The sequence below is a fragment of the Nocardioides ganghwensis genome (genome assembly GCF_014779655.1).
Lineage (GTDB): Bacteria > Actinomycetota > Actinomycetes > Propionibacteriales > Nocardioidaceae > Nocardioides > Nocardioides ganghwensis.
On sequence record NZ_JACXYX010000005.1, the window covers coordinates 55,860 to 112,708 of the forward strand.

The window sequence follows — 56,849 nt, forward strand, 5'->3', positions numbered from 1 at the left end:
GGCGAAGCGCTCGCAGTCGTCGTGGCCCCACTGGCCGTCGACCTCGTCACCGGCGTCGCCGCGGGTCATCCCCGGCTGGGGCACGTGCGTGTAGGCCCAGAACGACTCGGTGCCCGCCGGCGAGCGCGAGGGGTCGCTGGTCGTCATCTGCCCGGTCAGCAGGAACGGCCGGTCGGGCACGACGCCGGACCCGACCTGCGCCAGGGTCCGGGACATCTCCTCGACGGAGTCGGCGACGTGCACCGTGCCCGGCACGAGCGCCGGCCGGTTCGTCCACGGCACCGGACCCGACAGCGCCCAGTCGACCTTGACGGTGCCCGGGTCGAGCTCGAAGTGGCGCATGCCGCGCACCACCCGGGCGGGGAGGTGCTCGTCGGCCACGAGGCGACCGAAGAGGTGGGTGGCCGACACGTCGGCGAGCACGGCGCGCGCGGCGTACGCCTGTCCGTCGCGGGTGCGTACGCCGACCGCGCGTCCGCCGCGGACGTCGACCTGCGTGACCTCGGCGTCGGTCATCACCTCGACGCCGAGGCTCGTGGCGCGCGCGACCAGGGCGTCGGTGAGGCCCTGGGCGCCGCCTCGCGGGACGGGGAAGCCGACGGTCTGGCCCAGCATCGTCATCAGCACGCCGAAGACGCCGGAGCCGGGGGAGGCCAGGGGGAAGTCGGCGTGCCCGGCGTTGCCCGCGAGCAGCAGCTGCGCGGCCGGCCCGGAGAACAGCTCGCGCCCGAGCGAGGACACGGGGGTGGCCAGGCGGCGTACGGTGTCGAGCCCGCCGGAGCGCGCGAGGGCGGGCAGGAGTCGGGCGCCGGCACGCACGGGCGGGAACGGAGACGTGAGGCCGCCGACCAGCGAGTCGCCGATCCGGTCCCAGGTGCGGCACAGGTCGAGCCAGGCGTCGCCGTCGCCCGCGCGCAGGTCGTCGAGCCCGGCGGCGGTCGCGTCCCGGTCGCGGTGGAGCACGGCCCACTGGCCGTCGCCGAACGGGTGCCCGAGCACGGACGGCGCGTGCTCCCACACCAGTCCGTGGTCCTCCAGGCGCAGCGAGGTCATCGCCCGCGAGGACACCGCCAAGGGGTAGAACGCGCTGAACGTGTCGTGCACGAAGTCGGGGTGCACCTCGCGGTCGCTGCGCACCGCACCGCCCAGTGTCCGCTGCGCCTCGAGCACCAGCACCCGCCAGCCGGCGTCGGCGAGGACGTTGGCGGCGACCAGGCCGTTGGGCCCGGCGCCCACCACGACGGCGTCGTACGCGTCCGGGCTCACCGGGGTCACCGCGTCCGGCCCTCCACGACGAAGGCGAGCCGGCGCAGGGCCTCGACGTTTCGCAGGTGCAGCTGGGCGTCGCGCAGGGGCTTGGGCATGAGCAGGCCGGGACCGGCGGTGGCGTCCTCGACCATGGTGACGACGGTCGTGTCGCCGCTCGGCTGGAGCGAGATGTCGACGTGCGCCTGGCCGGCCGGCCAGCCGCGGGCGAGCAGCAGCAGCCGCCGGCCCTCCTCGATCTCGAGGACCTCGGTGGTGTCGTCGATCAGCAGCGGCCAGCTGCCGACGCTGTGGTGCAGCCGCGACCCCACCGCGGGCCAGGACTCGTCGACGTCTCGCATGCGGGCGGCGCCGACGACGAAGAGCGGGTAGAGCCAGCCGTCGGAGAGGACCTCCCAGACCTGCTCGGGGGTTGCTGCGATGGGGCGGCTCGTGGTGCTCACGCTGTCTCCTTCGGTGGGGGGCTGGTCGTGGGGCTGGGGGTGGGGCCGGGGGTGGGGCCGGGGGTGGACGTCTCGCGCTCCCAGTGCCCATTCACGCGCCGGACCAGTCCTCGTCGCTCGAACTCCTCGAACCAGCCTGCCATCGGCCACTCGCCCCACCGCTCGTGGAACAGGCGGCCGTTGCGCAGGATGTCGTCGAGGTGCTCGACCGGCGGGTTGCTGACGGGGTGGTGCTGGTGGAAGGCCCGCGCGCCCCCGACCCAGCCCAGGCCGATGCCGAGGGCGAGCGCCGTACGCCCCAGGTCGGTGTCCTCCCCGCCGTAGCCGACGTAGTCCTCGCAGAAGCCGCCGAGGTGCCGCCAGGTCTGGGCGTCGACGGCGAAGGACAGCGACCAGAACAGGTCGGGGTCGACCGAGTGGACCAGCTCGCCCGGCGCGGGGCGGGGTCGCGCCGGGTGGGGGTCGTCCCACGCCGCCAGCTCGGCGGGGTCCTCGGGATAGCCGCCGGGCGGTGGCGGGGGGAGGTAGGTCACCGGACCGGACCAGATCCACCGTGGGCGGGCCGTCACGACCTCGGCGTACGCCTCGACGAGGCGGTCGCCCGCCAGGCAGTCGACGTCGAGCAGCACGACCACGTCGGCGCCGCGCTCGATCGCCGTACGGACCCCCAGGTTGCGCGCGGCGGCCAGCGGGAGCGCGCCCTCCCGGCTGCGGCCGATGCGGACGACCTCGCGCGTCAGCGCGCCCGTGCGGGACTCGACCCGCTCCTCGACGATGCCGGCGTCGTCCATCGCCACGGCGAGGTAGGTGTCGGGGAGGACGGACCCGCGGGCCAGCGAGCGGTGCTGGGCCGCGAGGTGGTCGTGGCGGCCGTGGGCGATGGTGACGACGGCGACGCGGGGCCCTCCAGCCTCCGTCACGACGCGCCTCCGTCGAGCACGCGCGTCCGGGTGGTGAGGACGACGTCGGCGAAGCGGTCGGCCGCCCAGCCGTCGCACCACTGGGTCCAGCCGCGGGCGTCGAGCGCGGCCGCCCGGTCGAGGACGCCGGTCCACTCCGCCGGGTCGGGCCACGCGGAGCGGACCAGGGCCGGCCACCCGTGGGCCAGCACGTCGCCGGTCGTGCGTTGCTCGTCGTGGGGCCGCTCCTGCGGCAGGACGACGGCGGGACGGCGTGCCGCCGCGGTCTCGGCCAGCGCGTTCTGCCCGGCGTGGGTGACGACGACGTCGGCGGCGGCGAGCACTGCGGACGGGTCGTCGACCCAGGTCTCGCGGTCCGCCCCGAGCACGGTCCACCGCCAGTCGGGGGTGGCGCGCCGTGCAGCGCGTACGTCGTCGGCGCCGACGTCGTGGCCGCCCGACCCGAGGAGCAGGGCGACGCTGCGCTCGCCGTCGTGCGGCTGGCTGCGGAGCACGGGGCGTACGGGGTGGCGCGAGAGCGCGCCCACCGGCACCAGGCGCTCGGCCAGGTCGTCGGGGAGGCCAGGCGTCATGCCGCGAGCCGCCCGCGGCCAGAAGCCGACGAGCGCCTCGGCGACGCCCAGCCCGAGCAGGTGGGCGGGATCGTCGCGTCGGCCCGGGAGCACCACCGCCACGGCGGGGATCCCGTGCAGCCGGGTGAGCAGCAGCACCTCGACCGACACGTCGACGACCACCAGGTCGGGGCGCGCGGCCGCGAGCCAGGCCGAGATCGCCGCGGCGCGGGCGCGGGTGCCGTCGTGCCGGAGCGGAGCCCAGTGCAGGTGGCCGTGGGCGGTGACGTCCCGCGGGTGGCCGCCGTCGTCGGGCGGCAGCCGGACCCAGTCACCGGCCCAGGACGGCGGGCGGGGCAGGGACGACAACCCGGTCACCGAGATACCGTCGTGGGCCAGGCGGGCGGCGAGCACCTCGGCGCGGTGCCGGTGCCCGCTGCCGACGTGATGGACGTAGTAGCCGACGACCCCGGTCACGCCGCGTCGTCCCGGCGCGCGAGCAAGGAGTAGAGGTCGAGGTAGCGCTCGACCATCACGTCCGCGCTGCACGAGGCCTCGGCGTGGGCGCGGACCTCGCGCCGGTCGAACCGGGAGGCGGCGACGACCGCCTCGGCGAGGGCTGCGACGTCACCGGCGCCCACCAGCACGCCGGAGCGCGGCGACACGACCTGGTTGAGGCCGCCGCGTGAGAAGCCGGCGACGGGGGTGCCGCTGGCCATCGCCTCCGCGGCGACCAGCCCGTAGGGCTCGTCCCACACGGGCGTCACGAGCGCCACCGACGCGGCGCACAGGAGGGCGGAGAGCTCACGGCCGCCGAGGTGGCCGACGTGGCGCACGTCGCCGCCGAGCAGCGGGGCGAGCTCACGGTCGTAGTAGTCGCGGTCCTGCACCGGCCCGGCGAGGACGAGCGGCACCCCGGCGAGGCGGCACGCCTCGACGGCGAGGTGGGGCGCCTTCTCCGGGACGATCCGTCCCGACCACACCGCCGGCCCGCCGCCCTCGCCGAAGGGCCAGTCGCGCAGGTCGAGCCCGTTGGGCACGACGTCGCTGTCCACGACGTGCCGCCAGGCGGCGGCCGTCCACTCGCTCACCGAGACGAAGTGCGGCGGGCGCGGACACAGGGCGAGCGCGGACTCGAGCATCGGCAGCGGCGGCGTGTGCAGCGTGGTCAGCATCGGCACGTCGACGGCGGACGCCATCGCGACCGGGAGGTGGTGGAGGCTGTTGTTGTGCACCACGTCGTAGTCCTCGGACCCGGTGCGGGAGAGCGAGAGCATCAGCGCGAGGTAGGCGTGGTGGTCGGCGAGCCAGTCCGGGCCCGGGGCGAACTTGTCCGCCATCGCCGCGGTGCTGACCTCCACGGCCGACAGCGGCAGCAGCCGCACGGGGAGCGACGCGTCGGACCCGGGGCCGGCGAACAGGGTGACCTCGTGGCCGCGGTCGGCCAGTCCGCGCGCGATGGTGGCCGTCATCGACTCCAGCCCCCCGGCGTACGGCTCGCGGATGGGGTAGCGGCTGGAGGCGATGAGGCAGACCCTCACCGGCCGTCCCCCACGAGCGACTCGTAGAGACGCGCGTGCGCGGCCGCGACACGCGCGCGCTGCGCCCGCCGCTCCTCGACCCCGGGCGCGGGCGCGACGTGACCGGCGTACGCCTCGCGCACCGCGGCGACCAGCCCGTCCGCGTCGAGGTGGTCCTCGTCGTGGCCGTAGGTGAGCACCGGCGCCTGGTCGGCGAAGTAGCCGCAGGAGGGCGCGACGACCGCGGTCCCGAGGTCGCGGCAGGCCTCGAGCCAGCCGCTGTGGGTGCCGAAGCGGTAGGGCAGCACCGACACGTCGAGGGAGGCGAGGTAGGCCCACAGGGCGTCGTCGTCGAGGTAGTCGTGGATGCGCAGGTCGACCTCGCCGCGGGCGGCGTGGTGCTGCAGCGCCTCGGCGAGCGCGGCGTCGTACCGCTTGCCGTCCGGGCGCAGCACGTCGTTGTGCCCGTTGACCTGGAGCACGGCGCCCGGCAGGTCGCGGACGGCGTCGACGAGCACCGGGAGCATCGGGTGCGGGTGCATCCCGGCGCGCAGGCTCTTCACGTGCAGGCCCACCCGGAACTCCCGCGGGCGCGGCCCGCGGCGCCGGACCTCACGACTGGCCGCGGCACACCGCATCGTGTCCAGGGGCACGACGTGGGGGTGCGGGACCACCAGTGCGTCCCGGCCCCAGCGCGCACGGATCTCAGCGGCGGCCCCCTGCGTGAGGGTGACCAGCGCGTCCGCGGCCGGCACCAGCACGTCGAGCTGGCGGTCGTGGTCGCGGCGGTCCGGGTGGTGGGGGTTGCGTAGGTCGTGCACCGTGAACACCAGCGGCTTGCCGCGCCGCCGGAGCGCTGCCACGAGCTCACGCAGCTCGGCGGGGCTCCGGGCGTCGAAGCCGAAGTGCAGGTGGAAGACGTCGAAGTCGTTGTCCTCGACCCACGCGGCGTCGAGCATCACCGGCGGCCACCACTGCTGGGTGGACGCGGCCTCGGCGGGCGGCGGGTCGGGCAGTCGTACGGGCCCGGACCCGTCCTCGGGCGCCAGGTGCCGGACGTAGACGTGGTTGGCGGGCACCGAGGCGACGACGATGCGGCCCGCGGCCCGGGGGCGGGGCAGCAGGGGCGTCGTGGGTGCGCCGGTCACGTCCGAGGTGGTCACACGCAGATGTACCCCCGGCGCGCTGCGGCATGCGCGAGCCGCACCACGATCTGTCCGTTCTGCGGTGTCGCATTGGGCACCGGCGGGCCGGGAGGATAAATTCCTCCCGACTCCAGAACACGGGTCTCAGCAGATTGTCCACAAGGATCCGCATTGTCGTCCCACGACTCCTTGGCCGTGTTCGCGGCACTCGCTGCCGAGCTGCAGCAGGAGCCTGACGAGGCCATCACCTCGCGCGCGATCGTCACCCGGATGCGCGAGCTCGTCCCGGAGGCCGACCAGGTCAGCCTCACCATCCGCACCCCTCGGGGCGGGCACAAGACCCTCGCCAGCAGCGACCCGCTCGCCGAGGAGGCCGACGCCCTGCAGTACGCCCTCGGGGAGGGCCCCTGCGTCGAGATCGCCGACACCGGCGGCTGGCTGCGCAGCGGCGACGTCGGCACCGACTCGCGCTACCCCACCTGGGGGCCGCGTGCCGCGGAGCTCGGCGTGGGCTCGCTGCTCGCCGTCGCGGTCACCGACCGCGAGGGACCGCTGGGAGCGCTCAACCTCTACAGCTCCCGCACCGGGGCCTTCGCCGACCGCGACGTCGTCGACATCGCCCTGGTCTACGCCGTGCACGCGACGACCGCGCTGTCGTCGGCGCGGCGGGCGAGCACCCTGCAGACGGCCGTGAGCTCGCGGCACGTCATCGGCATGGCGCAGGGCATCGCGATGGAGCGCTACGGCATCGACCAGCACCAGAGCTTCGAGCTGCTGCGGCGGCTGTCGTCGACGACCAACGTCAAGCTGCGCGACGTCGCCGCCCAGATCGTCGAGACGCGCGCGATCCCGCACGAGCGGGTCGGTGAACCGGTCGACGACTGACGCTCAGGTCGGCAACGCACCCGTCTCGAGGACGTGCTCGGACACCAGCCCGATCTTCGTACGCCGGCTGCGGGCGGCGGTGCGCAGCGCGTGGAACGCGGCGACCGCGTCCAGAGACTCCTTGGCCATCAGGTAGCCGACGGCGCGCTCGATCACCACGCGGTAGTCGAGGGCGTACTGCAGCTGCCGGGCCAGCTCGCCGGCGGTGTGCGCCTGCAGGGCGGCGCCGAGCGTGGTCGAGACGACCTCGGCGTACCTGCCGATCGCCGCGACCTCGCTGTCGTCCCAGTCGTGGGGCCGCTCCTTGTAGACGTCGAGCGTGCCTATCGGCACGCCGCCGAGCACCACCGGCGTGCCCAGCACGGCACGCACCGGCTGGGAGGCCATCACCCGGGCCAGGGTCGGCCACCGCTCCGCCTCCGCCGTGACGTCACGGCTGGTGACCACGCGCGCCTTCACGAACGCCTCGGTGCACGGGCCCTCCCCGGCCTCCGCCTCGGTCTGCTCGAGCAGCCGACCGGGACCGTCGGTGGCCGCGGCGTAGGTGAGCATGTCCTGCTCGTCGGCGATGAGGATCCCGGCGCCGTCGACGGCGAAGAGGTCGACGCAGGCCGCGACGACGACGTGGAGCGCGGAGGTGAGGGTCCCGTCGTCGTCACGGGGCTGGGACAGCCGGCGCAGGCTCTCGGCCAGGGCGGCGTCGTCGATGTTCATGGGACGTGATTATCCCCGGGGCGGACGTCCTTCCGGCCACCCCGACGCGGGGAGGTGGTGGACGATGCTCTGCAGCACCTCGCGGTCCTCGGCGTCCGCGGTGCCGTCGTGGGTCGCCACGAGGACGCGCGCCACCGTCCGGACCTTGGTGTTGCTGTCCTGCGAGACGCGCAGCATCGTGCGCCAGGCCTGGTCGGTGCTGCAGCCGAAACGGGCGGACACGAGGCCGATCGCGACACCGATGTCACGCTGCGAGCGCACCGCCTCGTGCAGCTGTGCGACCTCGTCGCGCAGGGCGTCCGCCTGCGGAGCAGGCTCGCCCGGAGGTAGGGGCATCCCAGACATCGTCACCTTCACATGACGTAGGTCCGCGGACACAGGGCGGAGTTCAACAGCTTCTGGGGACCAGCCTACAGGGTGAAGTCACATCCTCCCGATGCGCGAGGAGCGCCGATCTGGGTTAGGCTCGATGGGACTCAAGCCACCGGGTCGTCCGCACTCTCCCTCTGGAGGTGCACGTGCCCGAGCTGCGTTCCCGCCGAGACCCCGTCGACGCCTTCGACTTCGAGGGCGACGGCGACGACGCGCGCCACTGGCTCGAGACCGCCTACGGCACCTCGCTCGGACTGAGCGGCCGGATGGGGACGGTCCACCACCGGCGACGCGAGCTCGACGGCGTCTCGTTCGACCGTCTGCGCATCGACGCCCCGGTGCGCTTCGACGCGGATGCGATGCCGGTCCTCGTGGTCGTGGACGTCCTCGGCGGCGAGATCGAGTACACCCACGGCCGGGTCACCGACCGCGGCCGCGAGGGTGACACGGTCCTCGCCGCAGGGTGGCACGAGCCCTTCATGGGACGCGGCAACGGCTACGAGGTGCGCAACACCGGCATCTCCGACGACGTCCTGGCTGCGGCCATCGCCGAGATCGATCCCGAGCGGACCAGCGCGGACCTCCGGTTCGACCGGTTCGTGCCCCGGTCCCCGGCAGCGGCCGCCCAGTGGCGCACGGTCGTGGACCGGCTCAGTGCCTCGTCGGTCGGCGACCACCCGATCGCGGTGGGGCAGGCGTCCCGGCTGCTGGCCCACAGCCTCCTGCACACCTTCGAGAACAACGTCGTCAGCGACGACTCGACGCTCTCCCGCGACCTCCGCGACGCCACCCAGGCCACCGTGTGGCAGGCCCAGCTGATCATCGAGGAGCGTGCCCAGGACGACGTGTCGCTCGCCGACATCGCCCGCGAGTGCCGCGTCACGCCCCGGACGCTCCAGTACGCCTTCCGGCGCCACCTCGACTGCACGCCGAACGCCTACCTGCGGCAGGTGCGCCTCGACCTGGTCCACCAGCTCCTCAACGCCGGCTCGGTGGCCACCGTGGGCGACGCCGCGGCGCGCCTCGGCTTCTTCAACCCCGGACGGTTCGCGTCCGACTACCGCCAGGTCTTCGGCGAGAACCCTGGACAGACCTTGGCCCGCCACACCTCCTGACGGAGGTGTTCGCTTTGCGGCTGTCGTGCTGGTCCAGACCATGCGACGGTGGGTGTTGATCGTCTTGCTGGAGACCACGGCAAGCACACATCAATTCTCAGGAAGCGAGCCGTGGTTTCCATGTCGATCGCCTCTGCCACCACCCCCGACATCACCGTCCAGGACGTTCCTTCCGTGCGCCCCCGCACCCTCGCCGCCGTCCCGCCCCTCGAGGGCCGGGCCCGCGCCCGTCGTACGGACGCCATCGTCAACGACCTCCGCGACAGCCTGCGTGCCGCGGACGCCCACGACCTGACCTGCCAGCTCATCGAGACCAACGCCGCCGTCGCCCGCAGCATGGCGTCGCGCTACCGCAACCGCGGCATCGACCTCGACGACCTCGAGCAGGTCGCCCTGCTCGGCCTGACCAAGGCCGCGCAGCGGTTCGACCCCTCGGCCGGGCACGACTTCCTGTCGTTCGCCGTGCCGACGGTGCGCGGCGAGCTGCGCCGCCACTTCCGCGACGCCGGCTGGACGGTCCGGCCGCCCCGCCGGGTGCAGGACCTCCAGGCCCGGATCGCCGGTGCCCAGGACCGGCTCGAGGCGGAGCTCGGCCGTTCACCCCGGCCGAGCGAGATCGCCGCCCACCTCGACGAGCAGCTGTCCGACGTCGTCGAGGCGCTGGCCGCCGACGGGTGCTTCACCCCCACCTCCCTGGACGCGACCGTCGCCGACGGCTCGTCCACCCTGGGTGACCTCCTCGGGGGCGAGGACCGTGCACTCTCGCACGTGGAGGCCAAGGTCATGCTGGACCCGCTCGTACGCGGGCTGTCCGACCGCGACCAGCGGATCGTGCGGCTGCGGTTCTACGACGGGCTGACGCAGCAGGAGATCGCCGAGGAGGTCGGGCTCACGCAGGCCCAGGTGTCCCGCGTGCTCGCCCGCATCCTCGCCGACCTGCGCGCCGACCTCACCGAGCACCCGCCGGCTGCCTGACCTCCCCGTACAGGGTGGTGCGCTGGCGCAGCGGACGGCCGGCCTCCGCCGCGATGGCGGCGAGGTCGGCCGGCGTGAGCCCCTGGCCGTGGCTGGCGCCGGCGGCTCGGCTGATGTTCTCGTCCATGAGGGTGCCGCCCAGGTCGTCCACCCCCGCGCCCAGCAGCTGCTGGGCGCCGACGCGGCCGAGCTTGACCCACGACGCCTGCACGTGGTCGATGTCGCCGGCGTAGGCGATGCGGGCCACGGCGTGCACGAGCACCGTCTCGCGCCACGTCGGTCCGCGGCGGGCACCCCGCTTGAGGTAGATCGGCGCCGCCATGTGCACGAAGGGCAGCCCGACGAACTCGGTGAAGCCCCCGGTCTCGCGCTGCAGGTCGCGGGTGCGGAGCAGGTGCCGCACCCAGTGGTGCGGCCGCTCGACCGAGCCGAACATCATGGTGACGTTGCTGCGCAGCCCCACCCGGTGCGCGGTGCGGTGCACCTCGAGCCACTCGTCGGTGGTGATCTTGTCGGGGCACAGCACGGCGCGCACCTCGTCGTCGAGGATCTCCGCCGCGGTGCCCGGCAGGGACCGCAGCCCGGCGTCCTTGAGCCGTACGAGGTAGCTCTCGAGCGGCTCCTCGAGCCGTCGCGACCCCTCCAGGACCTCCAGCGCGGTGAAGCCGTGGATGTGGATCTCCGGCACCCGCTCGTGCACCGCTCGCGCGACCTGGACGTAGAAGTCGCCGTCGAAGCTCGGGTGGATGCCGCCCTGCAGGCAGACCTCGGTGGCGCCCAGCGCGTACGCCTCGGCGCTGCGCTCGGCGATCTCGTCGAGGCCGAGGAGGTACGGGGCGCCGCGCAGGTTGAGCGACAGCGGGCCCTTGGAGAACCCGCAGAAGGTGCACCGGAAGGTGCAGACGTTGGTGTAGTTGATGTTGCGGTTGACCACGAAGGTCACCTCGTCGCCGACGACCCTGCGACGGATCTCGTCGGCGACCTCCGCCACGGCCGCCACCTCCTGGCCGCGGGCGGCGAACAGCGCCTCCAGCTCGGCGGGACCGGTGTCCTGCCCGGCGCGTACGCCGTCGAGCACCTCGCGCACCCGGCCGCCGACCGTGCGACCGGTCGTCCGCAGCGGCGTCGGGTCGACGCCCGCACCGGAGAACCACGCGGTCGACCGGCGGCCGATCTGCACGACCTCCGCGCCGGTGCCGACGTTGGCGGCGTCGCGGTGCCGCTCCGGCCACAGCGCCCCCGGGTCGTCGCGGGCGAGCAGGTCGGCGTCGGCCCGGTCGAGGACCGGGAAGTGCAGGCCCGGGTCGAGCCAGCGGTCCGGCTCCGCGGCGTACGCCGGGTGGACCGTCAGGCGCGGCGCGAGCTGGTGCCCGGCGGCCTCGGTCGCCTCGCGCAGCGACTCCAGCGACGGCCACGGGCGCTCGGGGTTGACGTGGTCGGCGGTCACGGGGGAGACCCCGCCCCAGTCGTCGATGCCGGCGGCCAGCAGCCCGGCGAGCTCCTCGGGCGCGGAGAGGTTGGGCGGCGCCTGGACGTGCACGTCGTCGGGCAGGACCAGACGCGCCAGCGCGATCGCGCGCACGTGGTCCTCGTGCGGGCAGGGCGGGGCGCCGCGCATCGCGGTGCCGGGCTTGGGCAGGAAGTTCTGGACGATCACCTCCTGCACGTGGCCGTGCTCGCGGTGGCTGCGGGCGATCGCCTCGAGCGCCTCGACCCGGTCGGCCTCCGTCTCGCCGATCCCCACCAGGATCCCGGTGGTGAACGGGATGGAGAGCCGCCCGGCGTGGTCGAGCGTGGCGAGGCGGCGGGCCGGGGCCTTGTCGGGAGCGCCGCGGTGCGCCGCCAGGTCGTCGCGCAGGCTCTCGACCATCATCCCCTGCGACGGGGACGTCCGGCGCAGCCGCGCGAGGTCGTCGCGGCCGATCGCCCCGGCGTTGGCGTGCGGCAGCAGGCCCGTCTCCTCGAGCACGAGCGCCGTCGCCTCGACCAGGTAGTCCACGGTGGTGCGGTGGCCGCGCGCGGCCAGCCACGCGGCCGCCTCCGGGTAGCGCAGCTCCGGCGCCTCGCCGAGGGTGAAGAGCGCCTCGTGGCACCCGCTGGCCGCCCCGGCCTCGGCGACGGCGAGGACCTCCTCCGGCGTCAGGTAGGGGACGGTCGTGCGCGGTGACTCGGCGAACGTGCAGTAGCCGCAGCGGTCGCGGCACAGGTGGGTGAGCGGGATGAAGACCTTGGGGGAGTAGGTCACCCGGGTGCCGAAGAGGGAGTCGCGGCGGGCCGCGGCCAGCTCCAGGAGCGCGGGGGTCGGGAGCGCGGTCAGGTCCGGGCTGGGGTCCGTGCTGGGGAGCGGCATGGGTCCATTGTGGGGATCGAGGCCCGGGCGTCGACCGCCACGCGCTCAACGGAGCCACAACGGCCCGGGGCGGTCGGTGTCGAGCGGATGACGGTCGGCGGTGCCGTGGGGTATCAATCAGGCATGAGCCAGGCGGCAGACCCGCGCGCGCCGGTCGTCCTCGTCGTGGACGACGACGCGGCGATCCGCACGGTCGTGCGCTGGCAGCTCGACGACGCCGGCTTCCGCGTCCTCGAGGCGGACGACGGCGCCTCCGCGCTCAAGTGCATCCGCGACGAGCACCCGACCCTCGTCGTGCTCGACCTCTCCCTCCCGCGCCTGGGCGGGCTCGACGTGCTGCGGTCCGTACGCAGCGGGCAGGCCGGCCGCTCCGACACCCCCATCATCGTGCTGTCGGGGCGCAGCGGCGAGAGCGACCGCATCGCCGGGCTCGACCTCGGCGCCGACGACTACCTCGTCAAGCCGTTCTCGCCCGGCGAGCTCGCCGCGCGGGTGCGGTCGGTGCTGCGCCGCAGCGCGCCGGACCCGTCGGTGGAGGCCGTCGTGGTCGGGCCGCTGCGCATCGAGCCCGCGAGCCGGCGGGTGCTGCTCGGCGAGGACGAGAAGGAGCTGACCCCCAAGGAGTACGACCTGCTGCTGTTCCTCGCCACCCACCCGCGCCACGTCTTCACCCGCCCCCAGCTCGTCGACCAGGTGTGGAACTCCTCCTCGGAGTGGCTGGGCGAGGCCACCGTCACCGAGCACGTCCACCGGCTGCGGCTCAAGCTCGAGGCGGACCCGTCCAGCCCGCGGCTGCTGCGCACGGTGCGGGGCGTCGGCTACCAGCTGGTGGACGAATGACCTCCCCCGATCGCACGGAGCCCGCTCCCGACCTGTGGGTCGAGGACGCGCGCGAGCTGCTGGAGCGGCAGACCGAGGTGCTGGAGATGATCGCCCGCGCCGCGCCGCTGACCGAGGTGCTCACCGGCATCCTGGCCTCGCTCGAGCACCTGATGCCCGGCGCCCGGTGCTCCGTGCTCCTGCTCGACCGCGAGCGCGGCACGCTGCACCACGGTGCGGCGCCGAGCCTGCCGGAGACGTACGTCGGCGCGATCGACGGCATGGCGATCGGACCGGCGGCGGGCTCGTGCGGCACGGCCGCCGCGCTCGACGTCGCTGTGGTGGCCACCGACGTGCGGTCCGACCCGCGCTGGGTCGGCTACCGCGAGATCGCCGCCGCCGCCGGGCTGCGCAGCTGCTGGTCCACCCCGATCGAGGGCCGCGACGGCCGCCCGGTCGGCACCTTCGCGGTCTACCACGCACGCCCGCACCGCCCGAACCCGCGCGAGCAGCTCCTCGTGGACCGCTTCACCCACCTCGCGTCGGTCGCGATCGACCACGCCCGACTCGTCCAGGAGCGACGCGCGCGGCTCGAGGCGGAGACGGCGCGACGCACGGCCGAGGAGCTCTCCCACGCGCGGCTGGAGCTGCTGGCCGCCGTGGGGCACGAGGCGCGCACGCCGATCCAGGCCATCGTCGGCTTCGCCGAGCTGCTCGGCACGATGGACCTCGACGAGCCCCGGCGCCGCGAGGCGCTGCAGCACATCGGCGCGGCGGCCGGGCACGTGATGGACCTGCTGTCCGACGTCCTCGACCTCAGCCGCCTCGAGGCCAACGTGCTGCCGGTCGCGCTCGAGCCCGTCGACCTCGGCGAGGTGGTCGACGAGGCGTTCGGCCTGCTCTCGGCGCAGGCGGGCCGCCGCGAGTGCCGCCTGGTGCACGACCACTGCGACGACCTCCGAGGCGACCACCGGGTGCTGGGGGACCGGCGGCGGCTGCGGCAGGTGCTGATCAACCTCGTGGCCAACTCGGTGCGCCACGGCCGGCCCGGCGGGCGGGTGGCGGTCTCCTGCAGCCCCACGCCCGACGGCTCGTCGGTGCTGGTCACCATCGACGACGACGGCCCGGGCATCCCGCCGGACCTGCTGCCGCGCATCTTCACCCCGTACGCCCGGGCCGCCCCCGACGACGACGCGGCCGAGCCGAGCACGGAGAGCATCGGGCTCGGCCTGGCGCTCGCGCACGGCCTGGTCCGCGCGATGGACGGCGACCTGTCCGTCGGCAGGTCCGGGCCCGGGGGCACCTCGATGCACCTCCGGCTGCCGCGCCCACCCGGCGGACCCTCGTGAGCGACGTGACGGCCGTGGTGCCGGTCAAGCGCCTCGACGCCGCCAAGTCGCGTCTGGCGCTCCCGCCTGCGCAGCGGCGCGCCCTCGCGCTCGCGTTCGCCCTCGACACGGTCGAGGCGCTGGTGGGGTGCGCGGCCGTGGCGGCGGTGGTGGTCGTGACCGCCGACCCCGACGCCGGTGCCCGGCTGCGCCGCCGAGGCGTACGCGTCGTGCCCGAGCAGGGCCCCGGCCTGGTCCCGGCGGTGCACGCGGGCATCCGTGCGGCGGTCGCGTGGCAGCCGCGGGCGGGCGTGCTGGTGGTGCCGGCCGACCTGCCGTGCCTGCGACCCGTCGACGTCGACGAGGTGCTCCGGTCCGCGGGCGGGGCGAGCGGCGCGTTCGTCCCCGACCGGTCCGGGACCGGCACCACGCTCGCGCACCACCCGCGCGGGCCGTACGGCGTCGTCGCCGTCCCGCAGTACGGCCCCGGCTCGGCGGCCCGTCACGCCGCGCTCGGCCTGCGCGCGCTCGCGGACGCGCCCGTACGAGCGCGTCAGGACGTCGACACGCTCGACGACCTGCACGACGCCGCGGTCCTCGGCACCGGCGCGGCGACGTGGGCCGCGCTGTCAGCCCTCGCTGGCGGCCCAGCCGGTGATCCTGACGATCCGGCACACGAGCACGCGGTGGAACGGCTTGTCGGCGTACTGGGGGACCGTGCCGGCGAGCCGGTCGGCCAGCTCGTCGACGACGGCCGACGGAGGGTCGGGGACGTGCTCGCAGTCGGCGCGCACCCACCACAGCCGTGACCAGTCGTCGGCGTCCCAGTGCTCGACCAGCAGGGAGCCCCGGGGGTCGGCGGCCAGGTTGTCCTCGCGCTGGAGCCGTGAGGACTTCTTGGGCTTGACCTTGTCGATCGGGACCCCGACGTAGCCGTCGTCGGTGACGGTGTAGACCACCGGCTGGGGGTCGGGCCCGCGCTCGGGGTGCAGCGTGCAGAACACGCCGTGCACGTGCGCGCCGAGCCGGGACCGGGACACTTCCTCGTCGAGCCGCATGGGGCCAGCCTCCACCCTCCGCGGGCGCCGGACCATCACGCCTTCCTCAACGCTGGCCGGACGTGCTTGACCCGCACCCGGTTGCCGGAGAGGTTGTCGCCATGGGGTCGACGAGATGAACCTCGCCAGCTGGGTGGAGCGGCAGGGTCGCCGGCTGCGCGACCGGCCGGCCCTCGCCGTCGGGCAGGACGTGCACGCCACCTGGGCCGAGCTCGCCGCGCGGGTCGCCGGCGCCGCCCGCGGCCTCCGCGAGGACCTCGGGCTGGAGCCGGGGGACCGGGTGGCCCTCGTGATGGACAACCGCCCGGAGTACCTCGAGGCGCAGTTCGCCGCGTGGCACGCCGGGCTCGTCGCCGTGCCGGTCAACGCGCGGCTGCACCGCGACGAGGTCGCCTGGATCCTGGAGCACTCCGGCGCCCGGGCGGTCGTCACCGACGAGGCGCACGCCGACGACGTCTCGACCCTGCGCGACCGGATCGACACCGTCGAGGAGGTCGTGCTCGTGCCCGGGCCCGCGTGGGACCGCCTCACCGCGGCCGAGCCGGCGGCCATGACCGACCGCGGCAGCGACGACCCGGCCTGGCTCTTCTACACCAGCGGCACCACCGGCCGGCCCAAGGGCGCGACGCTCACCCACGGCAACCTGCTGATGGCGTCGCTGAGCTACTTCGCCGACATCGGCCCGGTCTCCGCCGACGACAGCGTCCTGCACGCGGCGCCGCTCTCGCACGGCTCGGGCCTGTACGGCCTGCCGCACGTCGCGCGCGGTGCGGTCAGCGTGTTCCCGTCGCACGGTCCGCTGACCGGCGCGGAGCTCCTCGGGCTGACCCGACGCTGGCCGGGCATGTCGTTCTTCGCCGCGCCGATCATGGTCCGCCGGCTGGCGGGCGACGACGCGCTCGTCGGCGCCGACCTCAGCGGGCTCAAGACGATCATCTACGGCGGTGCGCCGATGTACCTCGCCGACCTCGAGGCCGCGCTCGCGACCTTCGGACCACGGCTGGCGCAGATCTACGGTCAGGGCGAGACGCCGATGACGATCACCGGCCTGTCGCTGCAGGACCACGCCGACACCGACCACCCGCGGTGGCGCGAGCGGATGCAGTCCGTCGGGTTCCCGCGCACCGACGTCGAGGTGCGGGTGGCCGACGACGACGGCCACCCCCTCCCGCCCGGGGAGCCCGGCGAGGTGCTCGTCCGCGGCGCCGTCGTGATGGCGGGCTACTGGAACCAGCCCGAGGAGACCGCCGAGGCGCTGCGCGACGGGTGGCTGCACACCGGCGACGTCGGCAGCCTCGACGAGGACGGGTTCCTCACGCTGCACGACCGGTCCAAGGACCTCATCATCAGCGGCGGGATGAACATCTATCCCCGCGAGGTCGAGGAGGTGCTGCTGCGCCACCCGCACGTCGAGGCGGCGGCAGTCGTGGGCCGGCCCGACCCCGAGTGGGGCGAGTCCGTGGTGGCCTTCGTGGTCACCGACGGCACCGAGCCCCCGGTCGAGGAGCTGGACCGGATCTGCCTGGACAGCATCGCCCGGTTCAAGCGGCCCAAGGACTACCGCTTCGTCGACGCGCTGCCGACGAACAACTACGGCAAGGTCCTCAAGCGCGAGCTGAGGGAGCGGCTGCAGCAGCGTTGAGGAAACCATGAGCGACCCGCCCTTGCGGGTGGGCAGGCTCGACTGTGGGATACGTCACATAGGGCCGCCGGGCCAGATCCCTCCCGAGGAGATGTTGTGAGATGAAGCTCGCCCTCTACCTGCCGACGTTCCGCAACCACGTCACGGTGCAGGAGCTCGCCGACCTGACCGACCTGGCCGAGGAGCTCGACTTCGACTCCGTGTGGACCCTCGACCGCCTCGTGGTCCCCGAGGCCTCCGACCGCGGGGAGCTCCAGTACCCCTTCGGCATGATGAAGGAGTTCCCGACCCAGCTGCCGGTGGAGTCGCGCGGCAAGTGGTTCCAGGGCTGGCCGATCCTGCCGTGGCTGGCGGCGCGCACCGAGAAGCTGCGGTTCGGCATGAGCATCACCAACACGCCCTTCCGGAGCCCGGCCCTCTTCGCCGCCGAGTGCGCCACCATCGACCACCTGTCCAACGGCCGCCTCAACGTCGGCATCGGCTCGGGCTGGATGCCCGAGGAGTTCGCCGCCGCGAGCGTCGCCGACCGCTTCCCGCGGCGGCACTCCCACGTCCGCGAGACCATCGAGATCGCCCAGGGCATCTGGACCAACGAGATCTTCGAGTACCACGGCGAGCACGCCGACTTCGAGCCGTGCGGCTTCGGCCACAAGCCGGTGCAGAAGCCGCACCCGCCGATCTACTTCAGCGGCCTGCGCGACCCCAAGCGCTCGGCCAACCGCGTCGCCAAGTACGGCCTGCACGGCTGGATCGGCATCCAGGACACCCCGCGCGAGTTCACCGAGTGGCGCACCGCCATCGCCCGCGAGCTCGAGGAGCTCGGCAAGTCGATCGACGACCTCGACATGTGCTCGATGATCTGGTTCACCATCACCGACGAGGACGTCGACCAGACCGACAACGGCAAGGTCTCCAACATCCTCGTCGGCAGCGAGCGGCAGATCGTCGACATGCTCAAGACCTACCAGGAGGCCGGCATGACGATGCCGCTGCTGTGGCCGCCCTTCGCCGACGTGCCGGTGTCGAAGACCCTCGACGACCTCAAGCGGCTCAAGAACGACATCATGCCCAAGGTGGAGGCGTCCTAGGAGCCCCGGCGGGCCGGGGCGAGGGCGTGCAGGACGTGCTCCGCCTCGGCCACCGCGCCCTCGGGGTCGACGTCGGGCGAGCCCACCCGCGGCGAGAAGTTGAGGTCGACGAAGACCTCGCCCGCGCCGCGGCGGCGTACGGCTGCGAGGTCCTCGAGCACCTGGTCTCGCGTGCCGTGGAACTGGCGGCGTCCCGGACCCGGGTCCGCGTCCACCAGGTCGACCACCGCGCGCAGCAGGATGCGTACGGCTCCCGGGTCGCGCCCGGCCTCGCGGGCGCCCTCGCGCACCAGGTCGACGGAGTCGGCGAGCGTGTCGAGGTCCTGCCGGGTGCTGCCGATCCAGCCCTGGGCCAGCCTGCCGGCACGCCGCAGCCCGGCCGGCGCGGCGCCACCGACGAGGACCGGCGGGTGTGGGCGCTGGATGGGCCGGATGCCGAGGTGCGACCGCGGGACGGAGTAGTGCTCGCCGTGGAGCTCGACCGGGTCCTCGGTCCACAGCGCCACCAGGCAGCGCAGGTACTCCTCGAACCGCGCCCCGCGCCCGGCGTACGGCACCCCCGCGGCCTCGTACTCCTCGGGCAGCCACCCCATGCCGAGCCCGACCGTCAACCGTCCCGAGGCGAGGTGGTCGAGCGTGGCCATCGCCTTGGCGAGGAGCGCGGGCGGCGTGAACGGCGCGCACAGCGTCGCCGTGCCGAGCCCGATGCGGGTGGTGTGCGAGGCGACGTGCGCGAGCGGCAGGACGGCGTCGTGGACGGCGGCGTACGTCGGGTCCTCCACCGGCCTCGTGCCGGGGTTCTCCACCGGCCTGCCCGCTGCGTCCGTGGGGGTGGCGGCGAGCGGCTGGAGCACCCGCTGGAAGGTCCACAGCGAGGCGTAGCCGAGCTCCTCGGCGAGGCGGGCCACGTGGATCATCGCGGCCGGTGTTGCCCAGCTCCCGGAGACTGGCAGCCCGAACCCCAGCGCGGGGAGGTCGTCGTCCATCGGGCCACGATGTCACCGCCCCCGAGAACCCGCACCCCGAACGAACGGACCCGCCCGTGAACCAGACCTCCCCCCTCGCCGTCGGCTACAAGGCCTCCGCGGAGCAGTTCGGCCCGCGCGAGCTCGTCGAGCTCGGCGTGCGCGCCGAGAAGGTCGGCCTCGACAGCGTGTGGATCAGCGACCACCTGCAGCCCTGGCGGCACGAGGGCGGTCACGCGCCCAACGCCCTCGCCGCGATGGCCGCGATCGGCGAGCGCACGGAGCGGGTGGTGCTCGGCACCAGCGTGCTCACGCCGACCTTCCGCTACAACCCGGCCGTGCTGGCGCAGCAGTTCGCGACGCTCGCGCTGCTCAACCCCGGCCGCGTGGTGCTCGGCGTCGGTACGGGCGAGGCGCTCAACGAGATCTCCGTCGGGCTGGCCGAGTGGCCGGAGTTCAAGGAGCGGTGGGCGCGGCTGCGCGAGTCCGTACGCCTGATGCGGGAGCTGTGGGCGGGGGAGCGGGTGACCTTCGACGGCGACTACTACCGCACGGTCGACGCCACGATCTACGACCGGCCCGAGGGCGGCGTCCCGATCTGGGTCGCCGCGGGCGGTCCGCAGATGGCGAAGTACGCCGGGCGCGTCGGCGACGGCTTCATCTGCACGAGCGGCAAGGGGATGGACCTCTACACCGACAAGCTGCTGCCCGCGGTCGAGGAGGGCCTCGCCGCGTCCGACTCCCGGCGCGACTTCACCCGGATGATCGAGATCAAGCTGTCGTACGCCCCGACCCGCGAGGAGGCGCTCGAGAACTGCCGCTTCTGGGCGCCGCTGTCACTGAGCGCCGAGCAGAAGCACCAGCTCGACGACCCGATGGAGATGGCCGCCGCCGCCGACGCACTGCCCATCGAGCAGGTCGCCTCCCGCTGGATCGTCGCGACCACGCCCGACGAGGTCGTCGACGCGGTCCGGCCCTACGTCGAGGCGGGCTTCGACCACCTGGTCTTCCACGGCCCGGGCCACGACCAGGAGCAGTTCCTGACGTCCTTCGCCGACGAGGTGCTGCCGGGGGTGCGGGGGCTGGTCTCCGGTGGTTGAGGTGCGAGCGCAGCGAGCGGCAGAGGACCACTGTTCCGAGCTTGAGCGCCGGAGCCGCGGGCCCTAGTCGACGCTCGCCACCGGGACTGTCTTGGTCGTGCCGTCCGACCAGGCGGTTGAAGACCACGAGACCTTCAAGGTGGTGCCTGCGTCGATGGTTGCGGGATAAGCGAGGTCCATGTCGCACACGTACAGGACGTCGATAAGCATGACCTCCGACTCCACGACTTCGCCGTGGTGCACGGCGATGACAGCCTGATGGCTGTCAGAGGTGTCCACCTGCTTGGCCAACGAGGTGGCGCCCGGCCAGTCGAAGCCGAGCTCGTCGGTGATCGCGGTCGCCCCTGTGTACGCGCACACGATCACCACGTCGGAGACGTCGCGGTCGTAGATGTCGGACACAGTGATGGCCCGCACCTGACCTGCCGACTCCATGAAGTCTTGCACCGACGTGCCATCTGCATCGTCCCCACCGCAGGCGCCCACGACCGCGGAGAGGGCCGTCACGGCCAGCCACTTGCCGGCGGGCCCTCGTCGAGACGTCGAAGTCAACCTGCGAGGCACGACGTCACCGTACTGGGCTGGGGCGCCGCGGCACCCGTGCAGAGCAGCGTGCCGAGCAGGACGCGCCACCGGCCCCGCCGGTCATTGGTCTGGCGGGGTGTGGGGCGGGGTCATCGTCGACGGGGTCGCGGGATGCCAGGTGGGTGGTGCTCGCTCGTCGAGGAGGGCGCTCTGGCGCCCGTCACGAGACCCGGCTCCATCGCCGTGGTCCCGGTGTGGTCGCGTCGGTAGCGGTGTCCGTGGGGTGAGGTCCACTCGAACACCCCGTTCTCGACCATCCGGTAGGTCCATGCCGAGTGGGTCTTCAGGCGGTGGTGGAAGCGGCACAGGCAGGCGAGGTTGTCGGTCTGCGTGGGGCCGGGTTGGGGTCTGCCCTCGGCTTCGGCGTCGTGGTCGTAAGCGATGACGTGGTCGACGTCGCAGCCCCGGGCGGGACGGGTGCACCGGGGGAACACGCAGGCGCGGTCGCGCAGCTGGACCTGCTCGCGGAGCCGGTCGGGGATCTCATAGCCCTGCGCCGTCAGGTTGGCGTTGAGGTCGATGACTGGCTTGATCGTGACCTTCGTGCGGGAGTCCGCACACCACGACTTGATCTGGTCGAGCAGCACGAGCCGCTGGCCGTTCTCCATGCGTCCGGTCGAGCCGAACACCGTGGCGTCGCCGGAGAGGCTGGCGTCGAGGTGGGCGTGGATGACGACCTCACGCGCAGCCGGCAGATCATCGGACTCGGTGCTCTCGCCGTCGGTGCCGTCGGTGCCGTCGGTGCTCTCGCTGCCGTCGGTGCCGTCGGTGCCGTCGGTGCCGTCGGTGCTCTCGGTGGTTGAGGTGCGAGCCCTTCGAGACGCCTCGTCCCTCGGCTCCTCAGGATGAACTCCGCGAGCCTCGAAACCACCAGCCCCCACGCCGCCGTCCTGGAACGCCAGGTCCAGCGCGGTCTGCGTCCGGGCGAGGTCACCGAGCGCCTTGGCGCGTCGTGCGTCGAGTGGCAGCTCGGATCCGAGGGCCTTCTGGACCGCTGCGTGGTGGGCGACGGCGCGGTCGAAGTCGAGGGCGTCGGCGATGTCCACCTCCGCCTCGATGCGCATCGTCCCGGCGTAGTGCAGGTCGTCGGTGTTCACGGTGACGTGGCGCGGGTCGACGGCGAGGTAGCCGTCCTCCGGGTCAGCGGCAGGGTCGGCGACCGCGAGGTCGTAGCGCTTGATGGCCTCGGCGACGAGCCGGTCGAGCTGTGCCTGGCCGATGCGTCCGGCGACGGCGGCGACCTGGGAGTCGACGAACCCCGCCGCCTCACGAGTGAGTGCCGGGGAGGTGTGGATGGTGGTGTCGGCGACCACCCTCGCCCGCCACGCAGGGACCTTGCCGGCGTGGACCTGCTCCCACAGGCGGGGGAGGCGGTGGCGCAGCTCTAACGCCTGACCGATCAGCTTCTTCGCAGCGGTCGTGGAGATGCCCAGGACTCCGCCGAGCTCGGCCACGCAGAACTCCGCCACCAGCGGAGCGCCTTCGCCGGCGATGGGCTCCTCCTGCTCACACCCCGGGACGGTGAACGAGGCCGCGTCGTGGATGGACTCCGGCGGGTGCAGGTCGGCCCACTGCGCGGCGAGGGTGAGCTGGCGGGCGGCCTCGGCGTGCTCGAGGTCGCGGGAGGCCTTGATCGAGGCAAGCAGATCGGCGGGCGAGAGGTCGTCTGCGACCCCTCGTGCCGGTGCTGCCAGTCCGTCGATCATGTGCACGATTTTAGTCGTCGGGTCCGACAACGGCCATGCCTGCGAGCCGCCTGTGGACGGTTCACGGCCAGCGATCTCAGGGGTGGTTTCGAGGCTCGCTGCGCTCGCACCTCAACCACCGAGAGCAGGGTCTCGATACGCCCGCTCGTTCCCGTCGATGCACCGGCTCGTCCCTCACCGGCACTCAGGACACCGCCTGCGACCTTGTGCGCGTGGGGAGTGGTTTCGAGGCTCGCTTCGCTCGCACCTCAACCACCGAACGGCTGCGCTCGCACCTCAACCACCGAACGGCTTCGCTCGCACCTCGACCACCGAACGGCTGCGCTCGCACCCGACCACCGAGGCGGGGGCGATGGTTCCCGGGAGTCAGGCCGAGCAGTCGAAGGTGGGGTCCAGCTCGCTGGGTCCGGGGGCCGCGGGTTCCGCTCCGGTGAGCACCGGTCCGAACAGGTAGGCCAGGGCGTCCAGGTCGCACTGCGAGAACAACGGGTCGGGGGCGTCGCCGATCCAGCCGTAGCCCATGAGGTCCGTGCTCTCACGCAGGTTGGTGGCGTGGCCGAGGCCGAGGGCGTGGCCGAGCTCGTGGAGCGTCACGTAGTAGAGGTACTCCGGCGTGTAGCCCTCCTCGGTGGCGAACTCCGAGGAGACGATGATGTTGCCGCAGCCCGTGGCACCGCAGATCGCGTACCCGGCGAAGACGACGCCGCCCGCGTGCGGCACGTAGTGCAGGACGATGTCGGCGGAGCTGCGCTTGGAGCCCGTCACGTCGGTCAACGTGATCTCCCCGTCGAAGCACGCCCGGAGCACCTCGTCCCACGACTCGATGGCGTCGCGCACGGCGGCGAGATGGGCGTCGGAGACGTTGGGCGCGGCCTGCACGGAGACCGTGAGGTGGGTGTCGTCCCACACGTACTTGTTGGGGTAGTAGTAGTTGAGGATCACCAGCTCCTCGGCGTCGGACTCGGGGAGGTTGCAGTCCGCGCCGCTGCCGGCGGTGGATCCCGGCTTGGCCGACATCGCGGGCGTGGCCGCCAGGCCGAGGCTGCCCAGCAGGAGGGCCAGCACGAGAAGAAGTCGTCGAACACTCATCGCGCGCTCCAGGTGAGGTCGGGGGAGCACGACCGAGAGCGGGCTCCCGGGGGTCTACTGACGTTACGCCGGTGGGACCTGATCGGGAAGAGGTCGACTACTCGCGGGAGGGTGCCGGCGCGTCCACGTCGACGGCGCCCGGCCGGCGCCACGCGAGCGGGAGCGTCGCCAGGGCGATAGCGGCCGTCACCAGGAAGGCGGTGGTGAAGGACGTGAGGCCGGCGATGACGCCGACGGCCACCGAGCCCAGCGCCGTACCTGCGTCGAAGCCGACGTTCCACACCGCGCTCGCGAGGTTGTGGTGGCGACGGGAGACGGCCGCGAAGGAGATCATGAGCGTGAGGTTCTGCAGCCCTCCGTAGCACAGGCCGACCAGGAGCATGGCGACCAGGAAGGAGCCGACGCGGACGTCGTCGGAGCGCGCGACCGACCACGACACCAGCGCCATCCCCGCCCCCGTGAGGAGGACCAGGGGCACGAGGAAGCGCTGCGCGCCGTAGCGGTCCGCGAGCACCCCGATCCGCCACCGACTGAGCGCGGCCGACAGCCCCATCAGGAGCAGGCCGCCCGCCGCGACCGCCGAGCCGTCGACCATCTGGGGCGTGAACGTGATCAGCGCGCCGCCCGCCAACGTGACCGCCAGCAACAGCAGCATCGGCGGCAGCAGTCGGCGGTACGCGGTCGACTCCGGGTCGTGCGGATCGGGCGCCGGCGCGGTGGCGGGGTGCAGGTCCGGCGCGCTCAGCCGGAGCGAGGACGCGAGCCGGAGCGCAGCCGGGATGCCGACGAGGGGGAGGGCGCTCACGATGAACGCCACCCAGAAGCCGACGCTCTCGGCGATCCACGGTCCGGCGGGCAGCAGCACGAGGTTCGGGAAGGCGACGGCGAGGCCGTAGGCCCCGATCGCCTCCCCGCGGCGCTTCGGGCCCACCAGGGCGGCGACGGCCGCGCTGCCGGTGACGGTGAGGACGCCGAACCCGACCCCCCGGACCGCCGAGAGCGCCAGGACCACGACGAGTCCGTCGTCCAGTGCCATCAGGACGCCCGGGACCCCCAGCAGCACCAGGCCCACGGCGAGCACCGGTCCCCACCCGAAGGTCCGCAGCGCGCGCGGGACGAGCAGCTGGGTCAGCACGGTGAACAGCAGGAGCACGCCGTTCACGAGCCCGGAGCCGGCGGTGCTCGCTCCGCCCTCGACCGCCCACAGCGGCGCGACCGTGAGCAGCACGGCGTACCCGGAGAAGCCCGCGCACGTCATCACCGTCAACGGCGCCATGCCCGGCTGTCGCCAGATCGGCCCCCGCTCGCTCACGGCCCGCAGCCTACGGCTCAGGAGTCGAATCCCAGCCCGGCCCGGTCCAGCGCCCGGAGGAAGCCGTTGCGCCGCCCCTCGCGGTGGTCGGCGCGGTCGAGCGACCAGCGGGTGAGGTTGATCCCGACCGACGCCAGCGGCTCGGGCGGGAACGGGAGCGGGCGCTCGCGGACCATCCGCAGCTCCGTACGCTCCGTCGGCCGGCCGGCGAGCAGGTCGAGGAGCACCTCGGCGGCGAACCGCGTCGCGCCGACCCCGAGCCCGGTGAAGCCGGAGGCGTGGGCGACCCGCCCGCCGTGGGTCAGCCCGTAGAACGCGGCGAACTGCGTGGAGGTGTCGATGGCCCCGGCCCAGCGGTGCGTGAACCGGATCCCCTCGAGCTGCGGGAAGGTCGCGAGGAAGTGCGAGGCGAGGCGGGCGTGGCTCTCCGGGCGGTCCTCGTGGCGGACGTGGACCTGCCCGCCCGCGGGGTAGATCGCGTCGTAGCCGCCCCAGAGGATCCGGTCGTCGCGGGTCAGCCGCGAGTAGTGGAACTGGTTGGCGAGGTCGCCGAGCCCCTGCCGCCCGGCCCAGCCGATCGAGGCGAGCTGCTCGGCGGACAGCGGCTCGGTCATCAGCACGTAGTCGTAGACCGGCACCGTCATCAGCCGGTTGCGCCGCGCGAGCGAGGGGGAGACGCCACTGGCGAGCACCACGTGGTGGGCGGTCACCTTCGCGCGGTCGGTCGACACCTCCACGACACCGCCCTCGCGCCTCAGGCCGGTGACGGTCGAGTGCTCGTGCACCTCGACGCCGAGGTCGGCGGCGACGCGCGCCAGCTCGAGGGCGAGCCGCGCGGGATGGACCAGCGCGGACGTGTCGGGCTCCAGCGCGCCGCCGAGGAACAGGGGGCTGTCGATCTCGGCCCGTACGGCGGTCGCGTCGAGGACGTGCGTCGATCCCTGCAGCCAGGCGAGCTGGTGCTCCTCGACCGCGACCGACAGCGCGCCGGTGCGCTCCCACTCGCAGGCCAGGCCGAGGTCGCGGACGTCGGCCTCGAAGGCGTCGAGGTTCTCGCGGCCGAGCCGCGCCAGGGTGTCGTACTCCTCGGGCCAGCGGGAGCGACCGTTCTCCTCGCCGTGGGTGATCGAGGCGTCGCAGAAGCCGCCGTTGCGACCCGATGCCGCCCAGCCGACGGTGTGCGCCTCCAGCAGCACCACCCGGCGACCGGGATCGCGGCGCTTCGCGTGCACCGCGGTCCACAGCCCGAGGTAGCCCCCGCCCACGACCACCAGGTCCGCGCGCGCCGACGCGGTGAGCGGGGCGTACGCCGCCACTGATCCCGCGCCAACCGCCACGTCCTCCAGCCAGAACACGCCCAGCTCACTGCCGGCCAGCGACTGCGCGACGAGCCGCGGGTCGGGCGCGTTGCGCTCGTAGGCGGTGAGGTGGCTGCTCACCCCGCCGCAGCCGCCAGCGCGGCGTCGAGGATCGCCAGGCCCTCGCGGGCCTCGTCGTCGGTGGTGGTCAGCGGGGGCACGACGTGGATGCGGTTGAAGTTGCTGAACGGCAGCATCCCGCGCTCCTGGCAGCCCTTCACGACCGCGGACACCTCCGGGCTCGAGCCGCCGTACGGCGCCAGCGGCTCCCGCGTCTCCCGGTCGCTGACCAGCTCGACGGCCCAGAAGGCGCCGGTGCCGCGCACCTCGCCGATCCACGCGTGCTTCTCGGCGAGCGCCAGCAGGCCGGGGCCGATCACCTCGGCGCCGAGCCGGTCGGCACGGCCGACGAGGTCGTCGTCCTCCATCGTGCGGATCGTCGCGACGGCCGCGGCACAGGCCAGCGGGTGCCCGGAGTAGGTCAGCCCGCCGGGGTAGGCGCGGTGCGCGAAGGTCGCGTGGATCTCGTCGCTGATCGCCACGCCGCCGAGCGGGACGTAGCCCGAGTTCACGCCCTTGGCGAAGGTCAGCAGGTCGGGCGTGACGTCTCCGTGCTCGACGGCGAACCACCGGCCCGAGCGGCCGAAGCCCGACATCACCTCGTCCGCGACGAGCACGATGCCGTGGCGGTCGCAGATCTCGCGCACCCCGGCGAGGTAGCCCGGCGGCGGGACCATGATCCCGGCCGTGCCGGGGATCGCCTCGAGCACGATCGCGGCGACCGTCGAGGGACCCTCCAGGGCCACGACCTGCTCGAGGTGCTCCAGCGCGCGCTGGCACTCCTCGGCCTCGGTGGTCGCGTGGAACGCGCTGCGGTAGAGGAACGGGCCGAAGAAGTGGACCGTGCCCGTCGAGCCGTGGTCGCTGGCCCACCGGCGCGGGTCGCCGGTCATGTTGACCGCGAGGTGCGTGCCGCCGTGGTAGCTGCGGTAGGTCGTCAGCACCTTGTGCCGGCCGGTGTGCAGCCGCGCCATCCGTACGGCGTGCTCGTTGGCGTCGGCGCCGCCGTTGGTGAAGAAGACGTGGTCGAGGTCGCCGGGCGTGTGGCTCGCGATCAGCCGGGCCGCCTCGGAGCGGGTGCCGTTGGCGAAGGCCGGCGCGACCGTGCACAGCGTCGCGGCCTGCTCCTGGATCGCGGCGACGATCCGCGGGTGCTGGTGGCCGAGGTTGGTGAAGACCAGCTGCGAGGTGAAGTCGAGGTAGCACCTGCCGGCGCCGTCCCAGACGTGGCTGCCCTCGGCCCTCGTGATCACCATCGGGCTGATCTCGGCCTGCGCCGACCAGGAGTGGAAGACGTGCGCGCGGTCGAGCTCGTACGCCCGCGCGGCGTCGTGGGTCCCTGACAAGTCACTGCTCAGGTCGGTGAGGTCGTTCATCAGCTCAGTCATTGCGCGGGAACCCCAGCTCGAGGCCGCCCTCGGGACGGTTGGCCGGGTCGATCCACCGGGTGGTGACGACCTTGCCGCGGGTGAAGAAGTGCACGCCCTCGGTGCCGTGGGCGTGGGTGTCGCCGAAGAGCGAGCGCTTCCACCCGCCGAAGGAGTAGTAGGCCACGGGCACCGGGACGGGGACGTTGACGCCGATCATCCCGACCTCGACGTCGGCCTCGAAGCGCCGGGCCGCGCCGCCGTCGTTGGTGAAGACCGCGGTGCCGTTGCCGTACTGGTTGGCGTTGACGAGCGCGACCGCCTCCTCGTACGACGGCACGCGCACCACCGACAGCACCGGGCCGAAGATCTCCTCGCGGTAGATGTCCATGTCGGGGGTGACGTCGTCGAAGAGCGTGGGGCCCAGCCAGAAGCCGCCGGCCACGTCTCGGGAGCCGCCGCGGGCCGCGACGTCACGGCCGTCGACGACGACCTTGGCGCCGGCCGCCTCGCCCGAGTCGATGAAGGAGCTGACCCGGTCGCGGTGGGCCTTCGTCACGAGCGGACCCATGTCGGCCTCCTTGCCGGACGAGTCGGCGCCCGTGGCCGCCGTGCCTCCGTCGCCGATCAGCAGGGTGCGGGTGCGGTCGGCGATCCGGGCGACGAGCTCGTCGCCGATCGGGTCGACCGCGACGAGGACGCTGATGGCCATGCAGCGCTCGCCCGCACTGCCGTAGCCGGCGTTGACGGCCGAGTCGGCCGCCAGGTCGAGGTCGGCGTCGGGCAGGACGACCATGTGGTTCTTCGCGCCGCCCAGCGCCTGGACACGCTTGCCGTGGCGGCTCGCGGTCTCGTAGACGTACTCCGCGATCGGGGTCGAGCCCACGAAGCTGATCGCCTGCACGTCGGGGCTGGTGAGGAGCGCGTCGACGGCGGTCTTGTCGCCGTGCAGCACGTTGAAGACGCCGTCGGGAAGCCCGGCCTCCTGCCACAGCGCGGCGATCCAGCTCGCCGCGCTCGGGTCCTTCTCGCTGGGCTTGAGCACGACCGTGTTGCCGGCCGCGATCGCGATCGGGAAGAACCACATCGGCACCATCGCCGGGAAGTTGAACGGGCTGATGATGCCCACCACGCCGAGCGGCACCCGCTTGGAGTGCACGTCGACACCGGTCGACGCCTCCTCGCTGTGCCCGCCCTTGAGCAGGTGCGACATGCCGCACGCGAACTCCACGACCTCGAGGCCGCGGGCGATCTCGCCCATCGCGTCGGAGTGCACCTTGCCGTGCTCGCTGGTGATGATCGCGGCCAGCTCGTCCTTGCGGGAGTTGAGCAGCTCGCGGAACGCGAAGAGCACCTGCGTACGCCGCGCGAGCGACGTGGTGCCCCAGGCGCGGGCGGCACGGGAGGCGGACGCGATCACGTCGGCGGCGTCGGCCTCGCTCGCCAGGGCGACGCGGCCGGTCACCTCGCCGGTCGCCGGGTCGGTCACGTCGGCCCAGCCGGTGGGGTCGCCGGTGAAGGGGGCGCCGTCGGCCCAGTGCACGATATCGGTCACGTCGGTCACGTCGGTCACGTCGGTCACGCGGGTCACGTCGGTCATGCCGCCATCCTGCGCGCCGGCCACGACGGACGCGGGTGTCGGATCGTCGGCATCGGCCCGAGTTGTCGGACACTTCGTCACCCTGCTCACGCGTAGGCTGCACCCGTGGTCGACAGGACGTCCGGCGTGACGCTCCGGGAGGCGCTGGCCCTGCCCGCCTTCCGCCGGGCCGCGCCCGAGGTCGTCGCCGGGGCCGCAGGGTCCGCCCGCCCGATCCGCTGGGTGCACGCCACCGAGCGCCTCGACGTCGGCCAGCTGCTCCGCGAGGGCGACCTGCTGCTGACGATGGGCACCGGGCTGCCGGCCGACGACGACGCGGCGGGCCTGACCGCCTTCGTCGACGAGCTCGCCGACGTCGGCAGCGCGGGGATGGTCGTCGAGCTCGGTCGCCGCTGGGAGTCCGCGCTCCCCGACGCCCTCGTCACGGCGTGCGAGCGCTACGGCCTGCCGCTGGTCGTGCTGGGTCGCGAGACCAGGTTCGCCGCGCTGGCGCAGGAGATCGGCGAGCGCGTCGTCGACCAGCAGCTCACCGAGCTGCGCGAGGCGCAGCGCGTGCACGAGACGTTCACCGAGCTCAGCTTCGGCCAGGCCGGCCCCGCCGAGATCCTCCGCGCAGTGCAGCGCCTCGCCGACGGCCCGGTCGTCGTCGAGAACGCCCAGCACCGCCCCCTCGACTACTTCGCCGGCCCCGACGACCCCGGCGGCTTCCTCGACGGCTGGCCCGCCCGCTCACGCCGGGTCGAGGTGACCGGCCGCACCGGCTGGGACGCCGCCAACGGCTGGCTGGTCACCCGGCTCGGCACCGCCGACCAGGTGTGGGGGCGGCTCGTGATCGGCTCGCCCGAGGCGCCGTCGCAGCGGCTCGTCGCGGTCGCCGAGCGGGCGGCCGCCGCGCTGGCGCTGCACCGGCTGCACGACCGCGACCGCGGCACGCTCATGCGGCGCACCCACCTCGAGCTGCTGACCGGGCTCCTCGCCGACCGCGGCTCCGACGACACCGGCTCCGACGAGGTGGGGCGCCGGTGCGAGCTCGCGGGCTTCCCGGTGCGGCGACGCACCTTCGTCGGGCTCGTCGTCCGCCCGCGCATCGGCACGGGCGCCCCCGCCGACCTCGACGAGGTCGCCGCCACCGTGGTGCGCGCCGCCCACGGCCTCCGGCTGCCCGCCCTGGTCTGCGAGGTGGACCGCGACCTGCGCGTGCTCGTGTCGGCGCCCCCGGCCGCCGACGTCGACGACCTCGTCGACCGGCTCGCGGCGCGCGTGCTGCCCCACCACGACGTCGTGGTCGCCGCCGGTCGTGCGGTCGCCGACCGCGGTGGCGTCGCGCGTACGGTCACCGAGGCCGGGCAGGTCGCCGACGCCGCGCCGCAGGCCCGGCGTGAGCAGGACCCCGACGTGCACCGGCTCGCCGACCTCCACCTGCGCGGCCTGCTGGCGCTGCTCGGCGAGGACGAGCGGGTCCGCCTGTTCGTCGAGCGCGAGCTCGGCCCGCTCGAGCGGCACGACCGCGCCGACGGCTCGCGCACCGACCTCCTCGCCGCGCTCCGCGCCCTGCTGCTCCACCCGGCCAGCAAGACCGAGGCCGCGGCCTCCCTGCACCTGTCGCGCGCCGCCTTCTACGACAGGCTCGCCCGGATCGAGGCGGTCCTCGACGCCGACCTCGACGACCCGGACGTCCGCGTGTCCCTCCACGTCGCGCTGGTCGCTCGGGAGATGGCTGACGAACTGTTCGGCAGGCCGCCGAAGTGACGACAGATCGTCGGTCCGCGGCGGTGGCGCAGGTGGGGACGATGCTGGGCATGAACCGTGTGCTGGACGTCGACACCCTCGTGCCGACCGCGCCGCTCGACCCGGGCACCGTCGTCGACGGGTCGCCGGAGGCCGGTTCCCGCGCGCTCGCCGCCGTCGCCGGGGTGGAGGTCGGGGTGTGGCAGATGACCCCCGGCACCGCGACCGACGTCGAGGTCGACGAGGTGTTCGTCGTGCTGTCCGGCTCGGGCACGGTGTCCTTCGACGACGGCGAGCGGGTCGACCTCGGCCCCGGCAGCGTCGTACGCCTGCGCGCCGGCGAGCACACCACCTGGGTCGTCCGCGAGACGATCCGCAAGATCTACGTCGCCTGACGAGCAGGCCGGAGCCAGAGGGAGACCCATGAGCGAGACCATCCGCAACTTCATCGACGGCGAGCTGGTCGCCTCGGCCGCCACCGAGCTCATCGACCTCGTCGACCCGGTCACCGGAGAGCCCGACGGCCGGTCCCCGGTCTCGACGCACGACGAGGTCGACCGGGCGTACGCCGCCGCCGAGCGCGCGTCGGCGTCGTGGAAGCGGCTCACCCCCGGGGCACGGCAGGCCCACCTCCTCGACCTCGCCACCGCGATCGCCGAGCGCCGCGACGAGATCAGCCGGGTGCAGGCCCGCGACACCGGCCAGCCGGTGCGCTACATCGCCAGCGAGGAGGTCGACCAGGGCGTCGACCAGCTGCGCTTCTTCGCCGGCGCCGCGCGGCTGCTCGAGGGCAAGTCGTCGGGCGAGTACCTCGAGGGCCACACGTCGGCCATCCGCCGCGAGCCGATCGGCGTGGTCGGCCAGGTGACGCCGTGGAACTACCCCTTCGCGATGGCGATCTGGAAGATCGCGCCCGCGCTCGCCGCCGGCAACACGATCGTGCTCAAGCCCAGCGACACCACCCCGCGCTCGACCGTGCTGCTCGCCGAGATCGCCGGCGACGTCCTGCCGCCCGGCGTGCTCAACGTGGTCAACGGCGACGCCTCCACCGGCCGCTACCTCGTCGAGCACCCCACCCCCGGTCTCGTCGCGATCACCGGGTCGGTGCGCGCCGGCATCGAGGTCGCCACCTCGGCGGCCAGGAACCTCAAGCGCGTCCACCTCGAGCTCGGCGGCAAGGCGCCCGTCGTGGTGATGCCCGACGCCGACCTGCCCCGCGCCGCCGAGATGATCGCGGCCGCCGCCTACTTCAACGCCGGCCAGGACTGCACCGCCGCGACCCGCGTCATCGCCCACGCGAGCGTCCACGACGAGCTCGTCGACCTGCTGGTCAAGGAGGCCGAGGGCACCCGCCCCGGGCCGCCGTCGGACGAGGAGGCGGACTACGGCCCGCTCAACAACGCCGGCCACCTCGCCAAGGTGGAGGCGTTCCTCACCGGCCTGCCCGACCACGCCACCGTCCGCACCGGCGGCGCCCGGCACGGCGACGCGGGGTTCTTCTTCGCGCCGACGGTCGTCACGGGCGTGCGCCAGGACGACCGCATCGTGCAGGAGGAGGTCTTCGGGCCGGTGCTCACCGTGCAGTCCTTCGACGACGAGGCAGACGCGGTGGCGATGGCCAACGGCGTGCCGTACGGCCTCGCCGCCAGCGTGTGGACCCGCGACGTCGGGGTCGCCGACCGGCTCACCCGCGAGCTCGACTTCGGCTGCGTGTGGGTCAACACCCACATCCCGTTCGTCTCCGAGATGCCGCACGGCGGGTTCGGGTCGTCGGGCTACGGCAAGGACCTGTCGGGCTACGGGTTCGACGACTACACGCGCATCAAGCACGTGATGACCGCCCACTACTGAGGCGCTACGAGGAAGGGGGCGCCCCGACGTCGTGGACCGCGAGCAGCTGGGCGAGCGTGCGGTAGTAGCCGACGAGCACGACCAGCTCGGTCATGGCCGTGGTGCCCAGCACGGCGGCGTACGCCGCGTAGGCGTCGTCGGACAGGCGGGCGTCGCCGGTCAGCAGGTGCCGGCAGAACGCATGGGCCTCGCGCTCGTGCGGGTCGGCCGAGGTGAACGTGCCGTCCGCGAGGGCGGCCAGCTCGTCCCGGGTGAGCCCGACGGCCCGGCCGACCCGCTCGTGGGCGTAGGTCTCGAACTCGCAGCCGGTCGCGGCGGCCACGGCCAGGATCGCGATCTCGCGCGTTCGGGCGCTGAGGCCGGTCGCGTAGCGGATCGCGCTGCCGAGCTCCTGCAGCGGGGCCCCGAGCGCCGGCTCGTGGAGCATCACCCCGAACGGGCCGGTCAGCGAGCCGTCCTCGTGGACCAGGGGGAAGTGCTGGGGGCCGGCACCGCGCGGCCCGCCGACGATGCGCTCGCGCAGGTCGCGCTGCTCCTCGGTCAGCCCGGCGGGGGTCAGGTGGGGCAGGCGCACGTCGGCCACCCTAGTGCGGGTCGGGGATAGTGGACCCATGCGCTTCACCGAGCACGAGCTGACCGTCGCCGTCACCGCCGCCGCCAAGGTCGTGGCCGCCGGCAAGGTCGGGCGCCGCGCCAAGGGCGAGGCGGCGTGGGAGTCGATGAGCAAGCTCGACCGCTACCACCTGCTCGAGGCCGTCGGCAGCCAGGTGCTGCCGGTGCTCCTGGCCCTTCCCGACGTCGAGGTCCCCGCCGGCACCCGACCCACCTTCACCGACGCGCAGATCGCGGCCGCGGTGGAGCAGACCCTCGGTGAGAGCGGCGTGGGCCGGCTGCGCCAGAAGGTCGCCGTCGCCGCGCGCCTCACGCTCGTGCGGACGGCCCTCGCCCAGCTGCCCGTGCGGCAGGACCCAGACGCGCTCATCGTGCCCGACTCGCTGTGAGGTCATCCTGAGAGCGGCGCTCAGGTTCGGTGCGTACCGTCGATCGGGATGACTTCCTCGAAGACCTCCCTGATGTCCCTGACCTCCTCCGCCCGCCGCCGCACCCGTACGGCCCTGGGTGCCCTCTCGGTAGCCGCGGTCCTCACGCTCTCCGCCTGTGGCGGGGGCTCGGGCTCCGACCCGGGCGACGCCGCCGCCGACTCCTCGGCCAGCTCGTCCCCGTCCGACAGCGGCTCGGACGGCGCCTCGGACGGTGCGGCCGCGGGCGCCCAGCCAGACCTCGACGCCATCCCCGACGTCGTGGCCGAGGTCAACGGGGAAGAGGTCACCAAGGAGGAGTTCGTCCCGATCTACGAGGCGGCCTTCGCACAGGCCGCGTCCCAGGCGCAGATGGGCGGCGAGGCACCTGACGAGGAGCAGCTGCGCAAGCAGACCGCGGACGACCTCGTCGACACCGAGCTGCTCGCGCAGGAGGCCGAGGCGCGCGGGCTCGAGGTCAGCGACGACGACATCGACGCCGAGCTCACCACGCTCGCCGAGCAGAACGGCATGAAGTCCGCCGACGAGCTCCTGAAGGCCGTCGAGCAGCAGGGCGTCACCGCGGAGCAGGCGCGCGACCAGGTCGGGACCCAGGTCCTGGTCGAGCAGCTCGTCGCGGACGAGAACGGGCCGATCGAGCCGACCGACAAGGAGCTGCGCGCGCTCTACGCGCAGGCCAAGGAGCAGCAGGCGCAGGCCGGGCAGTCGGGTCAGGGTGGCGCGCAGAAGATCCCGCCGTTCGCCCAGGTGCGCGACCAGCTCGTCGAGCAGGCCACCAACCAGGAGGTCGGCAGGGTCGCGACGGCGCTCGTCGAGGACCTGCGCGCCGACGCGGACATCACCATCAACCTGTAAGTCCCAGCAGGCTGTCCACCGCGGCCATGAACTCGCCGCGGTTGAACGGCTTGGGCAGGAAGTGCGGGTGCTCGCGACCCACGTCCAGGTCCCCCGACATGACGAGGACCTTCGTGTCGGGGGAGGCCCGGCTCAGCTCGTCGGCGACCGCGAGGCCGGTCATCCGGGGCATGTGGTGGTCGACCACGACCAGGTCGAAGTGGTCCTCCGACGCCCGCTCGAGGACCTCGGCCCCGTCGCCCGCGGTGGTGACGTCGTGCCCGGCCCGCGCCAGCACGTGGCCGATGAAGTCGCGGATGTCGGGCTCGTCGTCGGCCACGAGGCTGCGCACGCACATGGTCCGAGTGTGGACCCGACGGGCCTCCGCTGCCCATGCGCACGCCGAGCGTTGAGCAGATCGTGACCTCGGCCGACGCGGATCCGGCGCGCGCACGGCCCCGGAAACGTAGTCTGTGCGCCATGACGACGGCCCCGACGACGGCCCTGTCGCCGGCTCGGGCTGCAGCGTTCGCACTCGCGTACGCGCTGCTGACGGTCGTCGGCCGGCTGACCGCGATCGAGGGGCAGGTCCTCAGCCTGATCTGGCCGGGCTCGGGCGTGGCTCTCCTGTGGTTGCTGGCCGAGTCGCCCCGGCACCTGGCCCGCGTGCTGCTCCCGCTGATGGCGATCCACGGCGTGCTGGTGGTCGTGGTCGCGAACGGTGTGTCGCCGGTCGTCGGGTTCTTCGGCGCCCTGTCGGTCACCGTGCAGACGGCCGTGATCGGCGTGCTCCTGCGACGCTGGTGCCCCGAGATGCTCGGCGCCGGGGGCACCGCCAGCATCCGGTCGCCGCGCACGCTCACGATGGCCGGCGCGGCCGCCGCCGCCGGCTGCCTCGCCGGGGCGCTGATCGGCACCGTCGGTATCTGGGTCGACGCCGCGGACGCGACCGTGATGACGGCCGTGGCCTGGTTCGCCCGGCACGTCGTCGGTGTCCTCACCGTCGGTGCGGTCGGCCACCTCGCCTGGGAGTGGCGTACGCAGGACATCCCGCCCCGGACCCACGAGGGCCGCCGCGTCGAGCTCGCGGTGCTGTGGCTCCTGTCGGTGGCCGCCACGGTCGCCGTGTTCACCCAGCCCTACCCGGTGACCTTCCTGCTGATCGGGTTCGCCGTGTGGTCCGCGGCGCGCTTCCGGACCTTCCCCGCGGCGCTGCACTGCCTGGTCATCGGCGCGATCGCCCTCACGCTGAGCCTCACCGGGCACGGCCCGTTCGACCGGATCGAGGACCCGGTGGTCGAGGTGCTGATCTCCCAGCTCTTCGTCGTCGGCGTGCTGCTGACCGGGCTGGCGGTGGGCGCGCTGGGCGACCGCGTCGACGTGCTCTTCGCCGCCGCGACCCGCGCCCGCGAGGAGGCGGCCGAGCAGGCCGAGCTGCTCGCCGAGATGACCGAGAGCATGGGCGAGGGGCTCGTCGTGCTCGACCCGGACGGCCGGATCGAGCGCAGCAACGGCGCGAGCCGGCGCCTCGCCCACCGGGTGAGCCCGGGAGCCGACGACGACCACGCGCTCTGCTCGCTCGTGCGGCTGCTCCTCGAGCCCGACGTGGCCAACACCGACGCCGCGCGCGCCGAGCTCGGCGTGGGCGACGTCGTGATCCCGCTGCGCAGCGGTGAGGAGATCGTGCTCGCGGTGTCCCGGGCCTCGCTGTCGCGCGGCGGCGGCCGCTCCGGCACGCTGCTCGTGCTCCGCGAGGTGACCGAGCACCGATCCGGCCTGCGCCCGCTCGCCGGCTTCGCCTCGACGGCCGCGCACGACCTGCGCGGACCCCTGTCCGCCATCCGCTCCTGGCTCTCCCTGGCCGTCGACGACCTCGAGCCCGACTCGGACGCGATGATGCCGCTGCGCCGCGCCGAGCGCTCCGCAGAGCAGATGGCCGACCTGATCGGCGACCTCCTCGAGCACGCGCTCGCGGAGTCCGGCGAGCTCCGGGCGACCGACGTACGCCTCGCCGGCCCGGACGGCGTCCTCGCCCAGACCGCCGGCCTGCTCGGACCCGACGACGTGCTGGAGGTCGACCCCGACCTGCCCGCGGTCCACGCCGACCCGGTCGCGGTGCGCCAGCTCTTCGGCAACCTCGTCGGCAACGCGGTCAAGTACGCCACCCCGGGCGAGCCCGCGACGATCACGGTGCGGGCGCAGAGGCACGGCGCCCGGGTGGTGGTCGAGATCGAGGACCGCGGCGTCGGGGTCGAGGAGGAGGAGCGCTCGCTCATCTTCCAGCGCTTCCACCGCAGCGGGGCCGTGCGCGCGCACTTCCGCGGCACCGGTATGGGCCTCACGATCTGCCAGACGATCGTGCACCGGCACGGCGGCACGATCGAGTGCCTGCCCCGGCCGGCCGGGAGCGGGTCGGTGTTCCGGTTCGACCTGCCCGCGGCGGAGGACCCGCAGCGGATCTGACCTCCCCGAGGGGTTTCGAGCCGCCCGTCGGCCCGGCTCGCTCCGCGTCGCCGGACCGGGGCTCCCTCAACCTCTTCGCGTTGCCGTCCGATCGCTGCGCGATCGTGCGGCAGGCTCAGACGTTCCTGCGGTACTGCCCGCCGACCTCGAAGAACGCCTCCGTGACCTGCTGGAGCGAGCAGACGCGGGCGGCGTCCATCAGCACGGCGAACACGTTCTCGCCGGAGACGGCGGCGTCCTTGAGCCGGGCCAGCGCCTCCTGCGCCTCGGTGGTGTGCGCTGCCTGGAAGGCGCGCACCCGTGAGAGCTGTGACTCCTTCTCGGCCTCGGTCGCACGGGCGAGCTCGATCTCCTGGGGCGCGGCGGACTCGCCGTCGGCGTCCCTGAGGAACGTGTTGACGCCGATGATCGGCAGCGAGCCGTCGTGCTTGCGGTGCTCGTAGAGCATCGACTCGTCCTGGATCCGTCCGCGCTGGTAGCCGGTCTCCATCGCACCCAGCACGCCTCCGCGCTCGTTGATCGCGTCGAACTCCGCGAGCACGGCCGCCTCCACCAGGTCGGTGAGGTCGTCGATGACGTACGAGCCCTGGAGCGGGTTCTCGTTCATCGCCAGGCCCCACTCGCGGTTGATGATCAGCTGGATCGCCAGCGCGCGGCGTACGGACTCCTCCGTCGGGGTCGTCACCGCCTCGTCGTAGGCGTTGGTGTGGAGGCTGTTGGCGTTGTCGTAGATCGCGATCAGCGCCTGGAGCGTGGTGCGGATGTCGTTGAAGTCCATCTCCTGCGCGTGCAGCGACCGGCCGCTCGTCTGGACGTGGTACTTCAGCTTCTGCGAGCGCTCGGAGGCTCCGTACTTCTCCTTCATCGTGACCGCCCAGATGCGGCGGGCGACGCGGCCCAGGACGCTGTACTCGGGGTCCATGCCGTTGGAGAAGAAGAACGACAGGTTCGGCGCGAAGTCGTCGATGTCCATGCCGCGCGCGAGGTAGGCCTCGACGTAGGTGAAGCCGTTGGCGAGGGTGAAGGCGAGCTGGCTGATGGGGTTCGCCCCGGCCTCGGCGATGTGGTAGCCGGAGATCGACACGGAGTAGAAGTTGCGGACCTTGTGCTCGATGAACCACTCCTGGATGTCGGCCATCATCCGCAGCGAGAACTCGGTGGAGAACAGGCAGGTGTTCTGGCCCTGGTCCTCCTTGAGGATGTCGGCCTGCACCGTGCCGCGGACGTTGGCGAGTGCGTACGCCGCGAGCTCGGCACGCTCCTCGTCGCTGGGCTCGCGCCCCTCCCGCTCGCGGAAGGCGTCGACCTGCTGGTCGATCGCGGTGTTGAGGAAGAACGCCAGCACCGTGGGCGCGGGGCCGTTGATCGTCATGCTGACGCTCGTCGTCGGGGCGACGAGGTCGAAGCCGTCGTAGAGCGCCTTCATGTCGTCGAGCGTCGCGACGCTGACGCCCGAGGTGCCGACCTTGCCGTAGACGTCGGGGCGCGGGTCGGGGTCGCGGCCGTAGAGGGTCACCGAGTCGAACGCCGTCGACAGGCGGGTGGCGTCGTTGCCCTCGGAGAGGATCTTGAAGCGGCGGTTGGTGCGCGCCGGGTCGCCCTCGCCGGCGAACATGCGTGCGGGGTCCTCGTTGTCGCGCTTGAACGGGAAGACGCCGGCGGTGAAGGGGAAGTAGCCGGGGAGGTTCTCGTTGCGCCAGAACCTCACGAGCTCGCCGTGGTCGGTGTAGCGGGGGAGGGAGACGCGCGGGATCTTGTTGCCGCTGAGCGACTCCCTGGTCAGCTTGGTGTGGATCTCCCGGTCGCGCACCACGACGACCTGCTCGTCGCCGGAGTAGGACTCCACGACGGCCGGCCAGCGCTCGATCTGGTCGGCCACCTCGTGGGGGACCGCCTTGCGCGCGGACTCGAGCAGCTCGGCCAGCCCATCGGTGGTCGAGTGCCCGGCGAGGGACGAGCCGGGTGTGTCGAGACCCAGCTGGTCGGCGACGTGCTGCACGCGCTGGAGGTTGCGCGCCGCCTCGGCCAGCTCGGCCGTACGGGCGTGGTAGCCGCGGACGGTCTCGGTGATCTCGCTGAGGTAGCGCACGCGGTCGGCGGGGACGACCTGCCGGATGCCGGAGGAGTGGCGCACGTCGACGTGCGGCAGCGTGCCCTCGCCGACCGCCAGCCCCGCAGCGGCGAGCTCGTCGCGCAGGTGCTGGTAGAGCGCGGTGACGCCGTCGTCGTTGAAGGTGGCGGCGCTCGTGCCGAAGACGGGCATGTCGTGCGGCTGCTTGCCGAAGGCCTCGCGGTTGCGGACGAGCTGGCGGCCGACGTCGCGCAGCGCGTCCTTGGCGCCGCGGCGCTCGAACTTGTTGATCGCCACCGTGTCGGCGAAGTCGAGCATGTCGATCTTCTCCAGCTGCGAGGCGGCGCCGAACTCGGGCGTCATGACGTAGAGGGAGTGGTCGACGAGCGGGACGATGCCGGCGTCGCCCTGCCCGATGCCGGGCGTCTCGATGATCACCAGGTCGTGGCCGGCGGCCTTCATCACGTCGACCACGTCGGCGAGGTGGCCGGGCACCTCATGGGCGCCGCGGGTGGCGAGCGAGCGGAAGAAGACGCGGTCGCCGTCGAGGGAGTTCGCCCGGATGCGGTCGCCGAGCAGGGCGCCGCCGCCCTTGCGCCGGGTCGGGTCGACCGCGATCACCGCGATGCGCAGCTTGTCCTGCTGGTCGGTGCGGAAGCGGCGGACGACCTCGTCGGTGAGCGAGGACTTGCCCGACCCGCCGGTGCCGGTGATGCCGAGGACGGGGACGACGCGGCGCGTGGCGGCGGCCCGGAGCTCGGCGAGCATCGCCTCGTCGAGCCGGCCCGCCTCTGCCCCGGTGACGGCGCGGGCGACGGCGAAGCGGTCGCCGGTCAGCACCTGCTCGACGGTCACTGCCCGATCGGCCCACAGGTCGGTGTCGCAGTCGGCGACGACCGAGTTGATCATCCCGACGAGGCCCATCTTCTGGCCGTCCTCGGGCGAGAAGATGGTCACGCCCGACTCGCGCAGGCGGGTGATCTCCGACGGGACGATGACGCCGCCCCCGCCGCCGACGACCTTCACGTGGTCGGCCCCGGCGGCGCGCAGCGACTCCACGAGGTACTCGAAGTACTCCACGTGCCCGCCCTGGTAGGACGACACGGCCACGCCCTGCACATCCTCCTCCAGTGCCGCGTCGACGACCTCCTGCACGGAGCGGTTGTGGCCGAGGTGGATGACCTCGCAGCCCTGGCTCATGAAGATGCGTCGCATGATGTTGATCGACGCGTCGTGCCCGTCGAACAGCGCGGACGCGGTGACGAGGCGGATCGGGTTCTTCGGACGGTGCAGCTCAGGGCGGGGCAGGTCGGCCATGCCTTCGATACTAGGACATCCTAGTATCTACCGGCGAGTCACTTGGCGGACCCGTCTCCGAGGCCCGTGCGCAGTGCGGTCAGGCGGTCGGTCAGGGCCCGTACGTCGGGGCCGGGCAGGCCGGGGGCCTCGAAGACCTCGTCGTTGAGGGCTGCCGTCGCCTCCTCGACCGCCTCGCGGCCGGGACCGGTGAGCACCGCGCGGACGACCCGCTTGTCCTCGTCGCTGCGCACCCGCTCGACGTACCCCTGGGCGACGAGCCGGTCGACGGCGCTGGTGACGCTGGTCGGGTGCACCTGCAGCAGGGACCCGAGCCGGGACATCGGCATCGCCGCGTCGCGGGCGAAGGACAGCAGCCGCAGCACCTCGTAGCGGGCGAAGGTGAGCCCGCGCGGCCGGAGGACGGCGTCGATCCGCTCCATCAGCAGCTGCTGGGCGCGGACGACCGACGTCACCATCGCCATCCCGTCGGCGGCGTCGCCCCACCCGTGGGCGACCCACTGCCGGTGTGCCTCGGTGATCGGGTCGCGCGTCATGGCACCGGAGGCTATCCAGACAGCCCGGCCAGGACGGCGTGCGCCTCGACCATCGCGGGGCCGTACCAGGTCAGCAGCCGTCCCGACACCAGCCGCGTCGGCGTCCGGAGCGCCTCCGGTCCGTCGTCGGCGGTGAAGACGTACGGCTCGTCCGGCAGCAGCACCAGGTCCGCAGCGGCGTCGTCGATCTCGTCGGGGGTCACCGTGGGGTAGCGCCCCTCGCGCGCAGCCGGACCGTGGGCCAGCACGTTGGCCAGCCCGGCGCGGGCGAGCAGGTCGTCGGTGTAGGTCTGCGACCCCACGACCATCCACGGGTCGCGCCAGATCGGGACCGCGACGCGCAACCGCGGCGGGGGCGGGGGCGCCCACAGGGAGCGCGCCTCGGCGAGCCACGGCGGGTCGGCCAGGCCGAGGGCGGTCGAGAACAGCCGCGACATCGACCCGAGCGCCTGCTCCACCGTCTCGATCCGCGTCACCCAGACAGCCACACCGGCATCGCGGAGCCGGCGCACGTCCAGCTCGCGGTTCTCCTCCATGTTGGCCACGACGAGGTCGGGGGCGAGACCACGGATCGCGGCGAGGTCGGGGTTCTTCGTGCCGCGCACGCGAGGCACGTCGAGGTCGGCCGGGTGCGTGCACCAGTCGGTCGCCCCGACCAGCAGGTCGGTCTCCGTGGCGGCGAGCGCCTCGGTGAGCGACGGCACCAGCGAGACGATCCGCCGTGCCGGGCTGCTCAGTGGGACGTCGGCCCCGAGGTCGTCACGCATGGTCCGAGGCTAGTCACATGGGGCGCGGGCAACCGGACGACCGGGTGATGGGATCCGCACCGGTCGCATGATGGAGTTCTCCCCATGAGCAAGCACGCCCGGCCTCGGGGGCTGCCGATCGACGGCGTGGAGCAGCCGACGGCGGAGGGGTGGACGTACGCCGTCCGCAACCCCGCGACCGCCGAGACCCTCTGGGACGTCCCGGACGCGGGCGTCACCGAGGCGCACGCGGCTGCCGCTGCCGCGCGCCGCGCCTTCGACGCGACGCCGTGGAGCACCGACGTCGGCCTGCGCGCCGACGCCCTCCGGCGCCTGCAGGCCGCGCTCGCTGAGCGCGCCGACGACCTCGCCGCCCTGGTGGCGGCCGAGACCGGGGTGCCGCTGTCCCTCCGCGCCGCCCACCTCGACGCGCCGATCGCCCTCATGAGGGGCGAGCTGCCCGGGGAGCCCGGCCGGTCCGCCGGCGTCACCGCCGTCGTCACCCCGGCCACCTCGCCACTGGCGGTGGCGATCGAGGAGGTCGGCCGGGTCCTCGCGGCCGGAGGCACCGTGGTGCTCAAGCCCGCGCCCGAGGCGGCGAGCGCCGCGATCGAGCTCGGCCGCATCGCCCTCGACATCCTGCCGCGAGGGGTCCTGAACGTGCTGGCCACCCGCGACGTCGACGTCGCGACCACCCTCACCCTCGACGACCGCGTCGACGAGGTCTCGTTCACGGGGTCGGCCGTCGCGGGCGAGCGCGTGCGGGTCGCAGGCGAGCGGGCGGGCAAGCGCGTACGCCTCGACGTCGGCGGTCCGCTCACCATCGAGGCGGCTGACGACGACGACCTGTCCGCGGTCGTGTCCGCCGCTGCGGTGACGGTCGCCGCCAACGCCGGCCAGGCGTGCCGGCTGCCCGCGAGCGTCGTGGTGCCACCGCACCGCTACGCCGAGGCCCTCCGCACAGCCGTCGAGGCGATGGCGGAGGTCGTGCCCGGCGACCCGTCGGCGCCGGACACCCTGTGCGGCCCGCTCCGCTCGGGCGTGGCGCGCGACCGGGTGCGCCGCTACGTGGACCTCGCGCGGTCCGAGGGTGGGGACGTCGCGCTCGGCGGCACCGTCCTCGACCGCGACGGGTGGTGGTTCGCGCCGACCGTGATCGGCGGGTTGTCGCGTCAGTCCCGCCTGGTGCGCGAGGAGGTGCTCGGTCCGGTGCTCATGGTGGTGGCCGACGGGCGGAACAGCTGAGCAGCGGCGGTGGCGCCGAGCACGCCCCCGCCGAGGACGAGCACGAGACCGGGACCAGGGACCCAACCGCTGGTGCCGACCAGGGTGAGCAGGTGCACCACCTGCCAGGCGGGGACGACCAGCGCCACGAGGGCGAAGATCGTCGCCTGCACCGCCGCCACCCGGCGCATCGGGACAAGTGCCCCCGCCAGCCCGAGCATCGCCGCGTAGAACGTCCACAGCCCGGCGCCGCGGGCCCCTGACACCGAGCCCACGGCGGTGTCGATCCACGGCAGGAAGGAGCCGAGGAGCACCATCGCGACGGCCCCAGCCAGGCGGCGCTTGGCCGGGTCCGGTCCGCGTCGCGCTCGGACCGCCCTCGTCGCCGTTGCTCCGGTCATGGGGGGACTGTACGGAACGTCGCCTGCGATCGGGCGGGACCGGGCGTACGACCGGGTGCCGTCACGCACGACGAACGGTCGTCGCCGCCACGACGAACGGTCGGTCTGGAGCGCCCAGCGGCACCAGCACCCGCCCTGGCAGGCGTCCGCAGGGGCCCGTGCGCCACTAGCCGACCGATCCCTACCGCTGGGCGAAAAGTGTGACTCCCGTCACACAGATGCCTTGACCCGGTGTGATCGCGCTGTTTCGCTGCCGGGCACGCAACTCCGAGTCGTCAGCCAGTGGAGGACACCGTGGATGAACACCAGCGCCGGGACTACTGGCGCCGAAACCTGAGATTGATGGCCGTGCTGCTCACGATCTGGGCGCTCGTGTCGTTCGGTGCGGGCATCTTGTTCGTCGAGCCCCTCAACGAGATCGTCGTCGCCGGCTTCCCGCTCGGCTTCTGGTTCGCCCAGCAGGGCTCGATCATCACCTTCGTGATCCTGATCGCGGTCTACGTGGTCCGGATGGACAAGCTCGACGCCGAGTTCGGCATCGACGAGTACGAGGAGGAGGTGCACCACTCGTGAGCGACATCCAGACCTGGACCCTCGTGTTCGTCATCGTCACGTTCAGCATCTACATCTTCGTCGCCTACCGCAGCCGGGTCAGCACGACGTCAGGCTTCTACGTCGCAGGTGGCGGCATCCCGGCGCCCGCCAACGGCGCGGCGATCGCGGCCGACTGGATGAGCGCGGCGTCGTTCATCTCGATGGCCGGCATCATCGCCTTCGCCGGCAACGGCTACGGCGGCTCCGTCTACCTCATGGGCTGGACCGGCGGCTACGTGCTCCTCGCGCTGCTGCTGGCGCCCTACCTGCGCAAGTTCGGCAAGTACACGATCCCCGACTTCGTCGGTGACCGCTACAACGAGACGGCCCGCCTGGTCGCGGTGGTCGCGGCCATCGTCGTGTCCTTCGTCTACGTCGCCGGCCAGATGGCGGGCGTCGGCCTGGTCTTCACCCGCTTCCTCAAGGTGGACCCGACGACGGGCGTCATCATCGGCATGGCGATCGTCTTCTTCTACGCCGTGCTCGGCGGCATGAAGGGGATCACCTGGACCCAGGTGACCCAGTACACCGTGCTGATCATCGCCTACCTGATCCCGGCGTTCGCCGTCTCCGCCAAGGTGACCGACGTGCCGATCCCCCAGGTCGGGTTCGGCACGATCCTCGCGGAGCTCGACGCGCTGCAGACCGAGCTCGGCATCCCCGAGTACACCGCCGCCTTCGGCAGCACCAACATGCTCAACATGCTGCTGATCACCGCGTCGCTGATGTTCGGCACCGCGGGCCTGCCGCACGTGATCGTCCGCTTCTACACGGCCAAGAGCGTGCGAGCGGCGCGCTACTCCGCGCTGTGGGCGCTGTTCTTCATCGCCCTGCTCTACACCACCGCCCCGTCGGTGGCGGCCTTCAGCAAGCTGCAGATCATCGAGGACGTCAACGGCACCGCGCTGAGCGAGATGCCGTCGTGGTTCAACACGTGGTCCGAGGTCGGCCTGATCACCCAGGCCGACGGCTCTCCCGTCTCCGACCTGGGCGCGGACACGGTCGTCAACTACAGCGACATCCTGATCAACAACGACATCATCGTGCTGGCCTCGCCCGAGATCGGCGGTCTCCCGGCCCCGATCGTCGGCCTGGTCGCGGCGGGCGCGCTGGCCGCGGCGCTGTCGACGGCGTCCGGACTGCTGCTGGTCATCTCCAGTGCCGTCGCCAACGACGTCTACTTCAAGAAGATCAACCCCCAGGCCACCGAGGCCCGGCAGCTCATGGTCGGCCGCATCGCCATGGCCGGTGCGATCGTGGTCGCCGGCTACCTCGGCATCAACCCGCCGGGATTCGTGGCCCAGGTGGTGGCGCTGGCCTTCGGGCTGGCGGCAGCGAGCTTCTTCCCGATCCTGGTGCTCGGCATCTTCTGGAAGAACTGCACGGCCATGGGCGCGACGGCGGGCATGCTCGCCGGACTCGTCACGACGATGGCCTACATGTTGTGGACGATCGACATCTACGGCAACGGCGAGGGCATCTTCGGGATCCTCGAGACCGGCTTCGGCACGATCGGCATGCTGATCAACTTCGCGGTGACGATCATCGTCTCGCAGTTCACCCCGAAGCCGAGCCCCGTCATGCAGGAGCTGGTGGAGGAGATCCGCTACCCCGGCAAGACCGAGCTCGTCGCCAAGCACGCGCAGGGCGAGATCCACTGACGCGACGCTGAGGACCGTCGACGCCGGGGTGCAGTCGCCCGGGCGTCGACGTCGTTCAGCGGCGCCCGCGCAGCCAGGACCTGAGGCGGTCTATCCACGGCTCGCGGCGGCGTACGTCCCGCAGGCTGAGCGGTCCGCTCGCGCCGAGCTCGGCGGTCTGCGCCAGGTAGAGCTCGGCGCAGGCGAGCGCATCTCCGAGGGCGTCGTGGGCCGTCGTCACCGGCAGCCCGTGGCGCTCCCTGGCCCTCCAGAGGCGCAGGTCCCCGGGGCGGACCTCGCCGTGGCGGACCAGCAGGCGGCGCTGGAGGTCGAGGGTGCACACGGCCGGCGGCAGGACCGGACGCTCGCCCACGGCCCGGAAGGCCGCGCCGAGGAACGCCAGCTCGAACGGGGCGTGGTGGGCGAGGAGCACCCGTCCCGACAGGGCGCTGCGCAGCTCGGCCAGCACCTCGGCGAGCGGCCGGCCCTCCTCGAGGTCGTCGTGGGTCAGGCCGTGGATGGTGACCGCGTCGCCGGGATCGTCGTGGCGCACGACGCGGCGCCGGCCCCCGGAGAGGTCGATGCGCAGGCCGTCCACCGGCACCCAGCCCACGGCCAGCACCTCGTCGTGGGCAGGCGAGAGCCCGGTGGTCTCGAGGTCCACCGCCAGCAGGGACAGCCGGTCGAGCCGGGTCCCGTCGTCGGGCGTCACGTCAGCTCGCGGACGGGGTAGCGCTGCGCGATGGCGCCCTGGGCGGACCGGATCACGCCGAACGCCGCCCTCAGGTGGCGCTGCTCGAAGTGGCTGAGCGTCGACGGGTCGACCCAGTTGTCGGCCGGTCTCCCGGCGCGGACCTGCTCGACCTGGTGCCGCAGCCGCAGGTGCGCGAGGAACTCCCACGCGTCGCGCAGGTCGGCCCCCAGCGTCGGGCTGACCAGGCCGGCGGCGACGGCGTCCTCGAGCCGGGCGAGGGTCGACATCGCGTCCGACCCGCACGCCAGCCCGTGGAGGCGGGCGATCTCGACGACGGTGTTGATGCCGCCCCGCTTCACGTCGAGCGTGTCACGGTGCTCGCCGGAGCGGTCCACGACCAGGCCGCGGAAGAAGCCGAGCGGCGTGTGGTGCGACGCCGCGGCGGCGGCCAGGTGGGCGAGGAAGATCGGGGCGCCCTTGGCTGCCCGGCGCTCGATGGCCACCAGCTCGGCGGTCAGGTCCGGGTCGCCGTACTGGTGCCGCAGGTCGAAGAACACGCTGGCCTCCAGGATCGCCTCCGGGGTCGGCGTGCCGACCCAGCGCGCCACGTGGGCGCGCCAGGTGCCGAGGGGCTGGCGCCACCGCGGGTTCGTGGCCATCTTGTCGCCGCGGCACCGCGGGTAGCCGATGGTCTCCAGGCCGCTCGTGACGAGCTCGGCGAGCGCGCCGAACCAGGGCCCGTGCAGCTCCGGCCGGTAGTCGTCGTGCAGCAGCAGGGCATGGTCCTGGTCGGGGCCGAGGGCCTGCTCGAAGCGGGCCCGGGAGCCCAGGGTCAGCCAGGCGTACGGCACCGGAGGCGCACCGAGCTCGGCCTCGGCGAGCGCGATGACCTGCTGCTCGATCGCGTCCCCGACGGTGGTGACGACCCGGCCCGCGTCGTGGGCCGACGTGCCCTGCCGGACGAGCCCGGCGACCACCCGCTGCAGCCGGGTGGCCAGCTCCGCGATCGTGGCGACGTCGGGTGCCTTGGCGATGTCGCCGACGAGGAACACGGGGTTGGCCTGCTGGAGGCGGAGCAGGTCGGTGGCCGTGACCATGCCGGTGGGTCGACCGTCCTCGACCACGGGCAGGTGGTGGATGTTGCGGCGCACCAGCTCGAGGAGCGCCTCCAGGGCAGGCGCGTCGGGGCGGGTGGTCGCCGGGTCCGGCGTCATGACCGCGGACACGGGACCCGCCGGGTCCACGGCGGCGGCCAGGACCCGGGTGCGCAGGTCGCGGTCCGTCAGGATGCCGACGAGGGCCTCGCCGTCGGTGACCAGCACCGACGAGATCCGCTCGTCCGACATCAGCCGGGCGGCCTCCAGGACGGAGGCGTCGGCACGGATGCTGACCGGCGCCCGGCTCACCAGGTCGCGCACCGCGCTGGACATCATCGACCGCTCCGGGCCGGTCACCTCCCGTCGTTGCCGGGCGACCGCCTCGCGCAGCCGTCCGGCGCGGTGCTCGAAGAAGGACGCGAAGTCGGCGTGCTGGGCGCGGAGCTGGTGGAACACCTCGGCCGGGCAGGCCAGCACCAGCGTGTCCTCGATCGCGTGGACGGTGACCGGTTGCGGCGACCCGGTCGCCAGTGCGGCGCCGCCGATGCAGGTCCCGGCGGCTCCCCGTTCGACCAGCTCGCCGGCGCCGTCGCGCAGCTCGACGGCGCCGGACCTCACCACGAGCAGCTCGACCGCGGTGCTGCCCGCGGCCAGCACCACGGTGCCGCGGCGGTGGTAGCCGATGCTCAGCCGCGGCGGGATCGACTCGAGGACCGCAGCCGGCAAGGAGTCGAACGGGGCGTGGGCCGCGAGGAAGTCCCGGATCTCCGCGAGCTCGACGTTGAGGGGCACCCACCCATCATGACGACAGGCACGGGCCGGCGCTGCCTGTTGTCACTCCTCCCCGAGGTGCGGGTCGCCCAGGAGGTACTGCGTCAGCGGACCCTGGTGCTGGCGGTCGTGGTGGCGCACCGGCTCGGGGACCATGCGTCCCTCGGCGGTGTCCCAGAAGCGGTCGACCCGACGGGCCACCGCACGGGCGAGCCGGCCGACCGGCCCCCGGTGCGGGATCCACGGGTGCGGCCGCGTGGGAGACGCCAGCTCGGCACGGTGGAGCAGCGTGCCCAGGTCGCGGGGGTCGTTCGGCTCCTCGGAGAGCAGGGTCGCGGCAAGTCGTCGCTCCAGGTCGCACACCAGCTCGAACTCGCGGCGCACGTCCTGCCAGATGGGCGGCCACGGCCGTCCGACCGCGAACGTGGAGCCGTACAGCTTGGCCTTCACCTGCGCGAGCGACTCCTCGTAGGAGCGGCTGGCGGCCAGGAACTCGTGGGCGAGGTCGTGACCACCCGGGAGGTGGCGGACGAGTGGCGCGATCGCGTCGACCATGGCGGCGTTGTGCCGGCTTGCGGCGGCCAGGAACGTGTCGATGGCGGTGTAGTGGTCGCGGGGGTGGCGCACGTCGGGTCGCGCGTCGGCGGCCAGGACCAGGCGGTACCCGAGGTCGTGGTGGATGCTCTCGAGGTCGTGGGCGAGGGTGATCACGGCGGTCACCTCCTTCGGAAGCCGTGTCACTCCAGTCTTGCTCGTCCCGGCCCCAGCGCAAGGCCTACGGGATCTGCGCCGGTCGCCGCATCGGGACGTGCATGATGCCGTCCTCGTCGAACTCGGGCCCGGTCACCTCGAAGCCGTACGCCTCGTAGAACCCGGTCAGGCCGGTCTGGGCGTCGAGGCGCACCTCGCGGCCGCCGCAGAGCGCCATCGCCTCGTCCATCATCAGCGCCGCGAGCCCGCGTCCGCGGGCGGCCGGCGCGACCACGACCCGGCCGATCCGCGCGGCCACACCGTCGTCGAGCACGCGGAGGGTGCCCACCACCGAGCCGTCGTCGTCGAGCAGCACGACGTGCCGGGTGGCCTCCTCGAGGTCGCGGCCGTCGAGGTCGGGGTAGGGGCAGTCCTGCTCCACGACGAACACCTGCTGCCGCAGCCGCCACACGTCGTACGCAGTGCGCGGCGCCAGCTCGTCGACGGTGGTCGCCAGCACGCGGACGCTCATCGGAGGAAGTCCACGACCTGGGTGAAGGCGCGGCGCGCCTCCGGGATCAGCGGGAGGAGGCCGTAGACGTGGATCAGGTCGGGCTCCTCGACCGAGGTCAGGTCCCAGCCGGCCTCGACGGCTCGCCGCGCGAGCAGTCGGCACCCCGGGGCCAGGAGGTCGCGGGTGCCGTACAGCACCAGCGCCTTCGGCAGGCCGGCCAGGTCGGCGAGGGCGGGGGAGACCTCCGGGCGGCCGAGGTCGTCGGGTGTGCCGGCCCACCACCCGGCGTACGCCTCGAGCTTGCTGTAGAACAGCCACGGGTCGACGGCGTCCACCTCCCGGGTCTCGGGCGTCGAGGACGTGAGGTCGACCCACGGCGCGTGCAGCACGAGGTGTGTCGCGGGCGTCAGGCCCCGGTCGCGCATGGACAGCGCCATCGCGAGCGCCAGGCCGCCGCCGGCGGAGTCGCCGGCCAGCACGACGCCGCCCTCCTGGTCCGCCCAACGCGCGGCGTCCGCGACGAGGGCGTCGTGCGAGTCGGCCCACGTGTGCTCGGGTGCGAGGGGGTAGTCGGGCATGACGACCCGGGCACCGACCGCCTCGGCGAGCCGGGTGGCGTAGCGCACGTGGACCGCGTCGATCGGAGCCATGAAGGCCCCGCCGTGGACGTAGTAGAGGGTGCGGTGGACCCGGCGCCCGCGCGGGGTCAGGACGTGGGAGGGGAAGCCGATGTCGGCGACCGCGACCTCCCAGTTCTTCGCGAAGCGGGGCGTCGCCCGCGTCGGGAGGCGCCGGTCCAGGGTGCGGTGGTCCGCCTCGACGCGGGCCCGCTCCGCCGGTTCGCTGTCGAGGTCGCCGGCCTTGCGCAGTCGTGGGATGACGGTGGCCAGCAGTGCGTGGCGGAGGCTCGGCATGGACGCAGCGTAGGGGCCCGCGCGGACGGCGCTAGGCTGATGGAGAGAAGACAGGGGAGCACGCGCAGGCGTGCTGAGAGTGCGGACCAGCCGCAGACCCTCCGAACCTGATCCGGTTAGCACCGGCGCAAGGGAGTCCAGATGAAGCACGTACGCGTCCGCGCTGCCCTCACCGTGGGGGCGGCCACCGCTGCGGCCCTACTGCTCGGCGGCTGCAGCCTCGCCGGCGGGGGCGACGGTCCGACCGCGACCGAGCCGTCGACCTCGCCGACGGAGTCGGGGGGGACGGGGGAGCCGGGCGGCACCGTCGTCCTCGCCACCCACGAGTCGTTCACCCTGCCCAAGAAGCTGGTGCGGGCGTTCGAGGAGGAGACGGGCTACACGCTCGAGGTCCGCGCCGCCGGCGACGCCGGCACGCTGGCCACCAAGCTCAGCCTGACCGCCGACAACCCGATCGCCGACGCGGCCTTCGGCATCGACAACACCTTCGCCTCGCGGCCGCTGGGCGAGGGCGCGTTCGCCGAGGTGTCGACCACGGCGACCCCGCCCGACGAGTACGTCCTCGCCGAGGGCGGCGACCGGCTCGTCCCGATCGACTCCGCGAGCGTGTGCGTCAACGTCGACACCGACTGGTTCGACGCCGAGGGGCTCGAGCCGCCGCAGACGCTCGACGACCTCACCGACCCGGCCTACGCCGACCTGATGGTGACCCCCGGCGCGTCGACCAGCAGCCCCGGCATGGCCTTCTTCCTCGCCACCGTCGCGGCCTACGGCGACGACTGGCAGGACTACTGGACCGACCTGCTGGCCAACGGCGCCAAGGTCGTCGACGGGTGGGAGGACGCCTACTACGGCGACTTCACCGCCGGGTCCGAGCAGGGCACCCGCCCGATCGTGGTCTCCTACGACTCCTCCCCGGCCTTCACGGTCGCCGACGGGCGCACCACCACGGCGGCGCTGCTCGACACCTGCTTCCGCCAGGTCGAGTACGCCGGCGTGCTCGCGGGCGCCGACAACCCCGAGGGCGCCGCGGCGCTCGTCGACTGGATGCTGACCGACGAGGTGCAGAGCGCCCTGCCCGAGTCGATGTACGTCTTCCCGGTCATGCCCGGCGCGACCGTCCCCGACGACTGGGCCGAGTTCGCCCCCCAGCCCACCGACCCCTTCGAGGTCTCCCCCGAGGAGATCGCCGCCAACCGCGAGCAGTGGCTGACCGAGTGGACCGACGTCATCTCGCGATGACTGCAGCCCTGGTTTCGACACGCTCGTTCCTCGCTGCTCGACCGGCGGGCCTCCGCTGGTGCCTCGCGGGCCTCCGCTGGTTGAGCAGGGACGAAGTCCCGTGTCGAAACCGAGGTGCTGCGCGATGAGGCGCATCGCCGGCCTGCTCCTCCTCGCCGCGGCGCCGGTGCTGGTGCTCGGCGTGCTGTTCGTCCTGCCGGTGACCGGCATGGTCGCCGAGGGCTTCTTCGTCGACGGCCGGTTCGCGCCCGGGGCGGTGCTCGACGTGCTCGCCCGGCCGCGCGTCCACCGGGTCGCGTGGTTCACCGTGTGGACCTCCGGCACCGCCACGCTGCTCGCCGTGGTGCTGGGCCTGCCCGCGGCGTACGCCCTCCACCGGCTCGCGCTGCCGGGCCGCGCGGCGGTGCGGGCGGCACTGCTCGTGCCGTTCGTGCTGCCCACGGTCGTCGTCGGCGTCGCGTTCCGCCAGCTGCTGGGCGAGGGCGGACCGCTCGGCTTCCTCGGCCTCGACGGGACGCCGGTCGCGATCGTGGCCGGACTGGTGTTCTTCAACGTCGCCGTCGTCGTGCGCACCGTCGGAGTCGCCTGGGAGTCGCTCGACCCCCGCCCCGGGCAGGCGGCCGCCGCGCTCGGGGCGTCCCCGTGGCAGGTGCTGCGCACGGTCACCCTGCCGGCGCTGCGCCCCGCGATCGTCGGCGCCGCCAGCATCGTCTTCCTCTTCTGCGCGACGGCGTTCGGCATCGTGCTCACCCTCGGCGGCGTCCGCTACGCGACGGTCGAGACCGAGATCTACCTGCTGACCACGACGATCTTCGACCTCCGGGCGGCGGCGGCGCTGTCGGTGCTGCAGATCGTGGTGGTCGTCGGCCTGCTCGCCCTCGCCGCGCGGCTGCGCGCGACGCCCGACCCGACGGCCCAGCGCACCGTGTCGCCCGTGCGGGCCGTACGCCGCTCCGACGCGCCCGCCGTCGTCGCCACGCTGCTGGTGCTCGGGGCGATGCTCCTGCCGATCCTCACGCTGGTGCTCGGCTCGCTCTCAGTGGGGGACGGCTGGGGCCTCGACAACTACCGCGCGCTCACGACCGTCGGTGACAACCAGGCGCTGCTGGTGCCGGTCACCGCCGCACTGGCGACCAGCCTGCGCACCGCCGTCGACGCGACCTGGATGGCGCTGCTGGTCGGCGCGATGGTGTCGGTGATCGTCACGCGTCGCTCGCACTCGGTCGCGGAGCGGCGGGTGCGCTCGACCCTGGACGGCTTCTTCATGCTGCCGCTCGGCGTCAGCGCGGTGACCCTGGGCTTCGGCTTCCTCATCACCCTCGACCGGCCGCCGCTCGACCTGCGCGACTCGCCGCTGCTGGTGCCGATGGCCCAGGCGCTGGTCGCGCTCCCGCTCGTGGTGCGCACGCTCGCCCCGGTGCTGGGGGGCATCGATGACCGCCAGCGGCAGGCCGCGGCCTCACTGGGCGCGTCCGCCTGGCGCACCCTGCTCACCGTCGACCTGCCTGTGGTGTGGAAGCCGATGCTCGCCGCCAGCGGCTTCGCGTTCGCCGCCTCCCTCGGGGAGTTCGGGGCGACGTCCTTCCTCGCCCGCGACGAGAGCCCGACGCTGCCGGTCGTGATCTTCCGGCTGATCGGCCACCCGGGCGAGATGAACTACGGCATGGCCCTGGCCGCGTCCGTCGTCCTCGCGGTCGCCACCGCCGTGGTGATGCTGGCCGTCGAACGGCTGCGCGTGCCCGGTGTGGGAGCGTTCTAGGGCCATGCTCCAGCTCACCGACGTCACCGTGCGCTACGGCGACACCGCCGCCGTCGACGAAGTGACCCTCGCCCTCGAACCCGGGCAGGTGCTCGCCGTCCTCGGCCCCTCCGGCTGCGGCAAGTCCACCCTGCTGCGCGCCGTCGCCGGGCTCGAGCCGCTCACGTCGGGCTCCGTCTCGTGGGCCGGCGCCGACCTCGTGGGCGTGCCGACCCACAAGCGCGGCTTCGCGCTGATGTTCCAGGACGGCCAGCTCTTCGCGCACCTCACCGTCGCCCGCAACGTGGCGTACGCCCTGCGCCTGCGGCGTACGCCGTCCGCTCGGGTCGCGACGCGGGTGCGCGAGCTGCTCGACCTGGTCGGGCTCGCGGGCTACGACGACCGGCTCCCCGGCACGCTCTCCGGCGGCGAGCGGCAGCGCGTCGCGCTCGCCCGCGCCCTCGCCGTCGAGCCGCGGCTGATCCTGCTCGACGAGCCCCTGTCGGCGCTCGACGCGACCCTGCGCGAGCGCCTGGCCGGCGACCTGCGCGAGATCCTGCACGCCGCGGGGACGACGGCGCTGCTGGTGACGCACGACCACGACGAGGCGTTCGCGCTGGCCGACCGGCTGGCGGTGATGCGCGCGGGCCGGGTGGTGCAGCAGGGGGCGATCGACGAGGTGTGGCGAGAGCCGGTCGACGAGGAGACCGCACTGTTCCTGGGCTACGCGCGCGTCGTGCGCGGGGACGCCGCAGCGCGGGTGCTGGCGTCAGGCGGCCTGTCCCCGGCGTACGCCGTGGCGCTGCGTCGCTCGGCCCTCGTGGTCGACCCGGCCGGCGACCTGCGCGCCGTCGTCGAGTCGGCGCGGGTGACGCCCGAGGTCGTCCGGCTGGTGGTCGCCGCCGAGGGCATCGGCCCCGTCGACGCGGTGGCGCCGCTGGGCAGCCGCGTCTCACCGGGCGACGAGGTCGCGCTGCGGGTGGACGTGACGAGGCTCGCGGTCCTCGCGATCGCGGCCGGGGGTTGACCCATCCCTACACTGACGTCCGTGTACAGACCGGCCTATGCCCTGCTCGTGGGAGTCGCAGCCCTGATGGGCGTGCTCGCGCTGGCTGCGTCGTTCACGCTCGACCGGCCGCTCGTCGACCCCGAGGGCTTCCTCGGTCCGTCCTGGCTGAGGCTGCCGCTGCTGGTCCTCGGCGCGTTCCTGCTCGACCTGCTGCCGCGGACGCTGTGGTACTCGCGGATGAAGCCCGCGCTGATGCCCGACATCGTGCGCGAGCGGATCCGCAGCCACTGGGACCGCGAGCGGGTCATCCTGGTGGTCCTCGGACTGGTGTGCTTCTACATCACCTACGTCTGCTACCGGAACCTCAAGTCGTTCCTCCCCTTCATCATGGGCGAGGACAAGTACGACCGTGAGCTGCACCTGATCGACCGGGCGCTGATGTTCGGCCACGAGCCGGCCACGATCCTGCACACGATCTTCGGCACCGGGTTCTCCGCGCACTTCCTGTCCACGATCTACCTGTGGTTCCTGCCGCTGGTGCCGCTCGCCCTCGCCGCGTGGCTCGTGTGGTCGCGCAACATCACCTTCGGCTACTGGTTCGCCACCTCGCAGTGCCTGGCCTGGTCGATCGGAACCGCGTCCTACTACGCGCTGCCGACCCTCGGTCCGGGCTTCCAGTACAGCTACCTCTACACCGACCTGCCCGAGACCGGCTCGAGCGCGCTGATGGACGCCCTGTCCTACGGACGCGACGGCGTGCTGCGCAAGGGCGCCGAGGGGGCGGTGCAGTCGGTCGCGGGCTTCGCGTCCCTGCACGTCGCCATCACCCTGCTCGTCGCGCTGATGGTCCAGTACACGCTGCGCAACCGGATCCTCCACATCGTCTTCTGGGCCAACTTCGCGATCACCGTCGTGGCCACGCTCTACTTCGGCTGGCACTACATCGCCGACGACCTCGCCGGCGTCGTGATCGCCCTGTTCTCCTTCTGGCTCGGGGGGCTCGCGAGCGGGCAGAAGTTCGACAGGAACGGATTGTCCTCGCACCCCACCTCGACGACCCGTCAGGTGCCGGTCGACGCCGAGTGACGTCGGGGGTCGGCGGGCGTCCCCGCGCGTCCAGCGTCATGCGAACCCGCACCCATGCGTACGGATCGGGATGACGCCCGCCGTGGCGCGCCCGCTGCGTCATGCGAACCCGCACACATGCGTACGGATCGGGATGACGTACGCCGTGGCTCGCCCGCTGCGTCATGCGAACCCGCACCCATGCGTACGGATCGGGATGACGTACGCCGTGGCTCGCCCGCTGCGTCATGCGAACCCGCACCCATGCGTACGGATCGGGATGACGCCCGCCGGTCACGTGGGCGGACCCCAGAGAACTACACTTATGTAGTTTGCAAGCCGACACGCCGGTCAACAGTGAAAAAGTTGGGGAAAGTGTTCCCAGTGTGACGAAAGTTCACTAACGTGCCTCGAGTTGCCCGTGCGAAGGGGAAGTCGCGCGGGCCCGAGACCCTCAGGGGAGCCCTGTGCCCTTCGCACCGTCACCGCACAACCAGCACGCGCCTCGGCGTACGACCGCGCGCTGGGCGAGCGCGGTGGTCCTGGTCGCGGGACTGGCCGTCGGCGGCGGGCACGACGCGTACGCGGACGACGACCCGGTGCCCAGCGAGGGCGACGTCGCCGCCGCGCAGGAGCGGGCGGCGCAGAAGGGTCGCGACGTTGCGGCCGTGCAGGCCGACCTCATCCGCGCCAACCTGGCGCTGACCACGGCCGGCGACCAGGCGGCCCAGGCCGCCGAGGCATGGAACGGTGCCCGTTGGCGCGCCGAGGAGGCACGCAAGGACGCCGAGGCGGCCGAGGAGGCCGCCGAGGCCGCTCGCGAGGACGTCGAGCGGCAGCGCGAGCTGTACGCAGCGACGGTCGTCCAGTCCTACGAGGACGGCACCCAGATGCAGGGGCTCTCGGCCGTCGTCGACGCCGACGGCATCGAGGCGCTGATCGACCGCACCGTCACGATGGGCAACACGTCCGACGCGCTGGACAACCAGTACGACTCCTTCATCGCCTCCTCCGCGGTCGCGGAGGTCACGGCGTCCACCGCCGAGCAGGCCGCCGAGCGTGCCGCCGCGGCCGAGGCCGACGCACAGGCGGCCCGAGACGCCGCCCAGGCCGCGGAAGCCGACGCCGGAGCACAGGCGGAGGCGATCTCGGCCACCAAGGCGGACCTGATCGCCGAGCTCGCCGAGCTCGAGGGGATCAGCGTCCGGCTGGCGGAGAAGCGACAGGCGGCGCTCGAGCTGGCGGCAGCCGAGGCGGCGGCCGCTGCGGCACAGGCGCAGGCAGAGGCAGAGGCGCAGGCAGAGGCAGAGGCACAGGCGCAGGCCGAGGCGGAGATC

The 56,849-nt window shown here is 73.3% G+C and carries 51 protein-coding genes and 1 riboswitch (2 of these 52 cut by a window edge); of the genes, 23 read left to right on the forward strand and 28 right to left on the reverse strand.

Annotated features, from left to right (window positions below; genetic code table 11):
* The 6 genes in view from IEZ24_RS22285 to IEZ24_RS07315 are tightly spaced (each overlapping or abutting the next) and all read right to left on the reverse strand, a layout consistent with a single transcriptional unit that may run on beyond the window.
* Positions 1-1,275: the 5' portion of a phytoene desaturase family protein gene (locus IEZ24_RS22285; protein WP_242498460.1), read on the reverse strand. Its footprint begins 339 nt before the window's first position; only the first 1,275 of its 1,614 coding nucleotides appear in the window; its start codon is at positions 1,273-1,275; its stop codon lies beyond the left edge, outside the window.
* Positions 1,272-1,709, reverse strand: coding sequence for an SRPBCC family protein (locus tag IEZ24_RS07295; protein WP_129454957.1), 438 nt, complete (start codon positions 1,707-1,709; stop codon positions 1,272-1,274). Before IEZ24_RS07295 ends, IEZ24_RS22285 begins: the two co-directional genes overlap by 4 nt.
* A complete protein-coding gene (locus IEZ24_RS07300) occupies positions 1,706-2,629 on the reverse strand; it encodes a glycosyltransferase family 2 protein (RefSeq protein WP_207206790.1) in 924 nt (307 codons plus the stop codon). Before IEZ24_RS07300 ends, IEZ24_RS07295 begins: the two co-directional genes overlap by 4 nt.
* Entirely contained in the window at positions 2,626-3,657 is a 1,032-nt protein-coding gene (locus IEZ24_RS22290) for a glycosyltransferase (RefSeq protein ID WP_129454956.1), read from the reverse strand. Before IEZ24_RS22290 ends, IEZ24_RS07300 begins: the two co-directional genes overlap by 4 nt.
* Entirely contained in the window at positions 3,654-4,721 is a 1,068-nt protein-coding gene (locus tag IEZ24_RS07310; RefSeq protein WP_207206789.1) for a glycosyltransferase family 4 protein, read from the reverse strand. The genes IEZ24_RS22290 and IEZ24_RS07310 overlap by 4 nt, the downstream gene beginning before the upstream one ends.
* Positions 4,718-5,848 (reverse strand): glycosyltransferase, encoded by a 1,131-nt coding sequence (locus IEZ24_RS07315; RefSeq protein ID WP_242498459.1) that lies wholly within the window; start codon positions 5,846-5,848, stop codon positions 4,718-4,720. The genes IEZ24_RS07310 and IEZ24_RS07315 overlap by 4 nt, the downstream gene beginning before the upstream one ends.
* Before the next feature lie 168 nt (positions 5,849-6,016).
* Between IEZ24_RS07315 and IEZ24_RS07320 the strand changes: the two genes are divergently transcribed.
* Positions 6,017-6,730, forward strand: a complete 714-nt coding sequence (locus IEZ24_RS07320; RefSeq protein ID WP_129454955.1) for a GAF and ANTAR domain-containing protein — start codon at positions 6,017-6,019, stop codon at positions 6,728-6,730.
* A gap of 3 nt (positions 6,731-6,733) precedes the next feature.
* Here the strand turns inward: IEZ24_RS07320 and IEZ24_RS07325 are convergent, their stop codons facing one another.
* Together IEZ24_RS07325 and IEZ24_RS07330 are read right to left on the reverse strand one after the other, a co-directional pair.
* The gene (locus tag IEZ24_RS07325; RefSeq protein WP_129454954.1) at positions 6,734-7,444 is read right to left on the reverse strand and encodes a GAF and ANTAR domain-containing protein; all 711 of its coding nucleotides are present in this window, start codon (positions 7,442-7,444) and stop codon (positions 6,734-6,736) included.
* 9 nt (positions 7,445-7,453) lie between these two features.
* Positions 7,454-7,780, reverse strand: coding sequence for an ANTAR domain-containing protein (locus IEZ24_RS07330; RefSeq protein ID WP_165356067.1), 327 nt, complete (start codon positions 7,778-7,780; stop codon positions 7,454-7,456).
* A 182-nt stretch (positions 7,781-7,962) separates the two neighbouring features.
* Here IEZ24_RS07330 and IEZ24_RS07335 point away from each other — a divergent pair, with 182 nt between their 5' ends.
* Positions 7,963-8,931, forward strand: a complete 969-nt coding sequence (locus tag IEZ24_RS07335) for a helix-turn-helix domain-containing protein (RefSeq protein WP_129454952.1) — start codon at positions 7,963-7,965, stop codon at positions 8,929-8,931.
* Between the two features lie 120 nt (positions 8,932-9,051).
* Positions 9,052-9,906, forward strand: coding sequence for a sigma-70 family RNA polymerase sigma factor (locus IEZ24_RS07340; protein WP_129454951.1), 855 nt, complete (start codon positions 9,052-9,054; stop codon positions 9,904-9,906).
* Here the strand turns inward: IEZ24_RS07340 and IEZ24_RS07345 are convergent.
* Entirely contained in the window at positions 9,881-12,256 is a 2,376-nt protein-coding gene (locus tag IEZ24_RS07345; protein ID WP_129454950.1) for a bifunctional FO biosynthesis protein CofGH, read from the reverse strand. The two genes, IEZ24_RS07340 and IEZ24_RS07345, sit on opposite strands and share 26 nt — an antisense overlap.
* Positions 12,257-12,379: 123 nt before the next feature.
* Here IEZ24_RS07345 and IEZ24_RS07350 point away from each other — a divergent pair, with 123 nt between their 5' ends.
* From IEZ24_RS07350 to IEZ24_RS07375, 5 genes are all read left to right on the forward strand, one after another.
* Positions 12,380-13,096 carry a response regulator gene (locus tag IEZ24_RS07350; protein WP_129454949.1) on the forward strand — a complete coding sequence of 239 codons (717 nt, stop codon included), beginning with the start codon at positions 12,380-12,382 and terminating at the stop codon, positions 13,094-13,096.
* On the forward strand, positions 13,093-14,424 hold the full coding sequence (locus tag IEZ24_RS07355) for a GAF domain-containing sensor histidine kinase (RefSeq protein ID WP_129454948.1): 1,332 nt from the start codon (positions 13,093-13,095) through the stop codon (positions 14,422-14,424). Before IEZ24_RS07350 ends, IEZ24_RS07355 begins: the two co-directional genes overlap by 4 nt.
* Positions 14,421-15,212 carry a 2-phospho-L-lactate guanylyltransferase gene (gene cofC / locus IEZ24_RS07360; protein ID WP_207206788.1) on the forward strand — a complete coding sequence of 264 codons (792 nt, stop codon included), beginning with the start codon at positions 14,421-14,423 and terminating at the stop codon, positions 15,210-15,212. Before IEZ24_RS07355 ends, cofC begins: the two co-directional genes overlap by 4 nt.
* A gap of 364 nt (positions 15,213-15,576) precedes the next feature.
* Entirely contained in the window at positions 15,577-17,103 is a 1,527-nt protein-coding gene (locus IEZ24_RS07370) for an AMP-binding protein (RefSeq protein WP_129454947.1), read from the forward strand.
* A 101-nt stretch (positions 17,104-17,204) separates the two neighbouring features.
* A complete protein-coding gene (locus tag IEZ24_RS07375; RefSeq protein WP_129454946.1) occupies positions 17,205-18,191 on the forward strand; it encodes an LLM class flavin-dependent oxidoreductase in 987 nt (328 codons plus the stop codon).
* On the opposite strand, the gene IEZ24_RS07380 is transcribed toward IEZ24_RS07375, so the two are convergent.
* Complete coding sequence (locus tag IEZ24_RS07380) at positions 18,188-19,177, reverse strand: TIGR03619 family F420-dependent LLM class oxidoreductase (RefSeq protein WP_129454945.1); 990 nt, start codon at positions 19,175-19,177, stop codon at positions 18,188-18,190. The genes IEZ24_RS07375 and IEZ24_RS07380 overlap by 4 nt on opposite strands.
* A gap of 56 nt (positions 19,178-19,233) precedes the next feature.
* Here IEZ24_RS07380 and fgd point away from each other — a divergent pair, with 56 nt between their 5' ends.
* Positions 19,234-20,256: a glucose-6-phosphate dehydrogenase (coenzyme-F420) gene (gene fgd / locus IEZ24_RS07385; protein WP_129454944.1), complete on the forward strand. Its 1,023-nt coding sequence runs from the start codon at positions 19,234-19,236 to the stop codon at positions 20,254-20,256.
* A 63-nt stretch (positions 20,257-20,319) separates the two neighbouring features.
* Here fgd and IEZ24_RS07390 read toward each other — a convergent pair whose 3' ends face one another.
* The 7 genes from IEZ24_RS07390 to IEZ24_RS07420 form a co-directional block, all read right to left on the reverse strand.
* Entirely contained in the window at positions 20,320-20,763 is a 444-nt protein-coding gene (locus IEZ24_RS07390; RefSeq protein ID WP_129454943.1) for a hypothetical protein, read from the reverse strand.
* 167 nt (positions 20,764-20,930) lie between these two features.
* On the reverse strand, positions 20,931-22,547 hold the full coding sequence (locus IEZ24_RS07395; protein WP_129454942.1) for an HNH endonuclease signature motif containing protein: 1,617 nt from the start codon (positions 22,545-22,547) through the stop codon (positions 20,931-20,933).
* 366 nt (positions 22,548-22,913) lie between these two features.
* The gene (locus tag IEZ24_RS07400) at positions 22,914-23,636 is read right to left on the reverse strand and encodes a matrixin family metalloprotease (RefSeq protein WP_129454941.1); all 723 of its coding nucleotides are present in this window, start codon (positions 23,634-23,636) and stop codon (positions 22,914-22,916) included.
* A 97-nt stretch (positions 23,637-23,733) separates the two neighbouring features.
* Positions 23,734-24,948: an MFS transporter gene (locus tag IEZ24_RS07405; RefSeq protein ID WP_207206787.1), complete on the reverse strand. Its 1,215-nt coding sequence runs from the start codon at positions 24,946-24,948 to the stop codon at positions 23,734-23,736.
* Between the two features lie 17 nt (positions 24,949-24,965).
* Positions 24,966-26,387: an FAD-dependent oxidoreductase gene (locus tag IEZ24_RS07410; protein ID WP_129454940.1), complete on the reverse strand. Its 1,422-nt coding sequence runs from the start codon at positions 26,385-26,387 to the stop codon at positions 24,966-24,968.
* Entirely contained in the window at positions 26,384-27,754 is a 1,371-nt protein-coding gene (locus IEZ24_RS07415) for an aspartate aminotransferase family protein (protein ID WP_129454939.1), read from the reverse strand. The genes IEZ24_RS07410 and IEZ24_RS07415 overlap by 4 nt, the downstream gene beginning before the upstream one ends.
* Positions 27,747-29,333: a CoA-acylating methylmalonate-semialdehyde dehydrogenase gene (locus IEZ24_RS07420; RefSeq protein ID WP_129454938.1), complete on the reverse strand. Its 1,587-nt coding sequence runs from the start codon at positions 29,331-29,333 to the stop codon at positions 27,747-27,749. The genes IEZ24_RS07415 and IEZ24_RS07420 overlap by 8 nt, the downstream gene beginning before the upstream one ends.
* A gap of 105 nt (positions 29,334-29,438) precedes the next feature.
* Between IEZ24_RS07420 and IEZ24_RS07425 the strand changes: the two genes are divergently transcribed.
* Genes IEZ24_RS07425 through IEZ24_RS07435 form a run of 3 tightly spaced genes read left to right on the forward strand, consistent with a single transcriptional unit; the run spans position 29,439 to position 32,912 of the window.
* On the forward strand, positions 29,439-31,082 hold the full coding sequence (locus IEZ24_RS07425) for a PucR family transcriptional regulator (RefSeq protein ID WP_129454937.1): 1,644 nt from the start codon (positions 29,439-29,441) through the stop codon (positions 31,080-31,082).
* 50 nt (positions 31,083-31,132) lie between these two features.
* Positions 31,133-31,456, forward strand: a complete 324-nt coding sequence (locus tag IEZ24_RS07430) for a cupin domain-containing protein (protein ID WP_207206786.1) — start codon at positions 31,133-31,135, stop codon at positions 31,454-31,456.
* Positions 31,457-31,484: 28 nt separating this feature from the next.
* Positions 31,485-32,912 (forward strand): gamma-aminobutyraldehyde dehydrogenase, encoded by a 1,428-nt coding sequence (locus IEZ24_RS07435; protein ID WP_129454935.1) that lies wholly within the window; start codon positions 31,485-31,487, stop codon positions 32,910-32,912.
* Between the two features lie 4 nt (positions 32,913-32,916).
* On the opposite strand, the gene IEZ24_RS07440 is transcribed toward IEZ24_RS07435, so the two are convergent.
* A complete protein-coding gene (locus tag IEZ24_RS07440; protein ID WP_207206785.1) occupies positions 32,917-33,486 on the reverse strand; it encodes a carboxymuconolactone decarboxylase family protein in 570 nt (189 codons plus the stop codon).
* A gap of 37 nt (positions 33,487-33,523) precedes the next feature.
* Between IEZ24_RS07440 and IEZ24_RS07445 the strand changes: the two genes are divergently transcribed.
* Both IEZ24_RS07445 and IEZ24_RS07450 read left to right on the forward strand, forming a co-directional pair.
* The gene (locus IEZ24_RS07445; RefSeq protein ID WP_129454933.1) at positions 33,524-33,913 is read left to right on the forward strand and encodes a hypothetical protein; all 390 of its coding nucleotides are present in this window, start codon (positions 33,524-33,526) and stop codon (positions 33,911-33,913) included.
* Between the two features lie 48 nt (positions 33,914-33,961).
* Entirely contained in the window at positions 33,962-34,807 is an 846-nt protein-coding gene (locus IEZ24_RS07450) for a SurA N-terminal domain-containing protein (RefSeq protein ID WP_129454932.1), read from the forward strand.
* Here the strand turns inward: IEZ24_RS07450 and IEZ24_RS07455 are convergent.
* The gene (locus IEZ24_RS07455) at positions 34,797-35,144 is read right to left on the reverse strand and encodes a response regulator (RefSeq protein WP_129454931.1); all 348 of its coding nucleotides are present in this window, start codon (positions 35,142-35,144) and stop codon (positions 34,797-34,799) included. The two genes, IEZ24_RS07450 and IEZ24_RS07455, sit on opposite strands and share 11 nt — an antisense overlap.
* 122 nt (positions 35,145-35,266) lie before the next feature.
* Here IEZ24_RS07455 and IEZ24_RS07460 point away from each other — a divergent pair, with 122 nt between their 5' ends.
* Positions 35,267-37,249, forward strand: a complete 1,983-nt coding sequence (locus tag IEZ24_RS07460; protein ID WP_165356065.1) for a sensor histidine kinase — start codon at positions 35,267-35,269, stop codon at positions 37,247-37,249.
* A gap of 115 nt (positions 37,250-37,364) precedes the next feature.
* Here the strand turns inward: IEZ24_RS07460 and icmF are convergent, their stop codons facing one another.
* From icmF to IEZ24_RS07475, 3 genes are read right to left on the reverse strand one after another with little or no spacing between them, the layout of a single operon-like run.
* The gene (gene icmF / locus IEZ24_RS07465; RefSeq protein WP_129454929.1) at positions 37,365-40,637 is read right to left on the reverse strand and encodes a fused isobutyryl-CoA mutase/GTPase IcmF; all 3,273 of its coding nucleotides are present in this window, start codon (positions 40,635-40,637) and stop codon (positions 37,365-37,367) included.
* A gap of 38 nt (positions 40,638-40,675) precedes the next feature.
* Positions 40,676-41,173, reverse strand: a complete 498-nt coding sequence (locus IEZ24_RS07470; protein WP_129454928.1) for a MarR family winged helix-turn-helix transcriptional regulator — start codon at positions 41,171-41,173, stop codon at positions 40,676-40,678.
* Positions 41,174-41,184: 11 nt separating this feature from the next.
* Positions 41,185-41,940, reverse strand: a complete 756-nt coding sequence (locus IEZ24_RS07475) for a helical backbone metal receptor (RefSeq protein WP_129454927.1) — start codon at positions 41,938-41,940, stop codon at positions 41,185-41,187.
* Positions 41,941-42,024: 84 nt separating this feature from the next.
* On the opposite strand from IEZ24_RS07475, the gene IEZ24_RS07480 reads away from it, so the two are divergent.
* Positions 42,025-43,164 (forward strand): aldehyde dehydrogenase family protein, encoded by a 1,140-nt coding sequence (locus tag IEZ24_RS07480; protein WP_129454926.1) that lies wholly within the window; start codon positions 42,025-42,027, stop codon positions 43,162-43,164.
* On the opposite strand, the gene IEZ24_RS07485 is transcribed toward IEZ24_RS07480, so the two are convergent.
* Complete coding sequence (locus IEZ24_RS07485) at positions 43,092-43,544, reverse strand: hypothetical protein (RefSeq protein ID WP_207206784.1); 453 nt, start codon at positions 43,542-43,544, stop codon at positions 43,092-43,094. The two genes, IEZ24_RS07480 and IEZ24_RS07485, sit on opposite strands and share 73 nt — an antisense overlap.
* Before the next feature lie 294 nt (positions 43,545-43,838).
* On the opposite strand from IEZ24_RS07485, the gene IEZ24_RS07490 reads away from it, so the two are divergent.
* Positions 43,839-44,117, forward strand: a complete 279-nt coding sequence (locus IEZ24_RS07490; protein ID WP_129454925.1) for a DUF4212 domain-containing protein — start codon at positions 43,839-43,841, stop codon at positions 44,115-44,117.
* Complete coding sequence (locus IEZ24_RS07495; RefSeq protein ID WP_129454924.1) at positions 44,114-45,799, forward strand: sodium:solute symporter family protein; 1,686 nt, start codon at positions 44,114-44,116, stop codon at positions 45,797-45,799. Before IEZ24_RS07490 ends, IEZ24_RS07495 begins: the two co-directional genes overlap by 4 nt.
* Before the next feature lie 55 nt (positions 45,800-45,854).
* Here the strand turns inward: IEZ24_RS07495 and IEZ24_RS07500 are convergent, their stop codons facing one another.
* The 5 genes from IEZ24_RS07500 to IEZ24_RS07520 form a co-directional block, all read right to left on the reverse strand.
* Positions 45,855-46,490, reverse strand: coding sequence for a 3'-5' exonuclease (locus IEZ24_RS07500; protein ID WP_191192836.1), 636 nt, complete (start codon positions 46,488-46,490; stop codon positions 45,855-45,857).
* Positions 46,487-48,361: a putative nucleotidyltransferase substrate binding domain-containing protein gene (locus tag IEZ24_RS07505; protein WP_129454923.1), complete on the reverse strand. Its 1,875-nt coding sequence runs from the start codon at positions 48,359-48,361 to the stop codon at positions 46,487-46,489. Before IEZ24_RS07505 ends, IEZ24_RS07500 begins: the two co-directional genes overlap by 4 nt.
* A gap of 42 nt (positions 48,362-48,403) precedes the next feature.
* A complete protein-coding gene (locus IEZ24_RS07510; protein WP_129454922.1) occupies positions 48,404-49,051 on the reverse strand; it encodes a hypothetical protein in 648 nt (215 codons plus the stop codon).
* Positions 49,052-49,115: 64 nt separating this feature from the next.
* Positions 49,116-49,562 (reverse strand): GNAT family N-acetyltransferase, encoded by a 447-nt coding sequence (locus IEZ24_RS07515; protein WP_129454921.1) that lies wholly within the window; start codon positions 49,560-49,562, stop codon positions 49,116-49,118.
* On the reverse strand, positions 49,559-50,458 hold the full coding sequence (locus tag IEZ24_RS07520; protein WP_129454920.1) for an alpha/beta hydrolase: 900 nt from the start codon (positions 50,456-50,458) through the stop codon (positions 49,559-49,561). The genes IEZ24_RS07515 and IEZ24_RS07520 overlap by 4 nt, the downstream gene beginning before the upstream one ends.
* Positions 50,459-50,500: 42 nt before the next feature.
* Positions 50,501-50,610, forward strand: a riboswitch (TPP riboswitch).
* Between IEZ24_RS07520 and IEZ24_RS07525 the strand changes: the two genes are divergently transcribed.
* The 5 genes from IEZ24_RS07525 to IEZ24_RS07545 form a co-directional block, all read left to right on the forward strand.
* Positions 50,600-51,700 carry a thiamine ABC transporter substrate-binding protein gene (locus IEZ24_RS07525; RefSeq protein WP_129454919.1) on the forward strand — a complete coding sequence of 367 codons (1,101 nt, stop codon included), beginning with the start codon at positions 50,600-50,602 and terminating at the stop codon, positions 51,698-51,700. Its footprint overlaps the riboswitch before it by 11 nt.
* Positions 51,701-51,824: 124 nt before the next feature.
* Entirely contained in the window at positions 51,825-53,459 is a 1,635-nt protein-coding gene (locus IEZ24_RS07530) for an ABC transporter permease (RefSeq protein WP_129454918.1), read from the forward strand.
* Between the two features lie 4 nt (positions 53,460-53,463).
* A complete protein-coding gene (locus IEZ24_RS07535) occupies positions 53,464-54,465 on the forward strand; it encodes an ABC transporter ATP-binding protein (protein ID WP_129454917.1) in 1,002 nt (333 codons plus the stop codon).
* A 21-nt stretch (positions 54,466-54,486) separates the two neighbouring features.
* Positions 54,487-55,533, forward strand: coding sequence for a phosphatase PAP2 family protein (locus tag IEZ24_RS07540; protein WP_242498457.1), 1,047 nt, complete (start codon positions 54,487-54,489; stop codon positions 55,531-55,533).
* Between the two features lie 446 nt (positions 55,534-55,979).
* Positions 55,980-56,849: the 5' portion of a C40 family peptidase gene (locus IEZ24_RS07545; RefSeq protein WP_191192829.1), read on the forward strand. 687 nt of this gene lie beyond the right edge of the window; 870 of the gene's 1,557 nt are visible here — the first part of the coding sequence; its start codon is at positions 55,980-55,982; its stop codon lies beyond the right edge, outside the window.

Excerpts from the sequence above, each read along its gene's own strand:
- IEZ24_RS07420 (WP_129454938.1), bottom strand. The coding sequence starts at position 29,333 with ATGACCGACGTGACCCGCGTGACCGACGTGACCGACGTGACCGACGTG.
- icmF (WP_129454929.1), bottom strand. The coding sequence starts at position 40,637 with ATGGCCGACCTGCCCCGCCCTGAGCTGCACCGTCCGAAGAACCCGATC.
- IEZ24_RS07395 (WP_129454942.1), bottom strand. The coding sequence starts at position 22,547 with ATGATCGACGGACTGGCAGCACCGGCACGAGGGGTCGCAGACGACCTC.
- IEZ24_RS07475 (WP_129454927.1), bottom strand. The coding sequence starts at position 41,940 with ATGCGTGACGACCTCGGGGCCGACGTCCCACTGAGCAGCCCGGCACGG.
- IEZ24_RS07520 (WP_129454920.1), bottom strand. The coding sequence starts at position 50,458 with ATGCCGAGCCTCCGCCACGCACTGCTGGCCACCGTCATCCCACGACTG.
- IEZ24_RS07525 (WP_129454919.1), top strand. The coding sequence starts at position 50,600 with ATGAAGCACGTACGCGTCCGCGCTGCCCTCACCGTGGGGGCGGCCACC.
- IEZ24_RS07375 (WP_129454946.1), top strand. The coding sequence starts at position 17,205 with ATGAAGCTCGCCCTCTACCTGCCGACGTTCCGCAACCACGTCACGGTG.
- IEZ24_RS07470 (WP_129454928.1), bottom strand. The coding sequence starts at position 41,173 with ATGACGCGCGACCCGATCACCGAGGCACACCGGCAGTGGGTCGCCCAC.
- IEZ24_RS07445 (WP_129454933.1), top strand. The coding sequence starts at position 33,524 with ATGCGCTTCACCGAGCACGAGCTGACCGTCGCCGTCACCGCCGCCGCC.
- IEZ24_RS07515 (WP_129454921.1), bottom strand. The coding sequence starts at position 49,562 with ATGAGCGTCCGCGTGCTGGCGACCACCGTCGACGAGCTGGCGCCGCGC.
- IEZ24_RS07380 (WP_129454945.1), bottom strand. The coding sequence starts at position 19,177 with ATGGACGACGACCTCCCCGCGCTGGGGTTCGGGCTGCCAGTCTCCGGG.
- IEZ24_RS07415 (WP_129454939.1), bottom strand. The coding sequence starts at position 27,754 with ATGACTGAGCTGATGAACGACCTCACCGACCTGAGCAGTGACTTGTCA.
- IEZ24_RS07430 (WP_207206786.1), top strand. The coding sequence starts at position 31,133 with ATGAACCGTGTGCTGGACGTCGACACCCTCGTGCCGACCGCGCCGCTC.
- IEZ24_RS07455 (WP_129454931.1), bottom strand. The coding sequence starts at position 35,144 with ATGTGCGTGCGCAGCCTCGTGGCCGACGACGAGCCCGACATCCGCGAC.
- IEZ24_RS07330 (WP_165356067.1), bottom strand. The coding sequence starts at position 7,780 with ATGCCCCTACCTCCGGGCGAGCCTGCTCCGCAGGCGGACGCCCTGCGC.
- IEZ24_RS07435 (WP_129454935.1), top strand. The coding sequence starts at position 31,485 with ATGAGCGAGACCATCCGCAACTTCATCGACGGCGAGCTGGTCGCCTCG.
- IEZ24_RS07400 (WP_129454941.1), bottom strand. The coding sequence starts at position 23,636 with ATGAGTGTTCGACGACTTCTTCTCGTGCTGGCCCTCCTGCTGGGCAGC.
- IEZ24_RS07350 (WP_129454949.1), top strand. The coding sequence starts at position 12,380 with ATGAGCCAGGCGGCAGACCCGCGCGCGCCGGTCGTCCTCGTCGTGGAC.
- IEZ24_RS07530 (WP_129454918.1), top strand. The coding sequence starts at position 51,825 with ATGAGGCGCATCGCCGGCCTGCTCCTCCTCGCCGCGGCGCCGGTGCTG.
- IEZ24_RS07355 (WP_129454948.1), top strand. The coding sequence starts at position 13,093 with ATGACCTCCCCCGATCGCACGGAGCCCGCTCCCGACCTGTGGGTCGAG.
- IEZ24_RS07325 (WP_129454954.1), bottom strand. The coding sequence starts at position 7,444 with ATGAACATCGACGACGCCGCCCTGGCCGAGAGCCTGCGCCGGCTGTCC.
- IEZ24_RS07450 (WP_129454932.1), top strand. The coding sequence starts at position 33,962 with ATGACTTCCTCGAAGACCTCCCTGATGTCCCTGACCTCCTCCGCCCGC.
- IEZ24_RS07485 (WP_207206784.1), bottom strand. The coding sequence starts at position 43,544 with ATGACCGGAGCAACGGCGACGAGGGCGGTCCGAGCGCGACGCGGACCG.
- IEZ24_RS07480 (WP_129454926.1), top strand. The coding sequence starts at position 42,025 with ATGAGCAAGCACGCCCGGCCTCGGGGGCTGCCGATCGACGGCGTGGAG.
- IEZ24_RS07460 (WP_165356065.1), top strand. The coding sequence starts at position 35,267 with ATGACGACGGCCCCGACGACGGCCCTGTCGCCGGCTCGGGCTGCAGCG.
- IEZ24_RS07370 (WP_129454947.1), top strand. The coding sequence starts at position 15,577 with ATGAACCTCGCCAGCTGGGTGGAGCGGCAGGGTCGCCGGCTGCGCGAC.
- IEZ24_RS07345 (WP_129454950.1), bottom strand. The coding sequence starts at position 12,256 with ATGCCGCTCCCCAGCACGGACCCCAGCCCGGACCTGACCGCGCTCCCG.
- IEZ24_RS07535 (WP_129454917.1), top strand. The coding sequence starts at position 53,464 with ATGCTCCAGCTCACCGACGTCACCGTGCGCTACGGCGACACCGCCGCC.
- IEZ24_RS07340 (WP_129454951.1), top strand. The coding sequence starts at position 9,052 with ATGTCGATCGCCTCTGCCACCACCCCCGACATCACCGTCCAGGACGTT.